Raw genomic sequence first — 57671 nt, forward strand, 5'->3', positions numbered from 1 at the left:
CGACGTCGCCGACGAGGTCATCGAGCACACCCGCAAGGCCGTCGAGCGCGGCCAGGCGCAGCACGCCGAGTGGAACGAGAAGCTCGAGGCGTGGGCGGTCGCGAACCCCGAGAAGAAGGTCCTCCTCGACCGCGTCCTGAGCGGCGACCTCCCCGAGGGCGTCCAGGAGGCCCTCCCCGTCTTCGAGCCCGGCAAGGAGGTGTCGACCCGAGCCGCGTCCGGCAAGGTCATCAACGCCCTCGCCGGAGTCGTGCCCGAGCTCTGGGGCGGCTCCGCCGACCTCGCCGAGTCGAACAACACGACCATCGAGGGCGCCGGCTCGTTCGTGCCGACCGAGTTCTCGACCCACGAGTGGACCGGGAAGAAGGGCGGCCGCGTGCTGCACTTCGGCATCCGCGAGCACGCCATGGGCGCGATCCTCAACGGCATCGTCCTCCACGGCAACACCCGCCCCTTCGGCGGCACCTTCCTGATCTTCTCCGACTACATGCGCCCGGCCGTCCGTCTCGCCGCGCTCATGAAGGCGCCGGCCATCTACGTCTGGACCCACGACTCCGTGGCGCTCGGGGAGGACGGCCCGACGCACCAGCCGGTCGAGCAGCTGGCCGCCCTCCGCGCGATCCCGGGACTGGACATCGTCCGCCCCGGCGACGCGAACGAGGTCGCCTACGCCTGGAAGACGATCCTCGAGCGCCGCGAGGGCCCCGCCGGTCTCGCGCTGACCCGCCAGAACATCCCCGTCTTCGAGCGCGGAGAGGGCGACGCCTCCGGCGAGACCTTCGCCCACGCGTCGAACGTCGCCCGCGGTGCGTACATCCTCGCCGAGGCGCCGAACGGCACCCCCGACGTGATCCTCATCGCCACCGGCTCCGAGGTGCAGATCGCCGTCGAGGCGCGCGAGCTGCTCAAGGGCGAGGGCGTCAACGCCCGCGTCGTCTCGGCCCCGTCGCTCGAGTGGTTCGAGGAGCAGGACGCCGAGTACCGCGAGAAGGTGCTGCCGTCCGCCGTGAAGGCGCGCGTCTCGATCGAGGCGGGCCTCAGCCTCGGCTGGCAGAAGTACGTCGGCGACGCCGGCCGCTCGGTCTCCATCGAGCACTTCGGCGCCTCCGCCGACTACAAGACCCTGTTCCGCGAGTTCGGGATCACCACCGAGGCGGCCATCACCGCCGCCAAGGAGTCGCTCGCGGCGTCCTGACCACGAAGGCCGCGTCCACCAGGGCGCGGCCTTCGCCGTCGGGCCCACGACTCCCCACCGACCCGCACCACCTACGAACGAGAAGAAGAGACATGACCGAGAACACCCCCACCGCAGACCTCTCCGCCGCCGGCGTCAGCATCTGGCTCGACGACCTGTCGCGCTCGCGCATCTCGAGCGGCGGGCTGCAGAAGCTCATCGACGAGAAGAACGTCGTCGGAGTCACCACCAACCCCACGATCTTCGCCGCGGCCCTCGCCAAGGGCGAGTCCTACGACGAGCAGGTCGAGGAGCTCGCCGCCGCCGACACCTCGGTGACCGACGCGGTCTTCGCGATCACCACCGACGACGTGGCCGCCGCCTCCGACGTCTTCCGCCCGATCTACGACGCGACCAACGGCTACGACGGCCGCGTCTCGATCGAGGTCGAGCCGGGCCTCGCGCACGACGCGCAGGGCACCATCGAGCAGGCCAAGGCCCTCTGGGCCAAGGTCGACCGCCCGAACGCGATGATCAAGATCCCCGCGACCGTCGAGGGCCTCGAGGCCATCACCGAGGCCATCGGCTCCGGCATCTCGGTCAACGTCACGCTGATCTTCTCGCTCGCCCGCTACCGCGCCGTCATCAACGCGTACCTCGCCGGCCTCGAGAAGGCCAAGGACGCCGGCATCGACCTGTCGACGATCCACTCCGTCGCCTCGTTCTTCGTGTCGCGCGTCGACACCGAGATCGACAAGCGCCTCGAGGCCGTCGGCACCGACGAGGCCCTCGCCCTCAAGAGCAAGGCCGGCGTCGCCAACGCGCAGCTCGCCTACGAGGTCTTCGTCGAGGCGTTCGCCACCGAGCGCGCGCTGCTCCTGCAGGAGTCCGGCGCCAACCGCCAGCGTCCGCTCTGGGCCTCGACCGGCGTCAAGTCGACCGACCTCCCCGACACCCTCTACGTGACCGAGCTGGTCGCCGCGGGCGTCGTCAACACCATGCCCGAGAAGACCCTCGAGGCGACCTTCGACCACGGCGTCATCTCCGGGGACACCGTGACCGGCTCCTACGCCGACGCGAACGCCGTGCTCGACGCCGTCGCCGCGCAGGGCGTCTCCTACGCCGAGGTCACCGAGCTGCTCGAGAAGGAGGGCGTCGAGAAGTTCGTCGTCTCCTGGAACGAGCTGCTGGACACCGTCACCGCCGCGCTCGAGGGCGCGAAGGCGAAGGCCTGATCATGGCGATCCAGATCCACCTCAGCGGCGACGCCGAGAAGGCCGCCGACCGCGTCGTGCCGGAGCTCGTCGCCGACGAGGTCGCCTCGGGCATCACCGCCCAGGTCCCCACCCTCTGGGGTGCGGCGGCCGAGGACGAGTCCGCGAAGCGCCTCGGCTGGACCGAGTCGACCACCGTCTCCCGCCCGCTGATCCCCGAGATCCTGGCGCTCCGCGAGGAGTTCCAGGCCAAGGGCATCGACCACATCGTGCTCGGCGGCATGGGCGGCTCCTCGCTCGCGCCCGAGGTCATCACCCGGACCGCCGGCGTCGAGCTCACCGTGCTCGACTCCACCGCCCCCGGGCAGGTCCTCGCGGCCCTGAACGACCGCCTCGCATCGACCGCTGTCGTCATCTCGTCCAAGTCAGGCTCGACGGTCGAGACCGCCAGCCAGAAGAAGGCCTACGAGAAGGCGTTCACCGAGGCGGGCATCGACCCGCTCGACCGCATCGTGATCGTGACCGACCCCGGCTCCCCGCTGGACACCTCGTCCCGCGAGGCGGGCTACCGGGTCTTCAACGCCGACCCGAACATCGGCGGTCGCTTCTCGGCGCTGTCCGCGTTCGGCCTCGTGCCGTCCGGCCTCGCCGGAGCCGACATCGAGGCCCTCCTCGACGAGGCGGCGGAGGCGTCCCTCGGCCTGGCCGTGGACACCCCGGAGAACCCGGGTCTGCTCCTCGGCGCCGCGATCGCCGCCACCAGCCCCCGTCGCGACAAGCTCGCGATCGTGGCGGACGGCACCCACATCGTGGGCTTCGCCGACTGGGCCGAGCAGCTCATCGCCGAGTCCACCGGCAAGGACGGCACGGGCATCCTCCCCGTCGTCCTGGGCACCCTCGCCCCCGAGCTGTCGGAGGACCTCGCCGACGTGCAGGTCGTCCGCCTGGTCGAGGACGCGAGCGCGCTGCACCTGTTCCCGCGCGACCGGCACGAGGGCGAGATCCTCCTGTCCGGCTCGCTCGGCGCGCAGATGCTGACCTGGGAGTACGCGGTCGCGGTCGCCGGGCGACTGCTCGGGATCAACCCGTTCGACCAGCCCGACGTCGAGTCGGCGAAGGTCGCGACCCGGGCCCTGCTCGAGAAGCGGCCCGAGCCCGCCGCCCCGGCGTTCACCGACGCGGGCATCGAGGTGACCGGCACGTCCGAGGTCACCGAGGGCGTCTCGACCGTCGCCGCCGCCGTCGACCGCCTCCTCGCCCAGCTGGGCGAGGGCGGCTACGTGTCGATCCAGGCCTACGTCGACCGCCTCGCCCTCCCGCAGCTGGAGGGCGTCCGCGACCTCCTCGCCGCGCAGTCGAAGCGCCCCGTCACGTTCGGCTGGGGCCCGCGCTTCCTGCACTCGACGGGTCAGTACCACAAGGGCGGAGCGCCGACCGGCGTCTTCCTCCAGATCGCCGAGCGCGCGAGCACGGACCTCGAGATCCCCGAGAGCCCGTTCACCTTCGGCCAGCTGATCCAGGCGCAGGCCGCGGGCGACGCGAGCGTGCTCGCCGAGCACGGCCGCCCCGTCCTGACGCTGACGCTGACGGACCCGGAGGCCGACCTCGAGGCGCTCTTCGAGGCGCTCAACACCTGATCCGCCGGGCGCGGCGCTCCGTCCTCCTCGCGGAGGCGGGGCGCCGCGCCCGCGGTCGTCCGCGCGGCCCGTCACGACCGCGCTCGCAAGCCCTCAGCGGAGCGGGCCGGCGTCACCCCTCCCCCTCCGTCACCGATAGCAGTGCGCCCAGGCGTCCGGCCCGCCGGCCGCCGCGGCACACAGAAGGACACTGCACATGTCTGTGGACATCACTCCCGAGTTCAACCCGCTGCGGTTGAGCTTCGACCGCCGGCTGAATCGGATCGCGGGGCCGAGCGGCCTCGTCATCTTCGGCGTCACCGGCGATCTCTCCCGCAAGAAGCTCATGCCTGCGGTCTACGACCTCGCCAACCGCGGCCTGCTGCCGCCCGGCTTCGCGCTCGTCGGCTTCGCCCGGCGCGACTGGGACGACCAGGACTTCGAGAAGGTCGTGCACGACTCCGTCAAGAAGTACGCGCGCACCGAGTTCCACGAGGAGGTCTGGACCCAGCTCGCGCAGGGCATCCGCTTCGTGCAGGGCGAGTTCGACGACCCCGAGGCCTTCAGCCGCCTGAAGACGACGGTCGACGAGCTCGACCGCGAGCGCGGCACGAACGGCAACTTCGCCTTCTACCTCTCGATCCCGCCGAAGTCCTTCCCCCAGGTCACCGAGCAGCTGCGCAGCTCGGGCCTCGCGGAGCAGAAGGACGGCCAGTGGCGCCGCGTCGTCATCGAGAAGCCCTTCGGCAGCGACCTGACGACCGCGCGCGAGCTGAACGCCGTCGTCGAGTCGGTCTTCCCGCCGGACTCCGTCTTCCGGATCGACCACTACCTCGGCAAGGAGACGGTCCAGAACATCCTGGCGCTGCGCTTCGCCAACATGATGTACGAGCCGCTCTGGAACTCGAACTACGTCGACCACGTGCAGATCACGATGGCCGAGGACATCGGAGTGGGCGGCCGCGCCGGCTACTACGACGGCATCGGCGCCGCGCGCGACGTCATCCAGAACCACCTGCTCCAGCTGCTCGCCCTCACGGCGATGGAGGAGCCGATCTCGTTCGACGCCGCGGACCTCCGCGCCGAGAAGGAGAAGGTCCTCGCGGCCGTCCGCCTGCCGAAGGACCTGTCGACCGTCACCGCGCGCGGGCAGTACTCCGGCGGCTGGCAGGGCGGCGAGAAGGTGCTCGGCTTCCTCGAGGAGGACGGCATGAGCCCCACCTCGACCACCGAGACCTTCGCCGCGATGCGCCTCGACATCGGCACCCGCCGCTGGGCCGGCGTGCCGTTCTACCTCCGCGCGGGCAAGCGCCTGGGCCGCCGCGTCACCGAGATCGCGGTGGTCTTCAAGCGTGCGCCGCAGCAGCTCTTCGCCGAGAGCCAGACCACCTCGCTCGGCCAGAACGCCCTGGTGATCCGCGTCCAGCCGGACGAGGGCGTGACCATGCGCTTCGGCTCGAAGGTGCCCGGCGCCGGCATGCAGGTGCGCGACGTCACGATGGACTTCGGCTACGGCCACGCCTTCACCGAGGCCAGCCCCGAGGCGTACGAGCGCCTCATCCTCGACGTCCTCCTGGGCGAGCCCCCGCTCTTCCCGCGGCACGAGGAGGTCGAGCTGTCCTGGAAGATCCTCGACCCGATCGAGGAGTACTGGACCACGCAGGGCCAGCCCGAGCAGTACCGCCCCGGAACCTGGGGCCCCGATTCCGCCGACGAGCTCCTCGCTCGCGACGGCCGCACCTGGAGGCGCCCGTGATCGTCGATCTGCCCGACACCACGACGAGCGAGGTCTCGAAGACCCTCGTCAAGATCCGCGAGGAGGGCGGCGCCGTCGCCCTCGGCCGCGTGCTCACCCTCATCATCGCGACCTCCCGGGGCCACGAGGAGGAGGCGATCGACGCCGCCAACGACGCGTCCCGCGAGCACCCGATGCGCGTCATCGTCGTCTCGAAGGACGACGGGCTCACCACGGTCCCCGTCGACGCCACCCCGCGCGTCGACGCGCAGATCCGCGTGGGCGGCGACGCCGGCGCGAGCGAGGTCGTCGTGCTCCGCCCGTTCGGCGACGCGGCGACGGACGAGGAGAGCCTCGTCACGGGGCTCCTGCTCCCGGACGCCCCCGTGGTCGCCTGGTGGCCGAACAGCGCGCCCGAGAGCGCCTCGAAGTCGCCGATCGGCCGCATCGCGACCCGCCGGATCACCGACGCCTCCGCGCAGTCGAACCCGGCCGAGGCGCTGCACCACCTGGCCTCGACCTACGCGCCCGGTGACACCGACTTCGCCTGGACGCGCCTCACCCTGTGGCGCGCCCAGCTCGCCGCCGTGCTCGACCAGCCGCCGTACGAGCCGATCACGGCCGTCGAGGTCTCCGGCGCGCCGGACTCCCCCTCGACGATCCTGCTCGCGGCCTGGCTGCAGCTCGAGCTCGACATCCCCGTCGACCACGAGCTCACCATCAGTGCGACGGGGTCCAGCGGGATCCACGGGGTGCGCCTCTTCCGCGAGTCCGGCGTGATCGAGCTCGAGCGCTCGATCCCGAACGTCGCCACGCTGACGCAGCCCGACCAGCCCGTCCACGACATCTCCCTGCCGCGCCGGAGCCTCCGCGACTGCCTGGCGGAGGAGCTGCGCAGGCTCGACCCGGATGACCTGTACGGTGAAGTCATCTCGCGCGGTGTGGACATGCTCACCGAGAAGAACGACGCCCGCAGCGCGTCCTGACACCGCCGCACTCCCCGGCCGCCGCCGCCCGCTCCCGGGCGCGGCGGCCGGCGAGACGGCCATCCGCCGCAGGCGACCGACCCGAAGGAGACCCCGATGACCACTGACCGCCGTGTGCTCGTCCACCGAGACAAGCAGACCCTCGCAGGCTCGGTCGCCGCGCGCTTCCTGACGAAGACGATCGACATCCTCGACGACCTGGGCACGGCGAACGTGGTCCTCACGGGCGGGACGATGGGCGCGGCGACGCTGAAGGAGATCGCCGGCTCCTCCGCGTCGGGCAACGTCGACTGGACGCGCGTGCACTTCTGGTGGGGCGACGAGCGCTGGGTCCCCCGCGGCCACGAGGACCGGAACGACGTGCAGGCGGGCGACCTCTTCGAGCGCCTCGACGTCCCGGCCGGGAACGTGCACTCCTACCCCGCGTCGGACGAGGGCCTCGACCTCGACGGCGCGGCCGCCGCGTACGACGCCGAGCTCCGCGCGCACGCGACCGAGGGCCGCGACTACCCCCGCTTCGACATCACCTTCCTCGGCGTCGGGCCCGACGGCCACATCGCCTCGCTCTTCCCGGAGCGCTCGGCCATCCGCCACCCGCAGCCGGGTGTGCTGGCGGTCCGCAACTCCCCCAAGCCGCCGCCCGAGCGCCTCACCCTCACGCTGCCGCTGATCAACCAGTCCGACCGGATCTGGATGGTCCTCGCGGGAGCCGACAAGGCCTCCGCCCTCGGCCTCGCCCTGGCGGGCGCGAGCACCAACGAGGTGCCGGCGGCCGGAGCGTTCGGCCGCAAGCGCACGGTGTTCTTCGTCGACCAGGAGGCTGCGGCCGAGGTTCCGGAGTCGCTGATCGCCCCGAGCTACTGAGACCTGCCCGGACGGCTCGTCCGGCAACGACGAAGGGCCCGCCTCCTGGGGAGGGCGGGCCCTTCGTCGTTGCTCCGGCCGTGCGGCCGGTCGTGCTCAGCTGGGGGTCGCGGTGCCGCGGCGGGCGCGCAGCTGCTGCAGCGCCTCCTCGAGGAGCTGAGCCGCCTCGGCCTCGGTGCGGCGCTCCTTCACGTACGCGAGGTGCGTCTTGTAGGGCTCCGACTTCGCGACCTGCGGCGGGTTCGCCCGGTCGCGGCCCGCGGGGAGACCGGACTGCGGGGAGTCGATCACCTCGGGGATCTCGTCCTCCGGGAGGGCCGCCGAGAAGTGGCGCACCGTCTCGTTGCCGAGGGCGTCCCAGTAGGAGACCGCGACGCGCTCCGCGTGGTAGCCCCGGTCCTGCTCGCCCATGGGTCCCGCGCCGACGCGCGAACCGCGGATTGCACTGCCGCCTGATGCCATTCCGTTTACCCCTATGCTCCGGTGTCGAACTTGGTGATGAGACCGAGCACCACGATGCAGGCCAGCCAGACGAGGCCGAGGATCACAGTGATGCGGTTCAGGTTGCGCTCCGCGACGCCCGAGGCACCGAGGTTCGAGGTGACTCCACCGCCGAACATGTCGGACAGTCCGCCGCCGCGCCCCTTGTGGAGCAGGATCAGCATGGTGAGCAGGAGGCTCGTGATGCCCAGGACGACCTGGAGCACGACCTGGAGGATGTCCACGCGGTACCTTTCGAAGTTCTGGCGCGTTGCACGCCTCGACGAGTATAACGGCGCCTGCGAACCCCGGGGAATCGCGTCGCCCCGTGTTCCGTCCGCTGTATACGCGGGCGCTTCGACTTCTGGTGGGGGCGGAGGGGATGGCCTCGTCGCGGCGCCTTCCCGCGCTCCTGCGGAGCGCCCGCCAGACCCGAGCCTGTCGCCGCGACGAGGCCATCCCCTCCGCCCGCGCACGCGCGAGGCTCCCACCGGCACTTCCGGGAGGATCACCGCGGAGAGGACCTGGGGTGGACGACCGGCCGCGCGGCGGCGAGGGCAACCGGCGATTCGCGTGGCAGCGAATCGTCGTGGCCGGACGCAGGACGCTCTACGGGACGCGACCACCTCGAAGAGCCGACTGCGCCACGCCGCGCAGGGAGCGGCGTGGACGATCGCGTGCTGTCGGAACCGCTCCCGGACGTCTGCCGCCGGAACGACTGAAGGGGCGGGCCCTTGGGCCCACCCCTTCAGATGCAGAGCGTCAGACGCCTACGTGGTTCCGATAGCGCGCGATCGCAGCGAACTCCTCGACCTGGAGGCTGGCGCCTCCGACGAGGGCGCCGTCGACGTCGGGCTCGCGCATGAAGCCGGCGATGTTTCCGGACTTGACGGAGCCGCCGTAGAGGATGCGCGTCTTCGCCGCGGTGTCGGCGCCGAGGATGTCGGCGACGACGTCGCGGAGGGCCTTGCAGACCTGCTGGGCCTGCTCGGGCGTGGCGGCCTGGCCGGAGCCGATGGCCCAGACCGGCTCGTACGCGACGACCAGGTCGGCGTCCGCGGGGAGACCGGTGAGGGCCTCCTTCAGCTGCGCGACCGGCACCGCGGACGGGCCGTGCTTCTCGAGGTCGTCGGCGGTCTCGCCGACGCAGACGATCGGCGGGACGCCGTGCTTGACGGCTGCAGCCGTCTTCGCGGCGATGTCCGCGTCGGTCTCGCCGTGCAGCGTGCGCCGCTCGGAGTGGCCGACGATGACGTAGTCGCAGTCGAGCTGCTGGAGGAACTGGCCGGAGATCTCACCGGTGTAGGCCCCGCTGTCGAACTTCGACAGGTCCTGCGCGCCGTACTTGAGCGGCAGCTTGTCGGAGTCGACGAGGATCTGCACGGGGCGTAGATCGGTGAACGGCGGGAACACCGCGACCTCGACTCCGTCGAAGTCGTGGTTGGCGTCCTTGAGGCTCCACGCGAGCTTCTGCACGAAGGCGATGGCCTGGAGGTGGTCCAGGTTCATCTTCCAGTTGCCGGCGATGAGCGGGATGCGGGATGTCACTGCCATCCGAGGACCTCCAGTCCGGGGAGGCGCTTCCCCTCGAGGAATTCGAGGCTGGCTCCGCCTCCCGTCGAGATGTGGCCGAACTGCCCGTCCTCGAAGCCGAGGGCGCGCACCGCGGCGGCGGAGTCTCCGCCGCCGACGACGCTGAGTCCGTCGACCTCGGTGAGGGCCTGGGCGACGGCTTTCGTGCCGGCCGCGAACGGCTCGAGCTCGAAGACGCCCATCGGGCCGTTCCAGAACACGGTCTTCGAGGCCGCGACGACCTCGGCGAACCGCTTCGCGGTGTCCGGTCCGATGTCCAGACCGAGGCCGTCCGCGCCGAAGGCGGTGTCCTCGATGGCGTCGGCGGGGGCGGTCACGTACTCCGCGTCCGCTCCGAACTTCGAGGCGACGACCACGTCCGTGGGGACGACGATCTCCACCCCGAGCTCCTTCGCCTTCGCGAGGTAGCCGAGGACGGTGTCGATCTGGTCGGCTTCGAGCAGGCTCTTGCCGACCTCGTGGCCCTGGGCCTTGAGGAAGGTGAAGAGCATGCCGCCGCCGATGAGGATCGAGTCGACCCGCGGGAGCAGGTGGTCGATCACGCCGAGCTTGTCCGAGACCTTCGAGCCGCCGAGGACGACCGTGTAGGGCCGCTCCGGCTTCTCGGTCAGACGGTCCAGGACCTCGAGCTCGGCGGCGATCAGCGTCCCGGCGGCACTGGGCAGCAGCTGAGCGAGCTCGTACACGCTCGCCTGCTTGCGGTGCACGACGCCGAAGCCGTCCGAGACGAACGCGTCGCCGAAGGCGGCGAGCTTCTCGGCGAAGGCACGGCGCTCGTCGGCGTCCTTGCTGGTCTCGCCCGGGTTGAAGCGGAGGTTCTCGAGCACGACGACCTGGCCGTCCTCGAGGGCGTCGACCGCGGCGGAGGCGGAGTCGCCGACCGTGTCCTCGGCGAACGAGACGGGAGCGTCGAGGAGCTCGCCGAGGCGCTCGGCGACGGGCGCGAGGCTGTACTTCGAGTCGGGGGCGCCGTCGGGGCGGCCGAGGTGGCTCACGACCACGACTCGGGCGCCCTCGGCGACGAGCCGCTGGAGCGTGGGCACCGACGCGCGCACGCGGCCGTCGTCCGTGATCGTTCCGTCCTTCAGGGGGACGTTCAGATCGCAGCGGACGACGACGCGCGTGCCGGCGAGGGAGCCCAGTGAGTCCAGAGTGCGGAGCGTCACGGTGTCACTCGTCACGGAGTCGTGACTCAGAGCTTGCCGGCGACGAGCTCGGCGACGTCGACGAGGCGGTTGGAGTAGCCCCACTCGTTGTCGTACCAGGAGGCGACCTTGACCTGGTTGCCGATGACCTTGGTCAGGCCGGCGTCGAAGATCGAGGAGTGCGGGTCGGTGACGATGTCGCTGGAGACGATCGGGTCCTCGGTGTACTTGAGGATGCCCTCGAGGTCGCCCGCGGCGGCGGCCTTGTAGGCCGCGTTGATCTCCTCGACCGTGGCCGGGTTCGTCAGCTCGACCGTGAGGTCGGTGATCGAGCCGGTCGGGACCGGGACGCGCAGCGCGTAGCCGTCGAGCTTGCCGACGAGCTCGGGGATGACGAGGCCGAGGGCCTTGGCGGCACCGGTCGACGTCGGGATGATGTTGACCGCGGCGGCGCGCGCGCGACGGAGGTCGCTGTGCGGGCCGTCCTGCAGGTTCTGGTCGGCGGTGTAGGCGTGGACCGTGGTCATGAGACCGCGCTCGATGCCGAAGTTGTCGAGCAGGACCTTGGCGAGCGGCGCGAGGCAGTTCGTGGTGCACGACGCGTTCGAGACGATGTCGTGGACCTGGGGGTCGTAGGTGCCCTCGTTGACGCCGAGGACGATGGTCGCGACGTCGTCGCCGGTGGCGGGAGCCGAGACGATGACCTTCTTGGCGCCGGCGGTGATGTGCTTGCGCGCGTCCTCCGACTTGGTGAAGCGGCCGGTCGACTCGATGACGACGTCGACGCCCAGCTCGCCCCAGGGGAGGTTCGCGGGGTCGCGCTCCTCGAGCACGATGATCGGCTTGCCGTTGACGACGATCTTGTCGCCGTCCAGCTCCACGGTCGCGTCGAGGCGGCCGGTGATGGAGTCGTACTTCAGGAGGTGCGCGAGCGCCTTGTTGTCGGTGAGGTCGTTGACCGCGACGATCTCGAGGTCGCTGCCCTTGGCGAGGGCCGCACGGAGGAAGTTACGGCCGATACGGCCGAAGCCGTTGATGCCGATCTTGACGGACACAGATATCTCCTGGAGAGGAAGGGCACCTCGACGGTGCAGTGGAGGGTGTGGATCGCTGGGAGAGCGGCGTCCCGGATCGGGACCCGGGACGCCGGAATCGCTACGACAGTAGCAGCAGGCCGGAAGTGTTCCGGCGGGCCTTCTCGAAGCGCGCGGACACGTCGGCCCAGTTCACGATGTTCCAGAACGCCTTGACGTAGTCGGCCTTGACGTTGACGTAGTCGAGGTAGAAGGCGTGCTCCCACATGTCGAGCAGCAGGACCGGGACGGTGGCCGCGGCGTGGTTGCTCTGGTGGTCGTAGAGCTGCTCGATCAGGAGCTTCTCGCCGAGCGAGTCCCAGGCGAGGATCGACCAGCCGGAGCCCTGGATGCCGAGGGCCGAGGCGGTGAAGTGCGCCTTGAACTTGTCGAACGAGCCGAAGTTCTCGTCGATCGCCGCGGCGAGCTCGCCGGTCGGCTTGTCGCCGCCGTCGGGCGAGAGGTTGTTCCAGAACACGGTGTGGTTCACGTGACCGGCGAGGTTGAACGCCAGGTCCTTCTGGAGCTTGTTGACGTTCGCGAGGTTCTCGCTGTCGCGAGCCTCCTGCAGCGCGGCGAGGGCGGTGTTCGCCCCGGTCACGTACGTCGCGTGGTGCTTGTCGTGGTGGAGCTCCATGATCCGTCCACTGATGTGCGGCTCGAGAGCCGAGTAGTCGTAGGGCAGTTCGGCGAGCGTGTAGTCAGCCATGTGCGATCTCCTGTTCGTGGTCGTCGACCTCAGTGATCCGCCGGGTCTCACGGCCCCTCACCGCTGCGCGGGAGGGTGTGCCGGGGTGTCCTGAGCGACCTTTCCAGTCTAGTGAGAGCCGCCCTCCGCACTCGGAGCGTTTCCTCCGTTCAACCAGGAGACACTCAGCGTTCGCGCGCCGGAACGCCCGTCGGCCCGCGCGGGGCTCAGAGGTCCTGGAGCTCGGCGGGGAGGTTCGCGTCGGTGCCCGGGATGTCGAGGTCGGTGGCGCGCTTGTCGGCCATCGCGAGCAGGCGGCGGATGCGGCCGGCGACGGCGTCCTTCGTCATCGGCGGGTCGGCGTGGTGGCCGAGCTCGTCGAGGCTGGCGTCGCGGTGCGCGAGACGCAGCCGTCCGGCGTAGCGGAGGTGCTCGGGGATGTCCTCGCCGAGGATCTCCATCGCGCGCTCGACGCGGGAGCAGGCGGCGACCGCGGCCTGCGCGGAGCGGCGGAGGTTCGCGTCGTCGAAGTTGACCAGGCGGTTGGCGGTCGCGCGGACCTCGCGGCGCTGGCGCAGCTCCTCCCAGCTGGCGACCGTGGAGGTCGCGCCCATCAGGGTGAGCATCGCGCTGATGCTCTCGCCGTCGCGGATCACGACGCGGTGCACGCCGCGCACCTCGCGCGACTTCGCCTGGACGCCGAGGCGGCCGGCCGCGCCGACGATGGCCATCGCCGCCTCGTTGCCGGGGCAGATCACCTCGAGGGCGGCCGAGCGGCCGGGGTCGGTGAGCGAGCCCTGCGCGAGGAAGGCGCCGCGCCACACGGCGGCGAGCTCCTCCCGCGTGCCGGTGGTCAGGCGGTTCGGCAGGCCGCGGACGGGACGACCGCGCTGGTCGAGCAGACCGGTCTGGCGGGCGAGCGTGTCGCCGCCCTCCACCACGCGCACCAGCCAGCTGGTCGTGCGGCGCGAGCCGCCGGCCGAGACGATGCTGCCCTCGCTGCGGACTCCGTAGAGCTCGGCGAGGTCGCGGCGGACGCGGGTGGCCAGCGGTGCCGAGTCGAGCTCGACCTCGACCGCGAGGCGGTTCGAGATGATGTGCAGTCCCCCGGAGAAGCGGAGGATGGTCGCCAGTTCAGCGGCACGGACGGTGTTCTTGCGCGAGACGATCGCGACCAGTTCGCCCTTGACATCTGCAGTGAGGGCCACGGAGTCTTCTTTCCTTACGTCGGGTGCGCGGCGGAGCGCGCGGGGATCATTCTCGGCCGAGGTCGCGGTGCGCCACGTTGACGGCGACACCCGGCAGCTCGGCCAGTCGGGCCGCGACGCGGCCGGCGACGGCGACCGAGCGGTGCTTGCCGCCGGTGCAGCCGATGGCGATGGTCGCGTGGCGCTTGTTCTCGCGCTGGTAGCCGTCGAGCACCGGCCGGAGGGCACGCGAGTAGGAGTCGATGAACTCCTCCGCGCCCTGCTGGGCCAGCACGTAGTCTCTCACCTCTTCGTCGAGACCGGTGTGCGGCCGGAGCTCCGGGATCCAGTACGGATTGGGCAGGAAGCGCGCGTCGGCGACCATGTCGGCGTCCGTGGGCAGGCCGTACTTGAAGCCGAAGCTCATCACGGTGATCTGCAGCCCGGCGCGGCCGGCCTCGGCGAAGCGCTCGGTGATCGTGGTCGCGAGCTGGTGCGGGTTGAGGTCGGACGTGTCGATCACGATGTCGGCCGACTCGCGCAGCTGCGCCAGTCGCGTCCGCTCGGCGGAGATGCCGTCGAGGAGGGTGCCGCGCCCCTGCAGCGGGTGCGGGCGGCGCACCTGCTCGAAACGGCGGACGAGGGCGGCGTCGGTCGCCTCGAGGAAGACGACGCGCAGGTCGACGCCGACGCGCAGCTCGCGCACGATCTCGCCGAGATCGGCGAAGAAGTCGCGTCCGCGGACGTCGACCACCGCCGCGACCTTGGGCACGGTGTCGCCCGCGCGCTGGGCGAGATCGACCAGCGGGCGCAGCATCTGCGGCGGGAGGTTGTCGACCACGTACCAGCCGAGGTCCTCCAGCGCGTTGGCGGCGGTGGATCGTCCGGCTCCGGACATCCCGGTGACGATCAGCACGTTCTGCTGCTCGCTCTCGGTGCTCATGGGGTCTCCGTGCTCGTGTGGGTCGCGGACCCTCCTTCGGGGAGGGCGGGCCTCCAGCCTAGGGTGTGGCCCTGAGCGGAGCACCCGGCGGAGGGCGGTGCCTCAGGGATGCAGGTGCCCGTGGATGGCCGCCGCGAGCGTCGGCCCGATGCCCTTGACCTCGGCGATCTCGGCGTCGCTGGCCTCCCGCAGGCGGGTGACCGAGCCGAAGTGCTTCAGCAGGTCGCGGACGCGTGTCCCGCCCAGCCCCGGGATCTCCGCCAGCTGCGACGAGATGTCGCGCTTGCGGCGCTGGCGCTGGTGGGTGATCGCGAAGCGGTGCGCCTCGTCCCGGATGCGCTGGAAGAGGAAGAGCGCGTCGCTGTTGCGCGGCAGGATCACCGGGAAGTCGGAGTCCGGCAGCCAGATCTCCTCGAGACGCTTGGCGATCCCGCAGAGGGTGATCCCGGTGACCCCGGACTCGTCCAGTGCGCGCTGGGCGGCCGCGACCTGCGGCTGCCCGCCGTCGACGATGAGCAGGTTCGGCGGGTAGGAGAACTTGCGCCGCTTCGCCTCCCCCGTCTCGGGATCGATCTCGGCGGGCTCGGTCGGCTCCTTGAGGTAGGCGAGGCGCCGGGTCAGCACCTGGTGCAGCGACTCGGTGTCATCGGTGGACTCGGCGATGCTGAAGCGGCGGTACTGGTCCTTGCGCACCAGGCCGTCCTCGAAGACGACCATCGACGCGACGATGTTGGTGCCGCTGAGGTGCGACACGTCGTAGCACTCCATCCGCAGCGGCGCCTCGGCCATCCCGAGCGCGTCGCGGATGTCCTCGAGGGCCTGCGTGCGCGCGGTGAAGTCCGCGGAGCGCCGGGTCTTGTAGAGCATCAGCGAGTGCTTGGCGTTCTGCGTCGCGGTCTCGAGCAGAGCCGCCTTGTCGCCGCGCTGCGCCGCGCGCAGGCGGACGTTCGCGCCGCGCAGCGAGCCCAGCCACTCCTCGAGCGCCTCGGAGTCCTCCGGCAGCTCGGGCACGACGACCTCGCGCGGCGGGATGTCGCCGCTCTCGTAGGCGGCCTGCAGCGCGGTGTCCACGAGCTCGGCGGTGCTCATGTCGAGCTCCTTGTCGACGACCCAGCCGCGCTCACCGCGGATGCGGCCGCCGCGCACACGGAACTGCTGGACCGAGGCCGCGAGCTCGTCGTGCACGATCGCATAGAGGTCGACGTCGACGTTGTCCTTCAGCACGACCGCGCTCTTGGCCAGCACGGCGTCGAGCGCCGCGGCCTGGTCGCGCAGCTTGCCGGCGCGCTCGTACTGCATCGCCTCGGCGGCCTCGCGCATCTCGCGCTCGAGCTCGCCGATCATCCTGCGGTCGTGGCTGCCCATGAACGCGACGAAGCGGTCGACGATCGCGCGGTGCTCCGCGAAGGTGACCCGGTGCGAGCACGGACCGCCGCAGCGGCCGATCTGCGAGGCGAAGCAGGGCTTGCCGCTCTGCATCGCCCGCTTGTAGTTGGAGTCGTTGCAGGTCCTGATCGGGAACGCCTTGATCATCAGATCGATCGTCTCGTGGATCGCCCAGATCTTCGGGTACGGGCCGAAGTACCGCGCACCGCGGATCTTGGCGTTGCGCGTCACCATCACCCGGGGCGCCTCGTCGCCGAGGGTCACGGCCATGTACGGGTAGGACTTGTCGTCGCGGAACTTGACGTTGAAGGGCGGATCGAACTCGTTGATCCAGGTGAACTCGAGCTGCAGCGCCTCGACGTCGGTGCCGACGACGGTCCACTCGACGCCGGACGCCGAGGTGACCATCCGCCGGGTGCGCTCGTGCAGGCTCGGCAGCGGAGCGAAGTAGTTGCTGAGCCGGGCGCGGAGGTTCTTGGCCTTGCCCACGTAGAGCACCCGGCCCCGGGCGTCCTTGAAGCGGTAGACGCCCGGGAGGGTCGGGATCTCGCCCGGCTTCGGCCGGAAGTCGACGGTCTGCGTCATGCCCGCGCCTCCGCTCCCCCGGCCCCCCGGGGACGATCGGCGAGGCGGAGCCGCGTCACGGCAGGATCTCGGCGAGGAAGGTGCCGGTGTGGCTCTCCTTCACCTTCGCGACGTGCTCGGGGGTGCCGATCGCGACGACCTGGCCGCCGCCGGCGCCGCCCTCGGGACCCATGTCGATCAGCCAGTCGGCCGACTTGATGACGTCGAGGTTGTGCTCGATCGTGATCACCGTGTTGCCCTTGTCGACGAGGCCGTTGAGCACCAGCAGGAGCTTGCGGACGTCCTCGAAGTGCAGACCGGTGGTCGGCTCGTCGAGCACGTAGACGCTGCGCCCGTTCGAGCGGCGCTGCAGCTCGGTGGCGAGCTTGACGCGCTGCGCCTCGCCGCCGGAGAGCGTGGTGGCGCTCTGGCCGAGCCGGACGTAGCCGAGGCCGACCTCGACCAGGGTCTTGAGGAACCGGTGGATGGAGGTGATCGGCTCGAAGAACTCGGCCGCCTCGGCGATCGGCATGTCGAGCACCTCGGCGATGCTCTTGCCCTTGTAGTGCACGGTCAGGGTGTCGCGGTTGTAGCGCGCTCCCCCGCAGACCTCGCAGGCGACGTAGACGTCGGGCAGGAAGTTCATCTCGATCTTGATCGTGCCGTCGCCCGAGCAGGCCTCGCAGCGACCGCCCTTGACGTTGAAGCTGAAGCGACCGGGCAGGTAGCCGCGGGCCTTCGCCTCGGTGGTCTCGGCGAAGAGGTTGCGGATGCGGTCGAACACACCCGTGTAGGTCGCCGGGTTGGAGCGCGGGGTGCGGCCGATCGGGTTCTGGTCGACATGGACGACCTTGTCGAGGTTCTCGAGGCCGGTGACGCGGGTGTGCTTGCCCGGCACCTTGCGGGCGCCGTTGAGCTGGTTGGCGAGCACCCGGTAGAGGATGTCGTTCACGAGCGTCGACTTGCCCGAGCCGGAGACGCCCGTGACCGCGACGAAGGTGCCGAGCGGGAACTCGACGTCGACCTTCTGCAGGTTGTTGGCGTTGGCGCCGACGACCTTGATGACGCGCTTGCGGTCGATCTTGCGGCGCTTCTTCGGCAGCTCGATCGAGCGGCGGCCGGCGATGTAGTCGCCGGTGAGCGAGTGGGTGTTCTCGAGGAGCGACTCGTAGGAGCCGGAGTGCACGACCCGGCCGCCGTTGACGCCCGCGCCCGGTCCGATGTCGACGATCCAGTCGGCGGTGCGGATGGTGTCCTCGTCGTGCTCGACGACGATCAGGGTGTTGCCGAGGTCGCGCAGCTTGATCAGGGTGTCGATCAGCCGGCGGTTGTCGCGCTGGTGCAGGCCGATGCTCGGCTCGTCGAGGACGTAGAGCACGCCGGTGAGGCCGGAGCCGATCTGGGTGGCGAGCCGGATCCGCTGCGCCTCGCCGCCGGAGAGCGAGCCGGCCGCGCGGGAGAGGTTGAGGTAGTTGAGCCCGACCTCGATCAGGAAGTCGAGGCGCGCGCGGATCTCCCGGAGCACCTGCGCGGCGATGGTCGCCTCGCGGGGCGTGAGCTGGAGCTCGCTCATGAACGCCTGGGCGTCGCCGAGGCTGAGGTCGGCGACATCGGCGATGCTCGCACCGTGCACGAGCACGGCGAGCACCTCGGGCTTGAGGCGCGAGCCCTTGCAGACCGGGCAGGCGACCTCGCGGAGGAACTCGGCCCAGCGCGAGCGCTGCACGTCCGTCTCGGCCTGGACGTACTGCCGCTCGATGTAGGGCACGACGCCCTCGAAGCCGGAGGTGTAGCTCATCTCGCGGCCGTAGCGGTTCTTCCACTTGACCTTGACCTCGAAGTTGTCGCCGTGGAGCACCGCCTGCTGCACCTCGGAGCTGAGGCGCTTCCACGGGGTGGTCAGCTTGAAGCCGAGGTCGCGGGAGAGGCCGTCGAGCAGCTTCTCGTAGTACTGGAAGAGGCCCTTGCCCTGGGTGGTCCAGGGGATGATGACGCCCTCGGCGATGCTGAGGTCGGGGTCGCCGAGCAGCAGCTCGTCGTCGACCGACATCCGCGTGCCCAGGCCGGAGCACTCGGGGCAGGCGCCGAAGGGCGCGTTGAAGGAGAACGTGCGCGGCTCGATCTCGGTGAGCGAAATCGGGTGGTTGTTGGGGCAGGACAGCTTCTCGGAGTACGTCGTCCAGGCGCCGTCGCCCTCGCCGTCGACGAAGTTGATCTGCACGATGCCGTCGGTGAGGCGCAGGGCCGTCTCGAGCGAGTCGGTCAGGCGGCCGAGGATGTCCGGACCGGCGACGAGGCGGTCGACGACGACGGAGATGTCGTGCTTGTACTGCTTCTTGAGCACCGGCGGCTCGCTGAGCTGGATGAGCTTCCCGTCGACCATGGCGCGCGAGTAGCCGCCCGCGGTCAGCTCCTTGAAGAGGTCGACGAACTCGCCCTTCTTCTGCGAGACGACCGGGCTGAGGATCTGGTAGCGGGTGCCCTCCTCGAGCTCCATCAGCTGATCGGCGATCTGCTGCACGGTCTGCGCCGAGATCGGCTCGCTGCAGACCGGGCAGTGCGGGATGCCGATGCGGGCCCAGAGCAGGCGCATGTAGTCGAAGATCTCGGTGATCGTGCCGACGGTGGAGCGCGGGTTCCGGTTGGTCGACTTCTGGTCGATCGACACCGCGGGGCTGAGGCCCTCGATGAAGTCGACGTCGGGGCGGTCGACCTGCCCGAGGAACTGCCGAGCGTAGGCGGAGAGCGACTCGACGTAGCGGCGCTGGCCCTCCGCGAAGATCGTGTCGAAGGCGAGCGAGGACTTGCCCGAGCCCGACAGGCCGGTGAAGACGACCATCGAGTCGCGCGGGATCTCGAGGTCGACGTCGCGCAGGTTGTGCACTCTGGCCCCGCTCACCACCAGCTTCGACACCGATTCGTCCAGCGAGGAGACGAAGCGGTGGAAGGAGGGTGAGGGGGTGGTGGAAGGGTCCGTAACGGCGTTCAGGATCGACACCTCGAAAGTGTATGCGGAGCCACCGACATCGCTCGGGGCGTTCGCTGGCCGCTGATCCCGGACCCCGCGACTTGCGCTCGTCGACCCCGCCCGCACCGGCGGGCCGGCCCGCTCGGGCCGACCCTGCTCGGTCAGGACAGGTGCCCGGCCTTCTCCATCTGCCGCAGCTCGCGCTTGAGCTCGGAGACCTCGTCGCGCAGTCGCGCCGCGAGCTCGAACTTCAGCTCGCCGGCGGCCTGGAGCATCTGGCCGTTGAGGTCGGCGATGATCGCCTCGAGGTCGTTGCCGCCGTTCGCGGCGAGACCCTGGCGGCGCAGGTTCGGCGTCGGGCTCTTCTTCTTCGCGTCGCGGCCGGCCAGCAGCTTCGCCGTGTCGGCTCCCTCGCGGGCGAGCGCGTCGGTGATGTCGGCGATCTTCTTCCGCAGCGGAGTCGGGTCGATGCCGTGGTCGAGGTTGTAGGCGACCTGCTTCTCGCGGCGGCGGTCGGTCTCGTCGATCGCGAGCCTCATCGAGTCGGTCATCTTGTCCGCGTACATGTGCACCTCGCCCGAGACGTTGCGCGCGGCGCGGCCGATCGTCTGAATCAGCGAGGTCGACGAGCGGAGGAAGCCCTCCTTGTCGGCGTCGAGGATCGCGACGAGCGACACCTCGGGCAGGTCGAGGCCCTCGCGGAGGAGGTTGATGCCGACGAGGACGTCGTAGACGCCCGCGCGCAGCTCGGAGAGCAGCTCGACCCGCCGGAGCGTGTCGACGTCCGAGTGCAGGTAGCGCACGCGGACCCCGGCCTCGGTGAGGAAGTCGGTGAGCTCCTCCGCCATCCGCTTGGTGAGGGTGGTCACCAGGACGCGCTCGTCGCGCTCGGTCCGGAGCTTGATCTCCTCGAGCAGGTCGTCGATCTGGCCCTTGGTCGGCTTGACGACGATCTCCGGGTCGATCAGACCGGTCGGGCGGATGATCTGCTCGACGATGCCGTCGGCGATGCCCATCTCGTAGCGACCGGGCGTGGCCGAGAGGTAGACGGTCTGGCCGACGCGGCCCTTGAACTCCTCCCACTTCAGCGGGCGGTTGTCCATCGCCGAGGGCAGCCGGAAGCCGTGCTCGACGAGGGTGCGCTTGCGCGAGGCGTCGCCCTCGTACATCGCGCCGATCTGCGGCACGGTGACGTGCGACTCGTCGATCACGACGAGGAAGTCGTCGGGGAAGTAGTCGAGCAGGCAGTGCGGGGCCTCGCCGGACTCGCGGCCGTCGATGTGGCGCGAGTAGTTCTCGATGCCGGAGCAGAAGCCGATCTGCTGCATCATCTCGAGGTCGAACGTGGTGCGCATCCGCAGGCGCTGCGCCTCGAGGAGCTTGTTCTGCTTCTCGAGGTCGGCCAGGCGCACCTCGAGCTCCTGCTGGATGGTGTCGATCGCGCGGTGCATGACGTCCTGGCTGGCGACGTAGTGCGAGCCGGGGAAGACGGAGACGGACTCGAGCTTCTTCACGACGTTCCCGGTGAGCGGGTGCAGCGTGTAGAGCGCCTCGATCTCGTCGCCGAACATCTCGATGCGGATCGCGAGCTCCTCGTACATGGGGATGATCTCGATCGTGTCGCCGCGGACGCGGAACGTGCCGCGGGCGAAGTCGACGTCGTTGCGCGCGTACTGCATCGAGACGAACTTGCGGATCAGGCGGTCGCGGTCGACCCGCTGGCCGACCTGGAGCGCGACCATCGCCTCGAGGTACTGCTCGGGCTGGCCGAGGCCGTAGATGCAGGAGACGGTCGAGACGACGATGACGTCGCGGCGGCTGAGCAGCGAGTTGGTCGTGGAGTGGCGCAGACGCTCGACCTCGGCGTTGACCGAGCTGTCCTTCTCGATGAAGGTGTCCGTCTGCGGGACGTAGGCCTCGGGCTGGTAGTAGTCGTAGTACGAGACGAAGTACTCGACCGCGTTGTTGGGGAAGAGCTCCCGGAACTCGTTCGCGAGCTGGGCGGCGAGCGTCTTGTTGTGCGCGAGGACCAGGGTCGGCCGCTGGACCGCCTCGACGAGCCAGGCGGTGGTCGCGGACTTGCCGGTTCCGGTAGCGCCGAGCAGGACGACGTCGGTCTCGCCGGCGTTGATCCGGGCGCTCAGATCGGCGATCGCCCCGGGCTGGTCACCGCTCGGCTGGTATTCGCTGATGACCTCGAAGGGGTGCACGGCACGCGTTGGCTCCATGATCGAAGCGTAACCGCGACCACCGACATCGGGGCGGGCCTGCGCCGACGGCGAACGGGACTCGCGCGGAGCGCGCGTATCGAGATCCGCCGGCGCCGGAAGCCGAGTCGACAGACCGACCAGCTGGAGGGCGCCGGGTCAGAGGCGGGAGACGCGCAGGTCGCGCAGGTGGAGGCGGTCGCCCGGGGCCATGCCGTCGGTGCGCACGCGGATCACCGCGCGCACCGCCCAGTCCGGCGCGGGCAGCGAGTAGGCGTCGTCGAGCCGGACGCCGGCGAAGGAGTCGCGGGCCGAGACCTCGGTCGGCGAGTACCAGTCGCCGCCCAGTCCGTCGGCGCGGCGCTCGGTCGCGAAGCCGAGGTCGATCGCGGCGGAGCCCGTGCCCTCGAAGAGCGCGTCCATGGAGGCGAGCACCCGCGCCCCCGCGGCGATCGGCACGAACAGGTGCACGGCTCCGGCGCCGGAGCCGTCCTCCAGCGCGAGTGCCCGCAGCCCCGCGACCGGCGAGTCCCCCGGCGCGACGGACGCTCCGCCCTCGGCCGTCCAGTCGTCCGCGAGCACGGAGCGCGAGCCGTGCGGGTCGAGCACGCCGCGGATCCGCTCGGCCGCGTGGAACTTCAGCGCCGTCGACGGCAGCGCGGAGGTGTCCGTGATCGTCAGCGTCCCGTCGCCGCGCGCCAGGAAGGGCAGCCGCGAGTTGCCGCCCTGGAACTGCCCGCCGCGGACGACGGCGCGCTGACCGCCCGCTCCGGAGAACTCGATCAGTCCGCGCTCCGCCTCGCCGTCGACCTCCTTGCGCGCCCGGACGAGGAAGCGGCAGTCGGTGAGCGAGAGCAGCGCGCCCCAGCCGTCCAGCTCGAACCAGCCGTGGTTGTCCGGGATCTGCATCTCGAAGTGGCAGTGCGAGAAGTGGGCCTGACCGCGGGAGATCGTGACCGCCCGGCCCTGGTTCGTCGAGAAGGTGTCGAACGAGCACTGGTCGACGAAGAACTCCTGGTCGCCGTGGATCTGCAGCGCGCTCTCGGTGTTGCTGGTGAGGTCGCAGCCCTGGAAGGCGATGCGCTCCCCCGAGTCGACCGCGTCCTCGACGGCGACGACGCCGACCCGGTTGCCCTGGAAGGAGCACGATCGGAACTCGAGCAGGTAGGCGTGCGAGCCGAGCTCGACCGCCGTGTCGAAGCGCCGCGCGACGACGTTCGCGAACGACAGGTAGGCGGGCTTGGGTCCGGGCTGTCGCAGGTGCGACGCGGCGCTCACGGCGATGCCCGTGTTCGACCCGTCGCCGATCAGGTGCAGGTTGCTCAGCACGCTCTGGTGCTGGCGGGTGAAGCCGGCGGCGGAGGTCTGCAGCACCGGGCCGACGGTCTGCAGGGCCGGGCCGGTCCCGGTGTAGCGGATCTCGCAGTGGCCGTCGATGCTCACCCTCGCGTCCCAGGAGAGCGTCTCGTCCACGACGAAGCTGCCCCCGGGGGCGGTGACGACGCCGTGGTGCTCCGTCGGATCCACGCCGTCCTCGGGCACCGCGGCGGCGGCGAGTGCGGCCTTCCATGCTGCGGTGTCGCGCGCGGCGCCGGCCGGCAGCGAGTCGTCGAGATGATCGTGCACGTCGACGATGCGGGAGGACCCCGCCGGACGGGTGACGACCTGGACCGGTGGGGCGCCGGTGCGGCCGGTGAGCGCTCCCGCGGCCGCTCCCGCGCCCGCACCGAGGAGGACGCCCGCCCCTGACGCGAGCAGCAGGCGCCGCGAGTCGGACGCGGGCGGACGTGCTCCGGAAGCGCTCATGCGTCGTACCCCTCGACTCGGCGATCGTGCTGGGGCCGTTCCCCGTGCTGCGGCCGTTCCACTCTAGGAGCCCGGTCCGACCGTCTCCCGCCGGGGTCTCCGCTCAGGCTGAGCGGCGACGCAGCCGCTCCCAGAGCGCGTCCACCTGGCTCAGGGTCTCCTCCAGCGTTCCGGAGGCGTCGATCACCGCGTCGGCGAGGGCGAGCCGCTCCTCGTCGCTCGCCTGCGCGCCGACGCGCGCGCGGGCGTCCGCCTCGGTCATGCCGCGCAGGGCGATCAGCCGCTCGACGCGCGTCTCCTGCGGGGCGTGGACGACGATCACCTCGTCGAACTCCCCCGCCCCGCGCGACTCCGCGAGCAGCGGGACGTCGTAGACGACGACGGCGTGCGGGTCGGCGGCAGCGGCCGCCGCGAACAGCTCCTGCGAGCGGAGCGACACCGCCGGGTGCGTGATCGCGTTGAGGTCCTCGCGGGCGGAGGAGTCGGAGAAGACGATCGCGCCGAGGGCCGCCCGGTCGAGGGAGCCGTCGGCGCGCAGGGTCGTCGGGCCGAAGCGCTCGACGATCGCGGCCAGCGCGGGCTCCCCCGGCTCGACCACCTCGCGGGCGAGCCGGTCGGCGTCGACGACCACCGCCCCGAGCTCGGCGAGACGGCGGGCGACGGTGGACTTGCCCGAGGCGATGCCTCCGGTCAGAGCGGCGAGATGCACCCGCCAACCCTATCCAGCGGCGCGGGGCGGCACCCGCTCCTGTCCGTCGGGCCACCGTGCGAGAGTCCGTGCGGTGGTGGATCTCGATGCGCCCGCTGCGCGGGCTGCTCGATCAGCATGAATTCGGTCCGCTGCGCGGTCTGCTCGACCGTCGGCCGAAACGCCGAACGGCCGGCCCCCGAGGGGACCGGCCGTTCGTCGTGGTGGTGATGCCGCGGATCAGTTGTTCGAGGACAGCTTCTCGCGCAGAGCGGCGAGCGACTCGTCGTCGGCGAGGGTTCCGCCGCCGGCAGCCGACTCGGTGTTGGTGAAGCCGCCGCCGACCGAGACGCCCTCGGAGACCGTGGCGGCCTCCTCCTGCGACTTGGCGACCTGCGCCTTGTGGGCCTCCCAGCGAGCCTGAGCAGCGGCGTACTCCTGCTCCCAGGCCTCGCGCTGGGACTCGAAGCCCTCGCGCCACTCGTTGGTCTCCGGGTCGAAGCCGTCGGGGTACTTGTAGTTCCCCTGGTCGTCGTACTCGGTGGCCATGCCGTAGAGCGCCGGGTCGAACTCGGTGCCCTCGGGGTCGACGTTCTCGTTCGCCTGCTTGAGCGAGAGCGAGATGCGGCGACGGTCGAGGTCGATGTCGATGACCTTGACGAACACCTCTTCACCGACCGACACGACCTGCTCGGCGAGCTCGACGTGCTTGCCCGAGAGCTCGGAGATGTGGACGAGGCCCTCGATGCCGTCCGCGACGCGGACGAACGCACCGAACGGGACCAGCTTCGTGACCTTGCCCGGGGCGACCTGACCGATCGCGTGGGTTCGGGCGAAGACCTGCCACGGGTCCTCCTGGGTCGCCTTGAGCGAGAGCGACACGCGCTCGCGGTCGAGGTCGACCTCGAGGATCTCGACGGTGACCTCCTGGCCCACCTCGACGACCTCGGAGGCGTGCTCGATGTGCTTCCAGGAGAGCTCGGAGACGTGGACGAGACCGTCGACGCCGCCGAGGTCGACGAACGCACCGAAGTTGACGATCGAGGACACGACGCCCTTGCGGACCTGACCCTTGTGCAGGTTGTTCAGGAACGTGGTGCGGCTCTCGGACTGCGTCTGCTCGAGGAGCGCGCGACGCGACAGGACCACGTTGTTGCGGTTCTTGTCGAGCTCGAGGATCTTCGCCTCGATCTCCTGGCCGAGGTACGGCGTGAGGTCGCGGACGCGGCGCAGCTCGATGAGCGAGGCCGGGAGGAAGCCGCGGAGGCCGATGTCGACGATGAGCCCGCCCTTGACGACCTCGATGACCGAACCGGTGACGACACCGTCGGACTCCTTGATCTTCTCGACGTCGCCCCACGCGCGCTCGTACTGCGCGCGCTTCTTGGAGAGGATCAGGCGACCCTCCTTGTCCTCCTTCTGCAGGACGAGGGCTTCGACGCTGTCGCCCACGTTGACGACCTCGGAGGGGTCGACGTCGTGCTTGATGGAGAGCTCACGCGAGGGGATGACGCCCTCGGTCTTGTAACCGACGTCGAGGAGGACCTCGTCGCGGTCGATCTTCACGACGGTGCCTTCGATGAGGTCTCCGTCGTTGAAGAACTTCAGAGTCTTTTCGACCGCGGCAAGAAAGTCTTCAGCAGACCCGATGTCGTTGATCGCGACCTGCTTGGTTGCCTTTTCGGTCGTTGCGGTTGTCATTAAGGGATGCTCCAGGATGGATGGGTATCGGGCGGCGGGCACCGACACGCCCGAGGGCGTGACGCGGTGGTGACCACTGCGGAGGTGATGGGGGTGCCGCGACCCGGGAGTGCTCCGACGCCCGGGACCGTGATCCTGGACCTCGTCGCGCACCGTGGGCACGGCGGCGCCACGAATGTGACGTTCCAGACTATCGAACCCACGAGGGTGAGAGCAATCTCAACGGGCTCCGTTCCGCGTGTCCTGGCGGATCCGGGCGGTCGCGATCCGGCTGGCCGGGCTCAGGCTCCGCCGGCCAGGCTCGTGCGCAGCGTATCGAGCCCGACGCCGCCCAGATCGAGCGCGCGGCGGTGGAAGCCGGCGAGCGAGAAGTCCGCTCCCTCGCGTGCGCTCGCCTCGTCGCGCAGCTCCTCCCAGATCCGCTGGCCGATCTTGTAGGAGGGCGCCTGACCGGGCCAGCCGAGGTAGCGGTTGACCTCGAAGCGCACGAAGGCGTCGTCCATGTTCACGTTCGCTCGCAGGAAGGCGAGGGCGGACTCGGCGGTCCAGACGTCGGTCGAGCCGGGCATCCGCTTCTGCAGGTGCACGCCGATGTCGATGACGACGCGGGCGGCGCGCATCCGCTGCCCGTCGAGCATGCCCAGGCGGTCGGCCGGGTCGTCCAGGTAGCCGAACCGCTCCATCAGCCGCTCGGCGTAGAGGGCCCAGCCCTCGGCGTGCCCGGAGCTGCCGGCGAGCTGGCGGCGCCAGGTGTTGAGGCTCGCACGGTTGTACACGGCCTGGCCCACCTGCAGGTGGTGACCGGGGACGCCCTCGTGGTAGACCGTCGTCAGCTCGCGCCAGGTGGCGAACTCGGTGACGCCGGGCGGGACGGACCACCACATCCGGCCGGGCCGGGAGAAGTCGTCGCTCGGGCCGGTGTAGTAGATCCCGCCCTCCTGGGTCGGCGCGATGCGGCACTCGAGGCGGCGGAGCTCGTCGGGGATGTCGAAGGCGGTGCCGGCGAGCTCGCTCACGGCCCGGTCGCTGGTCTCCTGCATCCAGCGCTGCAGCGCGTCGACGCCGTGCAACGTGCGGGCGGGGTCGGTGTCGAGGTGCGCGATCGCCTCGGCGACGCTCGCGCTGGGCAGGATCTCGCGGGCGATCGCCTCCTGCTCGGCGGTCATCCGCGCGAGCTCCTCGATCCCCCACTCGTAGGTCTCGTCCAGGTCGACCACGGCGCCGAGGAACCGGCGCGACTGCAGCGCGTAGTGCTCGCGCCCGACGGCGTCCTGCTCGGTCGCCGCGGGAGCGAGCTCGGTGCGCAGGAACCGCGCCAGGCCGCCGTAGGCCGCGGCGGCGCGGCGCGCCCCCTCCTCGAGCCGCAGCGAGAGCGACGCGGGCAGCGAGCCGGTCGCGGGCGCCGCGCCGGCGGCCAGTGCCGCGAAGAACCCGCGCGGCCCCGCGATCGTCTCGGCCTGCTCGGCGACGAGGCCGACCTGGCGGCGGGCCGGCGTCACTCCCGCGCCGATGCCCGCCCGGAGGGTCTCGGCGTAGCCGGCCAGAGCGGCCGGCACGGCGAGGAGCCGCTCCGCCACGTCCTCCCAGTCGCCCACGGAGTCGGTCGGCATCAGGTCGAAGACGTCGCGCAGCTCCTGCGCGGGAGAGGCGATCACGTTGAGGTCCCGCAGCGGGAGACGCGCCTCGTGCGCCTCGAGCGACAGCCTCAGGTCGGAGCCGAGATCGGCGACCGTCACGGCGTCGACGGCGTCGACGGGCACGGCGGACTCGAGCTCGGCCAGGGCGGCGGCCGTCGCCGCGCGGGCGCGCTCGACCCCCTCCGGCGACAGGTCGCCGAGGCGGCGGTTCGCCTCGGCCCGGCCGATCGACGTGCCGAGGGTGGGCTCGAGCCCGACGAGGGTGTCGACCCACCGCTCGGCGACGAGGTCGACGGCGGTGGGCTCGCGGGAGGTGTCGGAGGTCATGCCTTCGAGCCTAGCCAGAGGCCCGGAGCGGCCCGGGACCTCGCGGCGTCAGTGCGCGGCGACGTCCCAGTCGGAGCCGTGGCCGACCTGCACCTCGAGCGGCACGGAGAGATCGACGGCGCCCGCCATCCGCGCGCGGACGACCTCCTCGAGCACGTCCTCCTCGCCGGGGGCCACGTCGAAGATCAGCTCGTCGTGCACCTGGAGCAGCATCCGCGACTCCAGGCCCTTCTCGCCGATGTCGGCCTGCACGCCGATCATCGCGATCTTCATGATGTCGGCGGCGGAGCCCTGGATCGGTGAGTTGAGCGCGGCGCGCTCGGCGTTGTCGCGGAGGACGCGGTTGCCGCTCTGCAGATCGGGGAACGGCCGGCGGCGGCCGAAGATCGTCTCGGTGTAGCCGGTCTCGCGCGCCTGCTCGACGACCGTGCGGAGGTAGTCGCGGACCGCGCCGAAGCGCACGAAGTAGTCGGTCATCAGCTGCTTCGCCTCGTTGCTCGAGATGCGCAGCTGCTTGGAGAGGCCGAAGGCGCTCAGTCCGTAGGCGAGGCCGTAGGACATCGCCTTGACCTTGTTGCGCATCGCCGAGGTGACGTCGGACGGCTCGACGCCGAAGATCCGCGCGCCGACGAAGCGGTGCAGGTCCTCACCGCTGTGGAAGGCCTCGATCAGGCCGGCGTCGCCGGAGAGGTGCGCCATGATCCGCATCTCGATCTGCGAGTAGTCGGCGGTGATCAGGGTGCTCGCCTGCTCGCCGTGCACGAACGCGGTGCGGATGCGCCGGCCGACCTCGCTGCGGACCGGGATGTTCTGCAGGTTGGGATCGTTGGAGGAGATCCGGCCGGTCGCGGTGCCGGTCTGGTCGTAGCTGGTGTGGATCCGGCCGTCGGCGGTGACCGACTTCTCCAGCGTCTCGATGATCTGCTTGAGCTTGGTCGCGTCGCGGTGCTCGAGCAGAAGCCCGAGGAAGGGATGCGGGTGCGACTCCTGCAGGTCGGCCAGGGCCGACGCGTCGGTCGTGTAGCCGGTCTTGGTCGCGCGGGTGCGCGGCATCGCCAGCTCCTCGAAGAGGACCTGCTGCAGCTGCTTGGGCGAGCCGAGGTTCATCTCGTGCCCGATCTCGGCGAAGGCGCGGTTCGCGAGGTCGACGGAGGTGGCGGTGAGCTCGCCGCGGAGGCGCGCGAGCACCTCGGCGTCGATCGCGACGCCGGTGAGCTCCATCGTGGCGAGCACCTGCACGATCGGCAGCTCGATGTCGACGAGGACGGAGAGCATGCCCTCTCCCAGCAGCTCGGTCAGCACGCCGACGAGGCGGTGCGCGTACCAGGCCTCCGTGGCGGGGCCGATCGGCGGGGCGGTGGGGACGAGCTGGTTCGGATCACCCTGGATCATCGCCTCGTCGAGGTACTGCAGGACCTGAGCCGGCAGCGTCGCCGCGTGACCGGTGGGCTGCAGGAGCCAGGCGGCGATGCGGGTGTCGAAGGCGAGGCCGGCCACGGGGAGTCCGGCGCGGCGCAGCGCCTTGACCTGCGGCTTCGCGTCGGCGAAGTACTTCGGGGCGTCGCTCGCGAGCCACTCCTCGAGCGCGGTGTAGTCGGGCCGGCCGGCGGCCCAGGGCACGAAGGCCGACTCCGCCTCGACCGAGAGGCCGATGCCCTCCAGGCCGCCCTCGCCGAGCTGCACCTGCACGGCGACCGGGACGGTGCCGTTCGCGGAGACGCGGGCGAGCCAGTGCGCGAGCTCCTCGTCGACCAGGTTCCGCACGGCCGGCGCCGCGGTGACGACCGTGTCGCCCGCGAGCGCCTCCGCCGCGCCCTCGACGCCCTCGTCGGCCGCGATCGTGAGCACGCGCTCCTGGAGTGTCTTGAACTCGAGCCTGCTGAAGATCTCGCGGACCGCGTCCGGGTCGATCGGGCGGCGGTCGAGGTCGTTCGGGCCGAGCGGCAGCTCGACGTCGGTGATCAGGCGGTTGAGCCTGCGGTTGCGGAGCGCGTTCTCCTTCTGCTCGCGGAGCTTCTCGCCCACGACGCCCTTGATCTCGTCCGCGTGGGCGATGATGTCGGCCACCGTGCCGTACTGGTTGACCCACTTCGCCGCCGTCTTCGGGCCGACCTTGTCGACGCCGGGCAGGTTGTCGCTGGTCTCGCCGACGAGCGCCGCGATCTCGGGGTACTGGTGCGGCTCGACGCCGTACTTCTCGAAGACCTTGTCGCGGTCGTAGCGGGTGAGCTGCGACACGCCCTGGGTGGACGGGTAGAGCAGGGTCACGTCGGGGGTGACCAGCTGGATGGTGTCGCGGTCGCCGGAGACGACGAGGACCCGGAAGCCGGCCTCGGCGCCCTGGCGGGCGAGCGTGGCGAGGATGTCGTCGGCCTCGAAGTCCTCCTTCGAGACGGTGCGGATGTTCATCGCGTGCAGCGCCTCCTCGAGGAGGGGGACCTGGCCCTTGAACTCGGGCGGGGTCTCGCCGCGGGTGCCCTTGTACTCGGGGTACTCGCGGGTGCGGAACGAGTAGCGGGAGATGTCGAAGGCGACGCCGAGGTGCGTCGGCTTCTCGTTCTTCAGCAGCAGGATCAGCATCGACAGGAAGCCGTGGATGGCGTTCGTGTGCTGCCCCTCGCGGGTCTGGAAGCTGTCGACCGGGAGGGCGTAGAACGCCCGGAACGCGAGCGAATGACCGTCGATGAGCAGGAGGGTAGGCTGTTCCGGATCTGACACAGGGCAAGACTACACAGCGCCTCCGACACCGGTTCGGGCCCGGTCCCGCCCGTCGGCGGAGGGCCTCCGGGAGGCCCAGCACGAGGAGCACCGTGACCGAATCCGCCCCCGCCGCCGCGACCGCCGACTCCTGGGTCCGCCCGCCCGTCCTCGACCTCGAGGCGCACATCGGCCGCGGCATGGGCGAGCTCGCCGAGCGGATGGGCATCGTCTGGCACGAGCTCACCCCCGAGCACTCGGTCGCCTCGATGCCCGTCGAGGGCAACCGCCAGCCGGTCGGCATCCTGCACGGCGGCGCCCACGTCGTCCTCGCCGAGTCGATGGGCTCGATCGCCGCGAACGTGCACGCCGGAGCGGGCCGCCTCGCGATGGGCATCGAGCTGAACGCGAGCCACAGCCGCTCGATCACCCACGGCCACGTGATCGCCACCTGCGACGCGATCCACCTGGGCTCGACCCTCACCACCCACGAGATCGTCGTCCGCGACGAGCAGGGCCGCCGCCTCAGCACGGTCCGCATCACGAACATCCTCCGCGACGCCCGCTGACGACGGCACGGTCATCGAGTAGCCCGAGCGCGGAAGCCGCTTCACGTCTCGGTGGTGAGGGAAAGTTGCGGCTGCGCCGCGTCATGGTGGTCGAGTAGCCCCGCAGGGGCGTATCGAGACCCACCACCTCAAAGACGTCGGGCTCTTCCCCGCCCTGCGCTGGCGCCGAAGGCGCCCCCTCCGCTCGGTACGCCCGCTGCGCGGACTACTCGATCAGCAGGGCATTCCCCCTAGGTACTAGGCGATCTTTCCCAGGACAATCGTCGGCGCCAGGACGGCCGGTCTGCGGACCCGGCCTTCATCCACCTCGGCTCGACCCTCACCACGCACGAGATCGTCGTCCGCGACGAGCAAGGCCGCCGCCTCAGCACGGTCCGCATCACGGACATCCTCCGCGACGCCCGCTGACCGGGTTCAGCTCCGCGCCGCGGAGACCGTGAGCGCGAACACCGTTCCAAGCACGAGCACGAGCCCGGCTGCGACGAAGGACGGCACGGGCGACCCGACGACGGTCGACATCGTCCAGCCGATCAGTGCAACGCCGAGCTCTGCGGCGAACACTGCGCGCGTCGGTCGCTGGGCGGAGCGCTCGAGGAGGCGCGACCCCTCGACGAGCGGAATCATCCGCGGAACGAGAGCCAGGAGAACGAGCAGGAGAGGGAAGGGCACCTCCACTGCACCTCCCCAGGATCCGGACGACGGAGCATCGACGACGAGGAGGACAGCGAGCGCCACTGCGAGAACGAGGATCCCCGCTCTCGATCGGGGCATGCCCCACGGCGACGAGGAGCGAGTCGAAGTCGGAGCCATCTGCTCATTCCTTGCAGGGCTCGACGACGGGCAAGAACGCCACTGCCACGTAGTGGAAGTGCCGGATCCCGAAGCACTTTCCTTCGTTGTTCGCTCGGTTGGCCGTGTCGAGCGCAGCTGCCAATCCGAGCCCGCACGCCCACCCGACGGTTCCGCAAGCGGCGGTCGCCACCCCGACGGGGAAACTCGACTCGGAAGCGATGCGCTGCGTCTCCGCCCGGCTGTAGAGAAGCGTGCAGAAGGCCGCATCGCATTCCAGACTCGGATCCGCGACGACGGGATAGGTGGCTCCCGCGTGCTGCACGTGCTGGACGACGACGGCGCCGTCGACCTCGTACCAGGTGTCGACAGGAGCACCGTCGGCGTCGACCGCCCACGGTTCCGCGATCGTGTTGACGACGTTCCCGAGCGAGTCGGAGACGGTGATGCCGCCACTGCTCGTGAGCTCGAGGTGCGCATCAGCACCCGCAGCGGTGACCGCGAAGCGGTACTCCTCCGGCGCCTCCGCTCCCTTGACGACCACGTAGCCGGCGGCGGCCGCGGTCTTGTCAGAGCTGGTGAGCACGTAGTCGGCGTGCTCGCCCTCGTAGAGGAGGACACCGGGCTGCACCTCCTCTCCGCTCGACTCCGTGACCGGCGCGAGCGAGAGCGAGCCCTGCGGTGTGGACACCGTCAGTCCGTCGACATCGTCGAGTTCCTCGGAGGCGAGGTCCCGCCCTCCTTCCGAGCCGATCCCCTCGTGTAAGGGCACGGACTCGTCCGCGACGAAGTCCGCTTCGCGTCCCGTCGCTCCGGAAGCCAGGAGGTCACGCTCGTCCAGGGCGTCCAGGGCGTCCAGGGCGTCCAGGGCGTCCAGCGCGTCCCTGCCGTTCTCGGCGGTACTCGCCGCCGACGACTCCGACAGCGATCGTGGACTCGCCTCCGCAGGGGCGCTCCCGAGCGCAGCGGCCGCGAAGACGAGAGCGGTGAGAAGAACGGAGGAAGGCCTTGTCAGTGTTCTCATCGTGCGCTCCATTGCGTCGACATCGCACGAGAAAGCTCGCACCTGCGGTCGCTGGGCCTCGTCGAACTCGAACGATGATCTCTCCACCCGGATGCCTCGGCGTCTTCGTCGGAGAAGGCGGGTTACCTCTGCGACACTCGAATACCATTCGGGTATGGCATTGATAGCAATGAGATCCGACCGGGTGCAACCGCTGTCGCCCTGTGCCGGTCGTCACGCGACAGAGCCGGAGCAGTTCGCTGCTCCGGCTGCTCCGGACGAGGAGGCCGCGACGGGTCCGCAAGCCCCCGCCGCCGCGGGACGGGCGACCTAGGCTCGGGGCGTGACCTTCCGCGATCTGCTGCGCTCCCTGCCGTCCATGCCGTCCGAGCTGCCCGACTTCGAGGTGGAGGCGGCGCCCGCCGATCCCGTCGAGCTGTTCGGGCAGTGGCTGGAGGCGGCGAAGGACGCCGGCCAGCTCCTCCCCCACGGCGCGACGCTGTCGACCGCCGACGCCGACGGGACCGTCTCGGCGCGAGTGCTGGTGCTGCGCGACATCGACGACGCCGGCTGGGCGTTCTCGACCCACGCCTCCAGCCCCAAGGGGCGGGCGATGGCGGCGAACCCGCACGCCGCGCTGACCTTCTTCTGGCCGGTGCAGGGCCGGCAGGTCCGGGTGGAGGGCCGCGTCGAGCGCGCCTCCGCCGAGGAGTCGAAGAAGGACTTCGAGCGGCGCTCGGAGGCCGCGCGCACGGCCCTGCTGGTCGGCCGGCAGAGCGAGCCGATGAAGCGCGCCGAGGACTTCGACCTGGTGACGCTGCAGACCGGCGTCGCCGTCGCCTGCTCCCCGGCGACGCTCGACCGGGACTGGGCCGTCTACCGCGTCGTGCCCGAGCGGATCGAGTTCTGGCAGGGCTCGACCAGGGCGGAGCAGGACCACACCCGCCTGCTCTACCGCGCACCCGCTGCCGGAACGACGGAGGCGGGCGGCTCCCCGTGGGAGCGCACCCGCCTCTGGCCGTGACGGCGCGGCCCTCGGGCCGCCGCCGCCCTACTTCTTGGGGCTGAGCTGCTCGATGATCGCCTGCGCGACGTCGTGCATGGTGAGGCGGCGGTCCATCGACGCCTTCTGGATCCAGCGGAAGGCCTCGGGCTCGGAGAGGCCCATCTTCTCGTTGAGCAGGCCCTTGGCCCGGTCGACGAGCTTGCGGGTCTCGAAGCGCTCGACCATGTCGGCGACCTCGGCCTCGAGGGTGAGGATCTGCGCGTAGCGGGAGAGGGCGATCTCGATCGCCGGCAGCAGGTCGTTCGGCGTGAACGGCTTGACCACGTAGGCCAGCGCGCCGGCCTCGCTCGCGCGCTCGACCAGCTCCTTCTGACTGAAGGCGGTCAGCAGGACGACGGGGGCGATGTGCGCCTTCGAGAGGCGCTCGGCGGCGGAGATGCCGTCGAGCTGGGGCATCTTCACGTCCATGATCACCAGATCGGGGCGCAGCTCGGTGGCGAGGGCCACGGCCGTCTCGCCGTCGCCCGCCTCACCGACGACCTCGAAGCCGTTGTCGCGGAGGATCTCCACGATGTCCATGCGGATGAGCGATTCGTCCTCTGCGACGACGACCCGACGGGGTGCGGTCTGCGGAGTTTCCTGGTCTGTCACGCCGAAGAGCCTACGGTATTCTCGACAGGCTCGTGATGAGCCGGTGTGGCGGAATGGCAGACGCGGGGCACTCAAAATGCTCTGTCCGAGAGGGCTTGTGGGTTCGAGTCCCACCACCGGTACCGCAGGCGCCCCGCGCGCGTCGCCGCTTCGCTAGCGTCGTCGGATGGATGACGCCTCGGCGGCCTGGCCGCTCTTCTCCCTCGTGCTGCGCACGCCGCGCCTCGAGCTGCACCCCGTCCGCGACGAGGATCTGCCCGCCCTCGCGGCGGCGGCGGTCGCCGGGATCCACGAGCCCGGCCGCTCGCCGTTCCCTGCGGCCTGGGCCGAGGTTCCCGCGGAGCAGCTGCCCGCCGACCTCGCCCGCTACCAGTGGTCGCTCCGCGCGGCGACGCGACCGGACTCCTGGCGCGTGGCCTTCGCGATCGTCGAGGACGGCGCGGTGATCGGCTGCCAGGACCTGCTCGCCGACGCGTTCGCGGCGCGGCGCACCGTCTCCTCCGGCTCGTGGCTGACGCGGTCGGCTCAGGGCCGGGGACTCGGCCGGGAGATGCGCGCCGCCGCGCTGCTGCTCGCCTTCGATCACCTGGGCGCGGAGGTGGCGGAGAGCAGCGCGCTGGCGTGGAACACCGCCTCGATCCGGGTGTCGACGGCGCTCGGCTACGAGCCCAACGGCACGCGGCGCACGGTCGGCGCCGATGGAGTCGCGGTCGAGGAGACCCGGTTCCGCGTGACGCCCGAGACGTTCCACCGCCCGGAGTGGGCGCTCGAGGTGTCCGGTCTCGAGGCGGCCCGAGCGCTCCTGATCGCCGAGCCGGCGGCGGACTCCTAGCGGGACCGGATCAGGCTGAGACGCTCAGAACTCCGCGAGACTCCCGCGCAATCCGCCGCCCGGGTACTCCCGCCGCAGGATCCCGCGGCGGCGCAGGATCGGCACCAGCTCGTCGAGCATCCGGTGCAGCGTCACCGGGTGGAAGTCGCCGGAGAAGGCGAAGCCGTCGTTGTCCGCGTCGTCGCCGAGCTCCTGGACGAAGTCGGCGACCTCCTCCGCAGTGCCCACCACTCCGGTCCGGTCGGCGATCAGCCCGAGGCGCGCCTTGGCGGTGAGCAGGGCGCGCAGCGGGGCGTCGGCGTCGGCGCCGCCGTAGAGGCCGGCGATGCTGCCGCGCGAGACGTGCTCGCCGAAGACCGACGGGTCGATCGGGCGGTCGAGGTCCAGCACGGTCAGGTCGGTCTCGAGGTCGCTGGACCAGGCGGCGGCCGCGGTGAGCAGCGCCGCGTCGTCGGGGTGGGCGGAGGCATCGACGAGGCGCTGCGCCTCCTCCCGGCTCGAGACGATGATCGGCTTGACGACGAAGAGGATGGTCAGGTCGTCCGGGTCGCGCCCGTGCGCGGCGGCCGCGGCCCGGGCCCGCTCGCGGTAGGCGCGGACCGTCGCGGTGTCGAGCGAGGCGAGGGCCAGCTGGATCTCGGACTGCGCGCCCGCGAAGTCGATGCCGCGCGGCGATCCACCGGGCGAGACGATGACCGGCTCGCCCGGGCCCGCGGCGGTCCCCGCCGAGGACTCGGTGCCGAACGGCAGCGCGTTCAGCGGGCCGTCGAAGGAGTAGTGCCTCCCGCGGTGCCGCACTGCGCGCAGCCGGTCGCCGTCGGCGAAGCGGCCGGTCGCCTCGTCCTGGATCAGCGCGCCGTCGTCCCAGCTGCGCCACAGCTCGCGCAGGGAGTCGAGCCACTCGTGCGCGCGGTCGTAGGCGCCGTCGTGCGGGAGCGGCTCGAGACCGAAGTGCCGGCTGCTGCCCACGTCGGTCACGACGTTGAGCCCGAGCCTGCCGCCGCTGAGGTGCTGCAGCGTGGCGAACTGGCGTGCCGCCTGGTACGGGCTGTAGGCCATCGGGTTCACCGTCGGCGCGACGCCGAGGTGCTGCGTCGCCTCGAACAGCGAGGGTGCGAGCAGCAGCGGGTCGTGCTTGGGCCCGCCGTAGGCGCGGCGGATGCGGAGGTCGAGGGTGCTCGCGTTCCCGAGCGAGAGCGCGTCCTCGATGATGACGAGGTCGAAGCCGGCCTGCTCGAGCTCGCGGGCGCTCCGCCGGTAGACCTCGGCCGTGGTCCAGGAGTGGTCCCACTCCCAGCCGGGCTGCCCCCAGGCCTGCGGGCCGAAGCCGCGGGAGAGGAACCAGGCGAAGTGCTGCGGCCGGCTCACGACGCCTCCGCCAGCACGAGCGGCCGGACGGCCGAGGCGCGCAGCCCGAGCTCGAGGTCGGCGAGCAGGTCCTCCACGTCCTCGATGCCGATCGAGAGCCGCAGCAGACCGGGGCCGATCCCCGCGGCCTCGAGCTGCTCGGCGGTGCGGCCGACGTGCGTGGTCGAGGCCGGGTGCAGCACGAGCGAGCGGACGTCGCCGAGGTGCGTCATCCGGGTGAAGAGGCCGAGGGCGTCGGAGAAGCGGCGCGCCGCCTCCTCCCCGCCGTGCAGCGTGAACGAGAAGACCGAGCCCTGCCCGAGCGGCAGCAGGCGCCGGGCGAGGGCGTGCGAGGGGCTGGAGGCGAGTCCGCTGTAGTCGACGCTGGCGACCTCGGGCCGCGCCTCGAGCCAGCGCGCGACGACGAGGGCGCTGCGGGACTGGTGGCGGACCCGCAGCGAGAGGGTCTCGAGGCCCTGCTCGAGCAGGAAGGCGGTGAGCGGCGAGACGGTCGGCCCCATCCGGCCGGCCACGACGTAGCGGGCGTAGTCGGCGAAGGCGCGCTCGGGGTCGCCGCCGCGCGCGATCGCCGCGGCGAGGTGCGGGTAGGCCGCCGTGCGCCAGTCGAAGCACCCGCCGTCCACGATCACGCCGGCGATGACGGCGCCGTGGCCGGCGAGGAACTTGCTCGCCGAGTGCACCACGATGTCGGCCCCGTGCTCGAGCGGGCGGAGGAGGTACGGGGTGGCGAAGGTGTTGTCGACGACGACGGGGACGCCGGCGCGGTGCGCGACGTCGGCGACGAGCCGCACGTCGACCACGTCGTTGCGCGGATTCGGGATCGACTCGATCAGGACGGCCCGGGTGCGCGGAGTGATCGCCGCGGCCCAGGCGAGCGGGTCGTCGGCGTCCTCGACGAACGTGGTACCGATGCCGAGGCGGGCGAGGTTCTCCAGCAGGAGGTTGCGCGTGCCCTCGTAGAGGCTCGCGGCGGCGACCACGTGGTCTCCGGCGGAGGCGAGCGCGAGCAGGGCGACCGAGACGGCGGCCTGACCGCTGCCGACGAGGAGCGCCTCGACGCCGCTCTCGAGGGCGGCGAGACGGCGCTCGACCGCGTCGGTGGTCGGGTTGCCGACCCGGGTGTAGGTGTAGCCGTCCGCACCGGCGAAGCGGTTCCGCGCCTCATCGAAGGAGTCGAAGCTGAAGCCGGCCGTGAGGTAGATCGGGGTGCGCCGCGCGTGCAGCGCGTCCTCGACCGCCCCGGCGTGCAGCTGACGGGTCGAGAAGCCCCAGCCGTCGTCGCCCGAAGACCCGTCCTGCGCCATGGTCCGCCTCCTCTGTCCCCGCCCTCGGGCAGTGGGCACCACCGTGGCAGAGGAGGCGTCGGGCGCGTCGGGTGGTTACCCGGCGTTACGCGGAGAGCCCGCGGGTGCTCACCAGAACATCGTCCCGGGCGCGCCCTTGAACGGGCCGACCACCCGCGAGGTGATCCAGCCGCCGTAGAAGTCGCCCGGCTGCGGCTGCACCGCCTCGCCGTCGACGGTGCAGGAGTCCATCCGCCCCGGGTAGAGCGCGACCGTGTCGACGAGCTCCTCGAAGCCCGGCATCGGCTCGGGGTAGATCCAGCCGGCGGCCTCGGCCACCGCTCCTCCGCCGCGCACCGTCAGGTAGGAGGCCGCGCCCTTGAACTCGCAGATGCTGCGGCCCGGCGCGGGTTCCAGGGCTCCCTCGGCGAACGCGGAGCGGGGCAGGTAGTAAACGGGCGGGTGGCTGGTCTCGAGGACGCGGAACGCCGCGCGGGTGTCGGCGACGACGACGCCGCCGAGCCGGACCACGACGTGCTCGGCGGTGGGCTCGACCCTGGGCGGTCGCGGGTAGTCCCAGACGGATTCCTGTCCCTCGGCGGGGGGTGTGCGCTTCATCCCGCCCACGCTACGCGGGGCGGCAGCGGCCCCTCGCCGGCTCCCAGGCGATGCGCGGGCGGGCGCGTCGGAGGTCCGCGGATCACCGCCGGGTCGGCACGGGGTCGCCGCGGTCGCGTAACGTCGACCTTGCGCCGGAATCCCGAGACCGCGCGCAGAAGGATCACACGCGTGCCCGAAGAATGCATCCACGGCCTCGACATCGCTCTCTGCGACGTCTGCTCCCCTGCCAAGCTCCCCGAGCCGCAGGGCCGCACCCGAGCTCCGGTGCGCGTGCCGGGCACGTCCCGCGCGGCCACCGCGCGCGCCGCCGCCCGCGGCACCGCCCGTGAGAAGCCGCTCCCCCAGGTGGACATCACCGCGCAGCGCATCTACCACGTGACGCACCTCGACAACCTCGAGGCGATCGTCGCCGCCGGCGCCGTGCTGGCCGACCAGAACCTCGAGGGCCGCCCCGCGGTCGACGTCAGCGCCGAGACGACCCGCGAGCACCGCCGCGCCGTCCAGGTCAAGGACGGCGTCAGCGTCGCCGGCTACGTCCCGTTCTTCCTCTCCCCCGACGCCGCGCTCTGGGCGGACCTCCGCGGCGACCGCGTGCTCCCGCACTGGTCGCCCCGCGCGCACACCACCACGGCGTCGCAGTTCGTCGTCCTGGTCGGCTCGCTGTCCTCCGCACCCGTGCTCAGCGACGGCGACGCGTCGCACGTGCTCACCCGCTTCACCGAGGGCGACGCCCTCGTGCGCACCTTCGCCCGGCTCCTCGTCGACGAGCCCGCCCTGCGCAGCGCCGAGGCGCTCGTGCCGGACCGCTTCCCGATCGAGGAGATCGCCGTCGTCGGCGTGCCGTCGGTCACCATGAAGAACAAGGTCAAGGCGATGTTCGAGAACAGCGGAGCCTCGCCGCGCGTCGCGGTCTACCCGCCCTGGTTCCACCCGGTCGCCGAGGAGGAGTGACGCTCCGGAGTGACACTGCGGAGTGACGCGGCGGAGCCGGCCGCGCCGGTCGGCTCCTACGCCCCCTCGAGCAGGTCGAGGCGGTCGGCGAGGTAGCGCTCGAGGGGCATGAGCCCCTGCTCCCCCAGGCCCGGCGCCCAGCGGACGACCACCCGGTCGCCCCGGAGCGAGAGCGGCTCCTGACCGGCGGCGAGGCCGTCGGCGTCGATCGCCAGCCGGCGCCAGCCGTGGTTGACGATCTCGCCCTCGCGGAACGGACCGTCGAAGGCGGCCTTGCGGATCTCCCGGCGCGCCTCCTGCGACTCCGACTGGTTGTTCGCGTGCAGCGGCGCGACCGAGCGCGTGACCGAGCCGGTCGCGAAGACGTCGCCGTCGCGCCCGAGCAGCAGGACGCCGAGGCGCCAGGCCCGGGTGACCGGGGCCATCACGGGTGCCCGGCGGAAGCCGAGGATCGCGCGCGGCCGGCGGAGCTCGGCGAGGGCCTGATCCGGGACGCCGCGGCGCTCGAGCTCGGCCGCGGTCTGCGCCAGCAGCTCCTGCAGGGCGGCGGCGGCGCGTGCCGCCTCGTCCGATGCCGTCATGGCCGCACTCCGTTCCGCTCCCCTGCGCTCGACCGGCCCGGGTCGGCTCCGCCAGCCTAGAACGGGTGGCGAGCGGCGGGGTCCACGGAGCCGGAGACGCCGACGGCGCGCCCGCCCCGGAGGGTGGACGCGCCGTCGGTGGGGATCAGATCGCCGAGGCGAGGACCTCGTCGAGCTTCGCGGAGGCCTCCTCGTCGGTGGCCTTCAGCGCGAGCGAGAGCTCGGAGACCAGGATCTGGCGGGCCTTCAGCAGCATGCGCTTCTCGCCGGCCGAGACTCCGCCGGCCTGCTCGCGGCGCCACAGGTCGCGGACGACCTCGCTGACGCGGTAGACGCTGCCGCTGGCCATCTTCTCCTGGTTGGCCTTGAACCGGCGCGACCAGTTGCTGGCCTCCTCGGCCACGTCGCTGCGGAGCACGTCGTAGACGGCCTGCACGCCGGCGTCGTCGATGATCTCGCGCACGCCGACGAGCTCGGCGTTCTCGACGGGCAGGGTGATCGTGAGCTCGCTGGTGTGCACGTTCATCGTCATGAACGTCTTCTCGACGCCCTTGACCGAGCGCTTCTCGAGCCCGGTGATCGTCACCGCTCCGTGGTGCGGGTAGACCAGGGTCTCGCCGACCTCGAATGTCATCATGTCGTGCCTTTCATCGTGGGGCGTAGTGGTGGTGAGGAGGAAGCGGGGGTCCGCAGCGGCGCGTCGGCGAGCCAGGGCGGGAGGAGGGCGACGAGCTGCTCGACGAGCTCCTCGTCGGTGCCGTCCAGGCCGCCCGCGAGCCAGGCGCCGACCACGGCGAGCACGCCGCCGGCCGCGAAGACGGCGGTCAGCTCGGGGTCGGTGCCGACGGGGGCGTCGACGCGGGCGAGCACCGCGCGGTGCAGGGCGAGCACGGTGTCGAGGACCGCGTCGTCGGACGCGACGCGAGCGGAGGCGCGGGCACGGAGGCGGGCGTGGAAGGCGTGCCGGTCGACGAGCCGGTCGACCAGGCGGATGTAACCGCGCCGGAGGGCCTGCGCACCGGACTCGTCCTGCAGATCGGGTGCGGAGACGTCCGCGACGACGAGGTCCTCGCGGAGCAGGGCGGAGGCGACCGCCGACGCGTCCTCGAAGTGCGCGTAGAAGGAGCTGCGGCTGATGCCGGCCTCGCGGACGATGTCGCTGACGGCGATGCCCTCGGCGCGGCCGCCGTCCGTCTGCATGACCAGCCGCTCGACGGCGTCGAACACCCGGCGGCGGGTGCGGCGCGCCCGAGGGTCGGCCGACGCGGGCCCGGAGGGTGCCTCCGCCCCGTGCGGGGAGGCGGCTCGAGCGGAAGACATCTCCGTCAGTCTACCACTTCCCGGACAGGTGTTCGGAAAGCGCGGAGAACTGGCGCGGCGGCCGCGGCCGACCCGCGAGGACGCCCGGCGCACAACGTCCGGCACGCAGAATCGGCCCCGGCACGCAGGGTCGAGCAGATCCGACGAGCCGGAGGCGATTCCGCGAGCCGGAGGCGCGGAGGGTCCGTTGAGCCTGCGCCCGCGGTCAGTTCGCGGCGGTGCGGGTCGCGACGAGGCGGCCGAGCCGGGTGCGGGCGGCGCGCTCGCTGGGCGAGACACGGCCGAGGTACAGCTCGAGGGAGCGCAGCAGCAGGCGGGTCGCCGTGATCGCCGGCCACCACGGGCGGCGCAGGCCCAGCAGGCGGCGCACCTCGGGCGACAGCGAGGCTGTGGCGCCGGCGAACAGCAGCGGGTAGACCACTCCGGCCTCGCCGGGCAGCTTCACCCGGCGGAGGAAGTCGACCGCCTCGTGCACGCGCTCGTCCGGGCGGAGCTCACCGGCGAACCCGGCCAGCTGCTCGCGGAGCTCGGCGACGCTCTCGGGCGGGTTCTCGACGCCGAGCAGGCGGCCGGACGCGGCCCACTCGCGGACGTAGGCGTCGGGGCCGCCCGGGATCGGGCCGCCCCACAGCCGGTGCGAGCCGAGGAAGGCATCGGTGAACGCGTCGTGCACCCAGAGCAGCAGCCGCGGATCCTGCGCGGAGTAGTGCCGCTCGACGTCGGCGGCGTCCTGATAGGTGCCGACGATCCGCTCGTGCACGCCGGTCACCCAGCGGGCGGCTCCGGAGGCGGTGGCGGTGTCGCCGAAGCTGGTGGTCAGCACCCAGCGCACCGTGTTGTCGAGGCGGCCCATCGGGTCCTCGCGGTACCGGGAGTGGTCGTGCACGCCGGCCATCGCGCCCGCGTGCAGCGTCTGCATCAGCAGGGCCCGGACGCCGGCGACCATCGTCGGTATCGCGCCGTTGACGGCCCAGACGGCGCTGCCGGGGCCGAAGAGGCCCGCGTCGTCGCCCGTCTCGAGGGCGGCGACCCAGTCGGGGCGGGGGCGGGGACGGCGTCGACTCATCCATCGAGTCTGCGCTCGGATCCTGGGTGCGACCGTCTCTTCCCTCACTCCGTCAGGGGTGCTACACGGCATGAGGGCGCCCGGGCCGCCGGGTCCGCCTCACTCCCCCAGCAGCTCCCGCAGGTCGTCCGCGGTCAGCGCCTGCGCGAAGAGCTCGCCCTCGTCGAGCACGGCGGTGCTCAGGCGGGCCTTGCGCTCCTTCAGCCGGACGATCTTCTCCTCGATCGTGTCCTTCGCCACCAGCCGGTAGACGTTGACCCGGCGCTCCTGCCCGATCCGGTGCGCGCGGTCGACCGCCTGCGCCTCGGCCGCCGGGTTCCACCAGGGGTCGAGGATGAAGACGTGGTCGGCCTCGGTCAGCGTGAGCCCCGTGCCACCCGCCTTCAGGCTGATCAGGAAGACCGGCGCGGCGCCCGAGCGGAACTCGTCGATCACCGCACCCCGGTCGCGGGTGGAGCCGTCGAGCTGCACGAACGGGATCCCCCGCCGGCGCAGCCGCTCGGCCGCCTTCTCGAGGTACGAGGTGAAGGTGCTGAAGACGAGCGCCCGGCGCCCCTCGGCCAGCACGTCGTCGAGCTGCTCGAGCAGCGCGTCGAGCTTGGCGGAGGGCACGTGCCGGTAGGCGGGATCGACCAGCGACGCGTCGAGGGCGAGCAGGCGCAGCAGGGTGAGCGAGCGGAACACGGTGAAGCGCTGGCGGTCGAGGTCGTCGACGAGCCCGAGGAGCTTCCGCCGCTCGCGCTGCAGGTAGCCGTCGTAGAGCACGCGGTGGCTCGGAGCGAGGGTGACCTCGAGGGTCTGCTCCTGCTTCTCGGGCAGCTCGGGTGCCACCGCCTCCTTCGTCCGGCGCAGCAGGAACGGGCGGATCCGGCGCCGCAGCCGGTCGAGGCGCCGTCGCGCTCCCTCGGACTGCGAGACCGTCCGCCCCTCCGACAGGTCCGGCGAGGCGATGCCGACGGGCTCATCGGCGTGCAGGATCGGTCGGGTGAACTCCTCCCGGAAGCGCCGCAGCGACGGCAGGAGGCCGGGCGCGGTCAGCGCGAGGACCGCCCACAGCTCGTCGAGCGAGTTCTCGAGCGGCGTGCCGGTGAGGGCGAGAGTGATCGGCGCGCCCACGCTCCGGGCCGCCTGGTGCGCCTGCGAGGACGGGTTCTTCACGAACTGCGCCTCGTCGAGGACGAGGGCCGACCACTCCCGCTCGGCCCACTGCTCCCCGGCCAGACGGAGCACGGCGTAGCTGGTGACGACGACGTCCACGTCGGCGGGCAGCGCGGCGAGGGTGTCGCCCCGCCCCTCGCGCGTGCTGGTCACGGCCGCGAGCCGGAGGGACGGCGCGAAGCGGGCGGCCTCCGAGAGCCAGCCGGGCAGCACCGAGGTCGGCGCGACCACGAGGAACGGCGCCGCGCGGACTCCTGCGGCCCGCGCCTCCTCGACCGCCTGCAGCATCATCGCGAGGGTCTGCAGGGTCTTGCCCAGCCCCATGTCGTCGGCGAGGATCCCACCGAGACCGTGCCGGCGACGGTGCACGAGCCAGGAGTAGCCCTCGCGCTGGTACGAGCGCAACTCGCCGGTGAGGCCGGCCGGCGGCTCGACGTCGACGGGCGCACCCGCGGCCAGCGCGCTCTCGAGCACGTCCTTCCAGGCGTCGGAGGCGACGCTCGCGTCGGCGAGCTCGTCCAGCTCCTCCCAGAGCGCGGTCTGGTGCCGGCCGATCCGCGGGCCGGTCTCCCACTCCTCCAGCTCGTCCGCACGGTTCAGCAGCTCGCGGAGCCGGTCGAGCCCCGGATGCGCGAGCGAGAGGTACGAGTGGTCGACGAGCCGGATCCGGTCGCCGCCGCTCGCGAGCGCTCGGAACAGCGGGCCGAACGGCACGCTCGCGTCGCCGATCGTGACGACGACGCCGAGGTCGAACCAGTCCGCGCTCTCGGTGTCGACGGCGGTGAGGGTGAGCGTGAGCGGCCCGTTGAGGAGGCGGTAGTCCGGCTGCTTCCCCTCGCGCTCGATCCGCACGCCGCCGACCTCGCCGAGGAGCGGCAGCTGCTCGACGACGAAGACCGCCGCCGCGGCCCCGCGCAGGACAGCCGGCCGGTCGACGTCCGCGACGACGTCCGACTGCGCCGCCGCCAGGACGGTGCGGGCGCGCCGCAGGATCGCGGCCTCGAGCGCGTCGTCGCCCGTGCCGTCGAGCTCCCGGGCGCGGTCCGCGCTCCGCCGCCAGTGCCAGCCGACCCGGACCACGCGGCGCGGCTCGAACGAGACGGTGCAGACCAGCCGCGGCGGCTCGGGCTCGTCGAGCTCCACGCCGGCGTCCGCGCCCCGCACCGCCACGCGGCCGCGCAGGGTCGGCAGGTGCTCCTCCAGGAACTCGGCGACGTCCTCGGCGGGCACGCTGGTCGCCTCCGGATGGCGCAGCAGCCGCAGCTCCTCGTCGTCGAGCGGCTGCGGGGTCGGCGCGAGCAGCAGCGCCGTCGGATCGCCGGACTCCACCAGGTAGACGCCGTGGCGGGCGACCGGCCGCGCGGCCTCGAGCGGACGCTCGCCGACGTCGAGCCGGAGGACCGGGGCGAGCTCGAGGGCGCCCGCGCGGTCGGCGACCACGAGCGCGACGTGCGCGGCGGCGGCGCGGGAGACAGTGCCCGCGCCGGTGGTGAGCAGCGGGATGCGCAGGCCCTCGGCCTGCTCGAGCAGCCGCCAGAGCAGTGGGCTCTCGTAGTCGTCGAGGTGGATCCAGTCCGGGTCCTGACCGAGGTGCACGGTGCGGGTGGCCCGGTGCAGCGCGGCGAACTCGGCGAACCAGCGCTGGTGCCCGGGGTCGAGGGAGAGCCGGTGGGTCTGGAAGTTCAGCGACTTCCAGGTGAGGGTCGAGCGGTTCCAGGCGCCGCCGCGACCGGGAACGACCGGGCGGGTGGCGAGGCGGTGCTCCTCGCGCTCGGCGGGGTCGTACGTCGCGGCGGTGACGCGCTCGCTCGCCGGGGCGCGCCACGGGTCGTCGGCGCGACGGACGAGGCGGCGCAGCTCGAACTGCAGGCCGATGGGCGTGAGCACCGGAGACGCCTCGCCGGGGTCGCCGCCGCTGAGCTCGCCCACGCGGGCGCGCCAGGAGGCGGCGGACTTCTCGGGAGGCATCGCCCCATGCTGTCACGCCGGTCGGACACCGATCCCGCGCCGAGGCGGGACGGGACTGCGCGCCGCCCGGGTCAGCGGCAGAATCGGAGCATGAGCAGCAACGACTCCCCCGACCCCACCGTCCTCGCGATCGGCAGCGACGAGCTGCGCGTGGCGCTCACGACCGCGGGCGCCGAGATGACCTCCCTCCGCGACGGCGAGAACCGCGAGTACCTCTGGCAGGCCGGCCCGGAGTGGCGCCGGCACGCTCCCGTGCTCTTCCCCATCATCGGGCGGCTGCCGGGCGACACCCTGCACCACGACGGACGGGACCACCCGATGGGTCAGCACGGCTTCGCGCGCGACCGGGTCTTCGAGCTGGCCGGCGTGGGCGGCGACGAGGCCGTCTTCCGGCTGCGCAGCGACGACGCGACCCGCGCGGTGTTCCCCTTCGACTGGTCGCTGCTGATCGCCTACGCGGTGACGGGAGCGACCCTGCGGATCACGCAGACCGTCGAGAACCGCGGCACGGAGCCGCTGGGCGCCTCGGTCGGCAACCACCCGGCCTTCGCGCTGCCGCTGCCCGGAGCGTCGGGCGAGCACCGGATCCGCTTCGCGCAAGCCGAGCCGGAGGGCTTCCGCCGGGCTCCCGAGAACCTCCTCGTCGACGAGCGCCACCCGGCGCCGCTCGAGGACGGCGTGCTCACGGTGGACGACGAGCACTTCGAGGAGGGCGTGCTGATCTTCGACGAGCCGCGCCGCCGCACGCTGACCCTCGAGGCCGACGGCGCGCGCTCCATCGCGGTCGACACCGGCGACTTCGACGTCGTCGGCGTCTGGAAGCCGGTCGGCGCGCCGTTCGTCTGCATCGAGCCGTGGCGGAGCGTCCCGACTCCGGAGGGCTGGGACGGCGACATCGTCGACAAGCCGCGGCAGTTCGTGCTCGCGCCGGGCGAGCAGCGCGCGTTCTCCTACAGCATCACGCTCAGCTGAGGCTCGTCCCGCTGCAGCTGCGCGTCGAGGAGCTCGAAGCGGCGGATGATCAGCCCCTCGCGGGTCGCCCACGGGCAGATCACGAGCGTCTCGACGTGCAGCGCCTCCATGGCGGCCTCGGCGACGAGCGCACCGGCCAGCAGCTGCGGGGCGCGGAGGGTGGAGACGCCAGGGAGCGCCGAGCGGTCGGCCGCGCTGATCGCGGCGAGCCGGGAGGACCAGAGCCGCAGGTCGACCAAGTGCAGCTCGCGGCGCGCGAGCGGGCCGGCGGCGCTGGGAGCGGCGCCGGCGATCCGGGCCAGCGAGCGGAAGGTCTTCGACGTGCCGGCGACGAGGTCGGGGGTGCCGAGGGCGAGGAAGGCGCGGACGGGCTCGGCGAGCACCTCGCGGGCGTGCTTGCGGGCCGCCTTCACGCTGGTGGCCGACGCCGGGTCGCCGTCGAGGAGGTCGCGAGTGACGCGGCCGGCGCCGAGCGGCACCGAGACGGCGAGCTCGGGCACCTCGTCGACGCCCATCGACAGCTCGAAGGAGCCGCCGCCGATGTCGAGGTCGAGGATCGAGCCGGCGCCCCAGCCGAACCAGCGGCGCACGGCGAGGAAGGTCGCGGACGCCTCGGCCTCGCCGCCGAGCTCCTGGAGGTGCACGCCGGTCTCGGTGCGGACGCGCTCGAGCACGGCGGCGCCGTTCCCGGCCTCGCGGATCGCGGAGGTGGCGAAGGCGAGCAGGTCCTCCGCGCGGTGGCGGCGGGCGACCTCGTGCGCCTCCGCGACGAAGGAGATCAGCTCGCGCTGCCCCTCCTCGGTGATGTCGCCCTCCGCGTCGAGGTAGGCCACCAGCGCGAGGCTGCGCTTGTGCGACCGGTACGGAACGGGCCGCGCCCCCGGGTGCGCATCGACGAGCAGCAGATGGACCGTGTTGGAGCCGATGTCGAGCACGCCGAGTCGCATGCCCCCACGCTAGCGCGGCTCGCAGCCGCCCCCGGACCGGCGGCGACGCCCCTGCGGTGGTGGGTCTCGATACGCCCCTGCGGGGCTACTCGACCAGCATGTCCGCGGGCGTCTCTTCCCAGTGGATCCACCCGCGCCCGAAGACCAGTCTGCAGACCCGCCCTGCTGACGACGCCGGGTCTCGATACGCCGCTGCGCGGCTACTCGACCAGCATGGAAGGCACGGCCCTCTGGTGGGGCCACTGCGCATGCTCGGCCAGGGTGGTCTGGAGTGGCTCGCGCCCCGAAGGGGCCGCGGCCCTTGCACCCGACGCGCTGGCGAGCGTGGGTCTCGATACGCCTCTGCGCGGCTACTCGACCAGCATGGACGGCGCGGCCCTCTGAAGGGGCCGCTGCGCGGCTGCTCGACCAGCGGGAGCGGGAGCGGCGCCCCGAGTTCGGAAGCGTGGCGCCCGAAGGGCCGCCACCCCTGCAGACCGGCCGCGGCTCCGCAGGGTCACCGGCGATCCGCGTGCCAGCGGATCGTCGTACCCGGAACGCGACCGGCTCCCACCAGCGCACCCCGTCGCGAAGCCGACCGCCGACGGACGACGAGGAACGAGGAGTCCGTCGCAGAAGGGCCCGGCCGCGACAGCGACCGGGCCCTTCTGCAGAGACTCAGTGGTCCCAGTTCTCCACCGGCTCGGAGGAGCTGGAGGAGCCGACGACGTGCACGCGCATGTCGTTGGTGGTGCCGGCGCGTCCGGGGGGCGATCCGGAGACGACGACGACGGTGTCGCCGGCCTTCGCGAGGTTCTCGCGGAGGAGGACGGCGTCGACCTGGGCGAACATCGCGTCCGTGTGGTTCACGCGGGGCGTGACGTAGGACTGGACGCCCCAGTTGAGTGCCATGCGGCGGCGGACCGAGGGCTCGGGGGTGAAGCCGATGATCGGGATGCCGTGGCGCAGGCGGGTCATGCGGCGGACGGAGTCGCCGGACTCGGTGAAGACGCAGAGGAACTTGGCCTCGACGAACTCGGCGACCTCGGCGGCGGCGAGGGTGACGGAGCCGCCCTGGGTGCGCGGCTTGCTGCCGAGCGGGGGGATCCGCTCGAGGCCGTGCTCCTCGGTGGACTCGACGATGCGGGCCATGGTCTGGACGGTGACGACCGGCCAGGCGCCGACGCTGGTCTCGCCGGAGAGCATGACCGCGTCGGCTCCGTCGAGGATGGCGTTCGCGACGTCGGAGGCCTCGGCGCGGGTGGGGCGCGGGCTCTCGATCATCGACTCGAGCATCTGGGTGGCGACGATGACGGGCTTGGCCCAGCGGCGGGCGAGCTCGACGGCGTGCTTCTGCACGATCGGGACGGCCTCGAGGGGCAGCTCGACGCCGAGGTCGCCGCGGGCGACCATGATGCCGTCGAAGACGTCGATGATCTCCTGCAGGTTGTCGACCGCCTGCGGCTTCTCGATCTTGGCGATGACGGGAGCCTTGCGGCCCTCCTCCGCCATGATCTCGTGCACGCGGACGATGTCGCTCGCGTTGCGCACGAAGGACAGCGCGATGATGTCCGCGCCGAGGCGGATCGCCCAGCGGAGGTCGTCCTCGTCCTTCTGCGACAGCGCGGGCACGTTGACCGCGACGCCGGGCAGGTTGATGCCCTTGTTGTTCGAGATGTTGCCGGGGACGACGCACTCGGTGATGACGCGGGGGCCCTCGACGGCGGTGACGCGGACCGCGACCTTGCCGTCGTCGATCAGGAGCATGTCGCCCGGGTTCACGTCGTCGGGCAGGCCCTTGAACGTGGTGCCCGAGAGCTCCTTGGTGCCGAGGACGTCCTCGGTGGTGATCGTGAAGACGTCGCCCTCGGCGAGGGGGTACGGGCCGCCCTCGAACTTGCCGAGGCGGATCTTGGGACCCTGCAGGTCGACCATGATCGCCACGGCGCGACCCGAGTCCTCGGCCGCCTTGCGCACGAGGCGGTAGACGCCCTCGTGGACGTCGTAGCTGCCGTGGCTGAGGTTCATGCGGGCCACGTCCACGCCGGCGTCGATGATCGCACGAATGGTCTCGTACGACGACGTTGCCGGGCCGAGGGTGGCGACGATTTTCGCTCGTCTCATTGAGGGGGTGCTCCGTTGTTCTGCGCCCGGGGGCGCGTCGATAGCGGGGAGGGTGAGCTGTGAAGCTGGCGCGCGAAGACTATCGCGTCCGTGGGACTAGAGCGTGAAGCCCCGGTCGTTGGGCCCGACGGGCGCGGGCAGCTGGGTGGTGCCTTCGAGGTAGCGGTCGATCTCGGCCGCGACGGAGCGGCCCTCGGCGATCGCCCAGACGATGAGCGACTGGCCGCGGCCGGCGTCCCCGGCGACGAAGACGCCCGGGACGCTGGTCTCGAAGCGGTCGCCGCGGACCACGTTGCCGCGGTCGGTGAAGGGCACCTCGAGCTGGCCGGCGAGGTGCTCCGACTCCGGGCCGGTGAAGCCCAGGGCCAGGAGGACCAGGTCGGCCGGGATCTCCCGCTCGGTGCCCGCCTTGGGCACGCGGCGTCCGTCGAGGTACTCGGTCTCGGCCACGCGCACCGCGCGGACCTCGCCGACCTCGTTCGCGAGGAACTCGACGGTGGAGGCGAGGAACACGCGCTCCCCGCCCTCCTCGTGCGCGCTGGCGATCTCGAAGACCGTCGGGTCCATCGGCCAGGGCTGGCTGTCCGGACGCTGCGACGGCGGCTGGGTGCCGATCGCGAGGTTGGTGACCGAGGCGGCCTTCTGGCGGTGCGCGGTGCCGATGCAGTCTGCTCCGGTGTCGCCGCCGCCGAGGACGACGACGTGCTTGCCCTCGGCCGAGATCTGCTCGAAGACGCGGTCGCCCGCGATGGCGTGGTTCGACTGCACCAGGTACTCCATCGCGAAGTGCACGCCGGCCAGGTCGCGGCCGGGGATCGGCAGGTCGCGCGGCACCATTGCGCCGGTCGCGACCACGACGGCGTCGTAGCGCGCGCGCAGGTCGTCCCAGGTGATGTCGGTGCCGATGTCGACGCCGGCGCGGAAGCGGGTGCCCTCGGCCTTCATCTGGTTCAGCCGCAGCTCGAGGTGCTTCTTCTCCATCTTGAAGTCGGGGATGCCGTAGCGCAGCAGGCCGCCGATGCGGTCGTCGCGCTCGTAGACCGCGACGGTGTGCCCGGCACGGGTGAGCTGCTGGGCGGCGGCGAGACCGGCGGGGCCGGAGCCGACGACGGCGACCGTCTTGCCGGTGAGGCGCTCCGGCGGGTGCGGCTGCACCCAGTCGTTGCCGAAGGCCTGATCGATGATCGAGACCTCGATCTGCTTGATCGTGACCGCGGGCTGATTGATGCCGAGCACGCAGGACGACTCGCAGGGCGCGGGGCACAGGCGGCCGGTGAACTCCGGGAAGTTGTTGGTCGCGTGCAGGCGCTCGATCGCCTGGCGGCCCTCGCCGCGCCACATCAGGTCGTTCCACTCCGGGATCAGGTTCCCGAGCGGGCAGCCCTTGTGGCAGAACGGGATGCCGCAGTCCATGCAGCGGCCGGCCTGCCGGCGCAGGACGGCGGTGTCGCCCTGCTCGTACACCTCTTTCCAGTCCATCAGCCGCACGGACACCGGGCGCCGCTTGGGCAGCTCCCGGTCCTGCACCTTCAGGAATCCCTTGGGATCAGCCACCGGTCACCTCCAGAATCCGTCCCCAGACGACGTCGCCGTCGGGGTCGAGCCCCTCCTCCACAGCGGATGCTCGCGTCGCGAGCACCGCGGCGAAGTCGCGGGGCAGTACCTTGACGAAACGCGAGACGGTTCCGTCGAAATCGTCGAGCATGCCCTGGGCCAGGGTGGACTCGGTCTCGGCCACGTGCCGCTCGAGCAGGTCGCGCAGGATCTCCACGTCGGCGCTGCCGAGCTCGGAGAGCGTGAGCTCGCCGGTGGCGATCGCGTCGCGGTTCACCAGCTCGCGGCGCAGGTCGTGGATGTAGGCGGTGCCGCCCGACATGCCCGCGCCGAGGTTGCGGCCGGTCGCGCCGAGGATCACGGCGAGTCCGCCGGTCATGTACTCGAGCGCGTGGTCGCCGACACCCTCGACGACCGCCGTGGCACCGGAGTTGCGGACCAGGAAGCGCTCGCCGACCATCCCGCGGATGAACATCGTGCCCTGGGTCGCGCCGTAGCCGATGACGTTGCCGGCGATGACGTTCGCCGACGCGTCGAAGGTGCTGCGGCGGTCGGGCCGCACCACGATCTGGCCGCCGGAGAGGCCCTTGCCGACGTAGTCGTTCGAGTCGCCCTCGAGGCGCAGCGTGATGCCCGCGGGCAGGAACGCGCCGAGCGACTGCCCGGCCGAGCCGCGGAGGTTCACCGTGATGGAGTCGGCCGGCAGCCCGTTCTCGCCGTAGCGGACGGTCACCTCGTGGCCGAGCATCGTGCCGACGGCGCGCTCGGTGTTCTTGATCTCGCGGTCGATCACGACGGTGCCGCGGTGGTCGAGGACGTTCGCGGCGAGGCGGATCAGCTCGTTGTCGAAGTGCTTCTCCAGCTCGTGCTCCTGCGCGCGGCCGTGGCGGCGCGGCTCCTCGGCGCGGAAGACCGGGCCGACGAGGATCGGCGTCAGGTCGAGCCCGCTCGCCTTCCAGTGCTCGATGGCGCGGTTGACGTCGAGCAGCTCGCGGTGGCCGACGATCTCGTCGATCGAGCGGAAGCCGAGCTGGGCGAGGTACTCGCGCACCTCCTGGGCGATGAACTCGAAGAAGTTGACGACGAACTCGGGCTTGCCGTTGAAGCGCTTGCGCAGCTCCGGGTTCTGCGTCGCGACGCCCACCGGGCAGGTGTCGAGGTGGCAGACCCGCATCATGATGCAGCCCTCGACGATCAGCGGGGCGGTGGCGAAGCCGAACTCCTCGGCACCGAGCAGGGCGCCGATCACGACGTCGCGGCCGGTCTTCATCTGGCCGTCGACCTGCACCACGACGCGGTCGCGCATGCCGTTGAGCATGAGCGTCTGCTGGGTCTCGGCGAGACCGAGCTCCCACGGGGTGCCCGCGTGCTTGAGCGAGTTGACGGGGCTCGCGCCGGTGCCGCCGTCGTGGCCCGAGACGAGGATCACGTCGGCGAGGGCCTTGGCGGTGCCGGCCGCGACCGCGCCGATGCCCGACTGGCTGACGAGCTTCGCGTGGATGCGCGCCTTCGGGTTCGCCCGCTTGAGGTCGAAGATCAGCTGCTTGAGGTCCTCGATCGAGTAGATGTCGTGGTGCGGCGGCGGCGAGATCAGGCCGACGCCGGCGGTCGCGTGCCGGGTGCGCGCGATCCAGGGGTACACCTTGGTCGGCGGCAGCTGGCCGCCCTCGCCGGGCTTCGCGCCCTGGGCGAGCTTGATCTGGATGTCGTCGGCGTGGGTCAGGTACATGCTCGTGACGCCGAAGCGGCCCGAGGCGACCTGCTTGATCGCGGAGCGGCGCTCGGGGTCGAGCAGTCGCTCCGTGTCCTCGCCGCCCTCGCCGGTGTTCGACTTGGCGCCGAGGCGGTTCATCGCGATGGCGAGGGTCTCGTGCGCCTCCGGCGAGATGGAGCCGTAGCTCATCGCCCCGGTGGAGAAGCGCTTGACGATCGACTCGACCGGCTCGACCTCGTCGATCGGGACGGGCGTGCGGCCCTCGGTGTCGAGGGTGAACATGCCGCGGAGGGTCATCAGCGAGAGCGCCTGGTCGTCGACCATCTTCGTGTACTCGCGGAAGACGTCGTAGCGGCGGTTGCGCGTGGAGTGCTGCAGCCGGAAGACGGTGTCCGGGTTGAAGAGGTGCGGCGCGCCGTCGCGGCGCCACTGGTACTCGCCGCCGACCGCGAGGCGCTCGTGCGCGACGACCGCGCCGTCCTCGGGGTACGCGGCACGGTGGCGTGCGGCGTTCTCCTCGGCGACGACGTCGATCCCGATGCCGCCGAGCTTGGAGGCGGTGCCGGTGAAGTACTGGTCGACGAAGACCTGGCTGAGGCCGACGGCCTCGAAGGTCTGCGCGCCCGCGTAGCTCGACACGGTCGAGATGCCCATCTTGGACATGATCTTGAGGACGCCCTTGCCGAGCGCCTTGATCACGTTCTTGACGGCCTTCTCGGGCGAGAGGTCCGAGATCATGCCGCTGCGCACCAGCTGCTCGCAGGTCTCCATCGCGAGGTACGGGTTCACCGCGGAGGCGCCGTAGCCGATCAGCGTCGCGACGTGGTGCACCTCGCGGACGTCGCCGGCCTCGACGACCAGCCCGACGCGCATCCGGTTCTCGGTGCGGATGAGGTGGTGGTGCACGGCGGCGAGCATCAGCAGCGAGGGGATCGGCGCGAGGTCCTTGGTGGAGTCGCGGTCCGAGAGCACGAGGAACTGCGCTCCGGCGGCGATCGCCTCGTCGGCCTCGGCGCACATCGCGTCGAGGCGGTCCTGCATGGCGCGGGGGCCGGCGTCGACGCGGTAGAGGCCGCGGATCGTCGTGGTGATGTGGCTGAGCGGGCGCGGCGCGATGTGCTGGATCTTGGCCAGCTCGTCGTTGTCGATCACCGGGAAGTCGAGGACGACCTGGCGGGCGTGCTCGGCGCCGGCCGAGAGCAGGTTGCGCTCCGGGCCGAGGCCGAGGCGCAGCGAGGTGACGACCTCCTCGCGGATGGAGTCGAGCGGCGGGTTGGTCACCTGGGCGAACGCCTGTGTGAAGTAGTCGAAGAGCAGCCGCGGGCGCTTGGAGAGCACCGCGACCGGGGTGTCGGAGCCCATGGCGCCGAGCGGCTCGGCGCCGGCCTTCGCCATCGGCAGCAACAGCAGCCGCACCTCCTCCTCGGTGTAGCCGAAGGTGCGCTGGCGGCGGTTGACCGATGCGGGCGTGTGCACGATGTGCTCGCGCTCGGGCAGGTCCTTGAGGTTGATCCGGCCCTTGTCGAGCCACTCGTCGAAGGGACCGGAGTCGGCGAGCTGCGCCTTGATCTCCTCGTCCTCGACGATGCGGCCCTGCTCGGTGTCGACCAGGAACATCCGGCCCGGCTGGAGCCGGCCCTTGCGGACGATCTTCGCGGGGTCGATGTCGAGCACGCCGATCTCGCTGGCGAGCACGACGAGTCCGTCGTCGGTGACGACGTACCGGCCGGGTCGCAGGCCGTTGCGGTCGAGCGTCGCGCCGACGAGGTCACCGTCGGTGAAGACGATCGCGGCCGGGCCGTCCCACGGCTCCATGAGCATCGAGTGGTACTCGTAGAACGCGCGGCGCTTCTGGTCGATCGCGGCGGCCTGGTTCTCCCACGCCTCCGGCACCATCATCATGATCGCGTGCGGCAGCGAGCGGCCGGCCAGCGTGAGCAGCTCGACGGTCTCGTCGAACGAGGCCGAGTCGCTGCGGCCGGTCGAGACGATCGGGAACAGCGGCGAGAGGTCGCCGAGCTCGGCGCTCTTCAGCTGCGACTGGCGCGCGCGCATCCAGTTGCGGTTGCCCTGCACCGTGTTGATCTCGCCGTTGTGCGCGATCATCCGGAACGGCTGCGCGAGCGGCCAGGACGGGAAGGTGTTGGTCGAGTAGCGCGAGTGCACGAGCGCGAGCTTCGAGGTGAAGCGCTCGTCCGAGAGGTCGGGGTAGAACGGCTCGAGCTGGAGCGTCGTGACCATGCCCTTGTAGACGAGCGTGCGGCTCGAGAGCGACATGAAGTACACCTCGAGCTCGCGCTCGACCCGCTTGCGCAGGCGGAAGGTGAGGCGGTCGAGGCGGAGCCCGGCCAGCGGCACGCCGGCGGCGTCGGTCAGCTCGCTCGAGACGTAGAGCTGCTCGATCGCCGGCATCGCGGCGCGGGCGAGCGTGCCGATCTCGTCGGGCTGCACCGGGATGGAGCGCCAGCCGAGGACGGCGAGGTTCTCCTCGCGGGCCATCTCGGCGATGGTCGACTTGACCCGCTCGCGCTCGAAGACGTCGACGGGCAGGAAGGCGTTGCCGACCGCGTACTGCCCGACGGGGGGCAGCTCGACGGCCGCGACGGCGCGCAGGAAGTCGTCCGGGATCTGGGTGATGATCCCCGCGCCGTCGCCGGTGCCGGCGTCGGAGCCGACCGCGCCGCGGTGCTCGAGGTTGCGCAGCGCGTTCAGCGCGGCGTCGATGATGTCGTGCCCGGCCGTCCCGCGCATGGTGGCGACCATGGCGAGACCGCAGGCGTCCTTCTCGGCCGCCGGGTCGTACATCCCCTGGGCACTCGGGGTGCCGAGGAACGGCACGGCGGGGACGCGGGGCGAGGGCTGAACGGGAGCCATGGGGACCGTCCTCACGAGAGTCGTAGCGGATCGGGACGTCACTGGCCCGCGGTGTGGTGGTGGAGGAGCGGCTCCCCGATCGGGAGGGCCGTGCATTCGGTGGTCGCGGTGCGGAGATCTGGCGCCGTCGGCGGGGCCGTGCGGTCGCGCCTCCGCGGCAGCGCTTGTGGCTGAGCCGCGGAGGAGCGGTCGGACGGGGTGGGAGCTGGATGCGGGGCCGCGGGGGTGCCGCGGACCGCGTCAGCTGCGGGAGACCGTCGACTTCTCGGCGTCGGTGCCGGAAGAAGGAGTGGTTGCGTCGGAGTCGGACTCGACGTCCTCGAATTCTACCGCAGCCGGGGCGGGCGTCCACTCGCGACCGGGCCGGTAGGCCGAGGTCTCGCGACCGGGGTGCTCGCGCCGCTGGATCACGACGAGGACCAGGCCGATCACGATCGCGATCAGGGCGGCCCAGACGTTGGTGCGGATGCCCCAGAAGAACTCGCTCGGGTCGATGCGGATCGACTCGAACCAGACGCGGCCGACGCCGTACCAGATCAGGTAGGCGGCGAAGACGGTGCCCCACTGCAGCTTGAGACGGCGCTCGAGCAGCAGGATGACGGCGATGCCGACGGCGTTCCAGAGGATCTCGTAGAGGAAGGTCGGGTGGAAGAGCGTGCCGGCGGGCAGTCCGACCGGGAACGCCGGGTTGCTGCTCTCGATCTCGAGGCCCCAGGGCAGGGTCGTCGGCAGGCCGAACAGCTCGTGGTTGAACCAGTTACCGAGGCGGCCGATGGCCTGCGCGGCGAGCATGCCGGGCGCGAGGGCGTCGGCGAAGGTCCAGAAGCGGACGCCCGTCCAGCGGCAGCCGATCCAGGCGCCGACGGCGCCGCCGATCAGGCCGCCGAAGATCGCGTTGCCGCCGTTCCAGATCCGGATGATCTCCCAGGGGTCCGCGCCGGCGTAGAAGTAGTCGCCGGGGTGGGTGAGCACGTGGTACAGCCGCGCGCCGATGATGCCGAGCGGCACCGCCCAGATGATGATGTCGAGGACGACCCAGGGCTCGGCGCCGCGGCGCTTGAGGCGGGCGTTCGTCATGATCGTGGCGACCACGATGCCGACCAGGATGCAGACGGCGTAGGTGTGGATCGAGAACGCGCGATCGAAGAGCGTGAAGTCGTACTGACTCCACGCCTCGGGCGGACTCGGGATGCTCAGCGGTACGGACACCGGTACGTCGACCTTTCGAAGGAGGGATCCCGCGGTCGCGGCGGTGCCGCGCCCCGACGGGCATCCCGAGTGTACTGGGAGGCGTCAGGCTCGCGGACGCGTGCCCTCTGCCAGACCGCGTGCCGTCTCCGCCACGGCGTCGACCCCGCCCGAGGCGAGCGCGCGGACGAGGGCCGAGCCCACGATCGCGCCGTCGGCGTAGGCGAGGATCTCGGCGACCTGATCGCCGGTCGACACGCCGACGCCGACGCAGGCGCTGTCGGAGCCCGCGTCGCGCAGCCGGTCCACGAGCGTCCGGGCGGCCTGGTCGACGTCGGCGCGCGCGCCGGTGATGCCCATGGTGGAGACCGCGTAGACGAAGCCGCGGCTCGCCTCGACGGTCGCGCGCAGACGCGCGTCGGTCGAGGAGGGAGCGGCGAGGAAGACGCGGTCGAGGCCGAGCCGCTCCGAGGC

At 71.6% G+C, this 57671-nt stretch carries 44 protein-coding genes, 1 tRNA gene and 1 pseudogene (2 of these 46 only partly in view); 13 read left to right on the forward strand and 33 right to left on the reverse strand.

Annotation, left to right across the window (positions count from 1 at the left end):
* The 6 genes from tkt to pgl form a co-directional block, all read left to right on the forward strand.
* Positions 1-1195: the 3' portion of a transketolase gene (gene tkt, locus HRK28_RS17555; protein WP_160089751.1), read on the forward strand. 899 nt of this gene lie to the left of the window's left edge; 1195 of the gene's 2094 nt are visible here — the last part of the coding sequence; the start codon falls outside the window, past its left edge; the stop codon is at positions 1193-1195.
* Positions 1196-1287: 92 nt separating this feature from the next.
* Entirely contained in the window at positions 1288-2409 is a 1122-nt protein-coding gene (gene tal / locus HRK28_RS17560) for a transaldolase (RefSeq protein WP_160089753.1), read from the forward strand.
* 2 nt (positions 2410-2411) lie between these two features.
* Positions 2412-4025, forward strand: a complete 1614-nt coding sequence (locus HRK28_RS17565; RefSeq protein ID WP_160089755.1) for a glucose-6-phosphate isomerase — start codon at positions 2412-2414, stop codon at positions 4023-4025.
* Between the two features lie 196 nt (positions 4026-4221).
* Positions 4222-5760 carry a glucose-6-phosphate dehydrogenase gene (gene zwf, locus HRK28_RS17570; protein WP_160089757.1) on the forward strand — a complete coding sequence of 513 codons (1539 nt, stop codon included), beginning with the start codon at positions 4222-4224 and terminating at the stop codon, positions 5758-5760.
* Positions 5757-6725 (forward strand): glucose-6-phosphate dehydrogenase assembly protein OpcA, encoded by a 969-nt coding sequence (locus tag HRK28_RS17575; protein WP_160089759.1) that lies wholly within the window; start codon positions 5757-5759, stop codon positions 6723-6725. The genes zwf and HRK28_RS17575 overlap by 4 nt, the downstream gene beginning before the upstream one ends.
* A gap of 96 nt (positions 6726-6821) precedes the next feature.
* Positions 6822-7589, forward strand: coding sequence for a 6-phosphogluconolactonase (gene pgl / locus HRK28_RS17580; protein WP_160089761.1), 768 nt, complete (start codon positions 6822-6824; stop codon positions 7587-7589).
* Between the two features lie 96 nt (positions 7590-7685).
* On the opposite strand, the gene HRK28_RS17585 is transcribed toward pgl, so the two are convergent.
* The 16 genes from HRK28_RS17585 to polA all read right to left on the reverse strand — a co-directional run bounded on the left by HRK28_RS17585 (position 7686) and on the right by polA (position 30700).
* Entirely contained in the window at positions 7686-8051 is a 366-nt protein-coding gene (locus tag HRK28_RS17585; RefSeq protein WP_123446271.1) for an RNA polymerase-binding protein RbpA, read from the reverse strand.
* 11 nt (positions 8052-8062) lie between these two features.
* Positions 8063-8314 (reverse strand): preprotein translocase subunit SecG, encoded by a 252-nt coding sequence (gene secG, locus HRK28_RS17590; protein WP_123733087.1) that lies wholly within the window; start codon positions 8312-8314, stop codon positions 8063-8065.
* A gap of 517 nt (positions 8315-8831) precedes the next feature.
* Entirely contained in the window at positions 8832-9623 is a 792-nt protein-coding gene (gene tpiA, locus HRK28_RS17595; protein ID WP_173252555.1) for a triose-phosphate isomerase, read from the reverse strand.
* On the reverse strand, positions 9614-10828 hold the full coding sequence (gene pgk / locus HRK28_RS17600) for a phosphoglycerate kinase (protein WP_160089765.1): 1215 nt from the start codon (positions 10826-10828) through the stop codon (positions 9614-9616). Before pgk ends, tpiA begins: the two co-directional genes overlap by 10 nt.
* 26 nt (positions 10829-10854) lie before the next feature.
* On the reverse strand, positions 10855-11862 hold the full coding sequence (gene gap, locus HRK28_RS17605; protein WP_160089767.1) for a type I glyceraldehyde-3-phosphate dehydrogenase: 1008 nt from the start codon (positions 11860-11862) through the stop codon (positions 10855-10857).
* A gap of 100 nt (positions 11863-11962) precedes the next feature.
* Positions 11963-12589, reverse strand: a complete 627-nt coding sequence (locus HRK28_RS17610) for a superoxide dismutase (RefSeq protein WP_160089769.1) — start codon at positions 12587-12589, stop codon at positions 11963-11965.
* A 206-nt stretch (positions 12590-12795) separates the two neighbouring features.
* Positions 12796-13776: a DNA-binding protein WhiA gene (whiA, locus tag HRK28_RS17615; protein ID WP_160089771.1), complete on the reverse strand. Its 981-nt coding sequence runs from the start codon at positions 13774-13776 to the stop codon at positions 12796-12798.
* Between the two features lie 46 nt (positions 13777-13822).
* On the reverse strand, positions 13823-14698 hold the full coding sequence (gene rapZ, locus HRK28_RS17620; RefSeq protein WP_160089773.1) for an RNase adapter RapZ: 876 nt from the start codon (positions 14696-14698) through the stop codon (positions 13823-13825).
* A gap of 102 nt (positions 14699-14800) precedes the next feature.
* Positions 14801-16669, reverse strand: a complete 1869-nt coding sequence (gene uvrC, locus HRK28_RS17625) for an excinuclease ABC subunit UvrC (protein WP_160089775.1) — start codon at positions 16667-16669, stop codon at positions 14801-14803.
* A gap of 55 nt (positions 16670-16724) precedes the next feature.
* Complete coding sequence (uvrA, locus tag HRK28_RS17630) at positions 16725-19574, reverse strand: excinuclease ABC subunit UvrA (protein WP_173252688.1); 2850 nt, start codon at positions 19572-19574, stop codon at positions 16725-16727.
* A 203-nt stretch (positions 19575-19777) separates the two neighbouring features.
* Positions 19778-21844 (reverse strand): excinuclease ABC subunit UvrB, encoded by a 2067-nt coding sequence (uvrB, locus tag HRK28_RS17635; protein WP_123704319.1) that lies wholly within the window; start codon positions 21842-21844, stop codon positions 19778-19780.
* A 138-nt stretch (positions 21845-21982) separates the two neighbouring features.
* Entirely contained in the window at positions 21983-23629 is a 1647-nt protein-coding gene (locus HRK28_RS17640; RefSeq protein WP_173252556.1) for a hypothetical protein, read from the reverse strand.
* Between the two features lie 103 nt (positions 23630-23732).
* Positions 23733-24338, reverse strand: coding sequence for a dephospho-CoA kinase (coaE, locus tag HRK28_RS17645; protein ID WP_160089779.1), 606 nt, complete (start codon positions 24336-24338; stop codon positions 23733-23735).
* A gap of 219 nt (positions 24339-24557) precedes the next feature.
* Entirely contained in the window at positions 24558-26018 is a 1461-nt protein-coding gene (rpsA, locus tag HRK28_RS17650; protein ID WP_123446259.1) for a 30S ribosomal protein S1, read from the reverse strand.
* 281 nt (positions 26019-26299) lie between these two features.
* Entirely contained in the window at positions 26300-27982 is a 1683-nt protein-coding gene (locus tag HRK28_RS17655) for a DUF885 domain-containing protein (protein ID WP_173252557.1), read from the reverse strand.
* A 48-nt stretch (positions 27983-28030) separates the two neighbouring features.
* On the reverse strand, positions 28031-30700 hold the full coding sequence (gene polA / locus HRK28_RS17660) for a DNA polymerase I (RefSeq protein ID WP_173252558.1): 2670 nt from the start codon (positions 30698-30700) through the stop codon (positions 28031-28033).
* 179 nt (positions 30701-30879) lie between these two features.
* Here polA and HRK28_RS17665 point away from each other — a divergent pair, with 179 nt between their 5' ends.
* Both HRK28_RS17665 and HRK28_RS20300 read left to right on the forward strand, forming a co-directional pair.
* Entirely contained in the window at positions 30880-31248 is a 369-nt protein-coding gene (locus HRK28_RS17665; protein WP_123446567.1) for a PaaI family thioesterase, read from the forward strand.
* 300 nt (positions 31249-31548) lie between these two features.
* Positions 31549-31656, forward strand: a pseudogene (locus HRK28_RS20300) (thioesterase); the annotation flags it as partial.
* 6 nt (positions 31657-31662) lie between these two features.
* Here the strand turns inward: HRK28_RS20300 and HRK28_RS17670 are convergent.
* Together HRK28_RS17670 and HRK28_RS17675 are read right to left on the reverse strand one after the other, a co-directional pair.
* Positions 31663-31872, reverse strand: a complete 210-nt coding sequence (locus tag HRK28_RS17670; protein ID WP_173252559.1) for a hypothetical protein — start codon at positions 31870-31872, stop codon at positions 31663-31665.
* A gap of 190 nt (positions 31873-32062) precedes the next feature.
* Entirely contained in the window at positions 32063-33061 is a 999-nt protein-coding gene (locus HRK28_RS17675) for a hypothetical protein (RefSeq protein ID WP_217274880.1), read from the reverse strand.
* Between the two features lie 322 nt (positions 33062-33383).
* On the opposite strand from HRK28_RS17675, the gene HRK28_RS17680 reads away from it, so the two are divergent.
* Entirely contained in the window at positions 33384-34064 is a 681-nt protein-coding gene (locus HRK28_RS17680; RefSeq protein WP_160089792.1) for a pyridoxal 5'-phosphate synthase, read from the forward strand.
* A 27-nt stretch (positions 34065-34091) separates the two neighbouring features.
* Here HRK28_RS17680 and HRK28_RS17685 read toward each other — a convergent pair whose 3' ends face one another.
* On the reverse strand, positions 34092-34697 hold the full coding sequence (locus tag HRK28_RS17685; RefSeq protein WP_123446252.1) for an ANTAR domain-containing response regulator: 606 nt from the start codon (positions 34695-34697) through the stop codon (positions 34092-34094).
* Positions 34698-34736: 39 nt separating this feature from the next.
* Here HRK28_RS17685 and HRK28_RS17690 point away from each other — a divergent pair.
* Positions 34737-34819: transfer RNA gene (locus tag HRK28_RS17690), tRNA-Leu, on the forward strand.
* Positions 34820-34863: 44 nt separating this feature from the next.
* Positions 34864-35529: a GNAT family N-acetyltransferase gene (locus tag HRK28_RS17695; RefSeq protein WP_173252561.1), complete on the forward strand. Its 666-nt coding sequence runs from the start codon at positions 34864-34866 to the stop codon at positions 35527-35529.
* Positions 35530-35553: 24 nt separating this feature from the next.
* Here the strand turns inward: HRK28_RS17695 and HRK28_RS17700 are convergent, their stop codons facing one another.
* The 3 genes from HRK28_RS17700 to HRK28_RS17710 form a co-directional block, all read right to left on the reverse strand.
* On the reverse strand, positions 35554-36897 hold the full coding sequence (locus tag HRK28_RS17700; RefSeq protein ID WP_173252562.1) for an NtaA/DmoA family FMN-dependent monooxygenase: 1344 nt from the start codon (positions 36895-36897) through the stop codon (positions 35554-35556).
* Complete coding sequence (locus tag HRK28_RS17705; RefSeq protein ID WP_173252563.1) at positions 36894-38201, reverse strand: O-acetylhomoserine aminocarboxypropyltransferase/cysteine synthase family protein; 1308 nt, start codon at positions 38199-38201, stop codon at positions 36894-36896. Before HRK28_RS17705 ends, HRK28_RS17700 begins: the two co-directional genes overlap by 4 nt.
* Before the next feature lie 108 nt (positions 38202-38309).
* On the reverse strand, positions 38310-38798 hold the full coding sequence (locus HRK28_RS17710; RefSeq protein WP_160089800.1) for a DUF427 domain-containing protein: 489 nt from the start codon (positions 38796-38798) through the stop codon (positions 38310-38312).
* Positions 38799-38969: 171 nt separating this feature from the next.
* Here HRK28_RS17710 and HRK28_RS17715 point away from each other — a divergent pair, with 171 nt between their 5' ends.
* Entirely contained in the window at positions 38970-39752 is a 783-nt protein-coding gene (locus HRK28_RS17715) for a DarT ssDNA thymidine ADP-ribosyltransferase family protein (RefSeq protein ID WP_159422559.1), read from the forward strand.
* A 56-nt stretch (positions 39753-39808) separates the two neighbouring features.
* On the opposite strand, the gene HRK28_RS17720 is transcribed toward HRK28_RS17715, so the two are convergent.
* The 5 genes from HRK28_RS17720 to HRK28_RS17740 all read right to left on the reverse strand — a co-directional run bounded on the left by HRK28_RS17720 (position 39809) and on the right by HRK28_RS17740 (position 45845).
* Positions 39809-40333 carry a hypothetical protein gene (locus HRK28_RS17720; RefSeq protein WP_173252564.1) on the reverse strand — a complete coding sequence of 175 codons (525 nt, stop codon included), beginning with the start codon at positions 40331-40333 and terminating at the stop codon, positions 39809-39811.
* Positions 40334-40478: 145 nt separating this feature from the next.
* A complete protein-coding gene (locus tag HRK28_RS17725) occupies positions 40479-40967 on the reverse strand; it encodes a CarD family transcriptional regulator (RefSeq protein WP_123446565.1) in 489 nt (162 codons plus the stop codon).
* Positions 40967-41653 carry a TetR/AcrR family transcriptional regulator gene (locus tag HRK28_RS17730; RefSeq protein WP_173252565.1) on the reverse strand — a complete coding sequence of 229 codons (687 nt, stop codon included), beginning with the start codon at positions 41651-41653 and terminating at the stop codon, positions 40967-40969. The genes HRK28_RS17725 and HRK28_RS17730 overlap by 1 nt, the downstream gene beginning before the upstream one ends.
* Positions 41654-41858: 205 nt before the next feature.
* The gene (locus HRK28_RS17735; RefSeq protein ID WP_173252566.1) at positions 41859-42719 is read right to left on the reverse strand and encodes an oxygenase MpaB family protein; all 861 of its coding nucleotides are present in this window, start codon (positions 42717-42719) and stop codon (positions 41859-41861) included.
* A gap of 99 nt (positions 42720-42818) precedes the next feature.
* Positions 42819-45845, reverse strand: coding sequence for a DEAD/DEAH box helicase (locus tag HRK28_RS17740; RefSeq protein WP_173252567.1), 3027 nt, complete (start codon positions 45843-45845; stop codon positions 42819-42821).
* Between the two features lie 90 nt (positions 45846-45935).
* On the opposite strand from HRK28_RS17740, the gene HRK28_RS17745 reads away from it, so the two are divergent.
* Positions 45936-46817 (forward strand): aldose 1-epimerase family protein, encoded by an 882-nt coding sequence (locus HRK28_RS17745; RefSeq protein WP_160089810.1) that lies wholly within the window; start codon positions 45936-45938, stop codon positions 46815-46817.
* Here HRK28_RS17745 and HRK28_RS17750 read toward each other — a convergent pair.
* From HRK28_RS17750 to trpA, 6 genes are all read right to left on the reverse strand, one after another.
* The gene (locus HRK28_RS17750; protein ID WP_160089812.1) at positions 46796-47764 is read right to left on the reverse strand and encodes a Ppx/GppA phosphatase family protein; all 969 of its coding nucleotides are present in this window, start codon (positions 47762-47764) and stop codon (positions 46796-46798) included. The genes HRK28_RS17745 and HRK28_RS17750 overlap by 22 nt on opposite strands.
* Positions 47765-48421: 657 nt before the next feature.
* Entirely contained in the window at positions 48422-49867 is a 1446-nt protein-coding gene (gene pyk, locus HRK28_RS17755; protein ID WP_160089814.1) for a pyruvate kinase, read from the reverse strand.
* 96 nt (positions 49868-49963) lie between these two features.
* A complete protein-coding gene (locus tag HRK28_RS17760) occupies positions 49964-51421 on the reverse strand; it encodes a glutamate synthase subunit beta (protein ID WP_160089816.1) in 1458 nt (485 codons plus the stop codon).
* On the reverse strand, positions 51414-55940 hold the full coding sequence (gene gltB / locus HRK28_RS17765; RefSeq protein WP_254305020.1) for a glutamate synthase large subunit: 4527 nt from the start codon (positions 55938-55940) through the stop codon (positions 51414-51416). Before gltB ends, HRK28_RS17760 begins: the two co-directional genes overlap by 8 nt.
* A gap of 309 nt (positions 55941-56249) precedes the next feature.
* A complete protein-coding gene (lgt, locus tag HRK28_RS17770; RefSeq protein WP_244231848.1) occupies positions 56250-57200 on the reverse strand; it encodes a prolipoprotein diacylglyceryl transferase in 951 nt (316 codons plus the stop codon).
* A gap of 102 nt (positions 57201-57302) precedes the next feature.
* Positions 57303-57671 carry the final stretch of a tryptophan synthase subunit alpha gene (gene trpA / locus HRK28_RS17775; protein WP_160089820.1) on the reverse strand. It continues 432 nt past the right edge of the window, so the window shows 369 of its 801 coding nt (coding positions 433-801); its start codon lies beyond the right edge, outside the window; its stop codon occupies positions 57303-57305.

The organism is Rathayibacter sp. VKM Ac-2835, from assembly GCF_013266705.1.
In the GTDB taxonomy this organism is placed as follows: Bacteria; Actinomycetota; Actinomycetes; order Actinomycetales; family Microbacteriaceae; genus Rathayibacter.

Coding starts and splice junctions, on each gene's coding strand:
- HRK28_RS17655 (WP_173252557.1), bottom strand. CDS start 27,982: ATGACCTCCGACACCTCCCGCGAGCCCACCGCCGTCGACCTCGTCGCC.
- zwf (WP_160089757.1), top strand. CDS start 4,222: ATGTCTGTGGACATCACTCCCGAGTTCAACCCGCTGCGGTTGAGCTTC.
- rpsA (WP_123446259.1), bottom strand. CDS start 26,018: ATGACAACCGCAACGACCGAAAAGGCAACCAAGCAGGTCGCGATCAAC.
- tal (WP_160089753.1), top strand. CDS start 1,288: ATGACCGAGAACACCCCCACCGCAGACCTCTCCGCCGCCGGCGTCAGC.
- pgl (WP_160089761.1), top strand. CDS start 6,822: ATGACCACTGACCGCCGTGTGCTCGTCCACCGAGACAAGCAGACCCTC.
- HRK28_RS17665 (WP_123446567.1), top strand. CDS start 30,880: ATGGGCGAGCTCGCCGAGCGGATGGGCATCGTCTGGCACGAGCTCACC.
- HRK28_RS17565 (WP_160089755.1), top strand. CDS start 2,412: ATGGCGATCCAGATCCACCTCAGCGGCGACGCCGAGAAGGCCGCCGAC.
- HRK28_RS17695 (WP_173252561.1), top strand. CDS start 34,864: ATGGATGACGCCTCGGCGGCCTGGCCGCTCTTCTCCCTCGTGCTGCGC.
- rapZ (WP_160089773.1), bottom strand. CDS start 14,698: ATGAGCACCGAGAGCGAGCAGCAGAACGTGCTGATCGTCACCGGGATG.
- HRK28_RS17725 (WP_123446565.1), bottom strand. CDS start 40,967: ATGACATTCGAGGTCGGCGAGACCCTGGTCTACCCGCACCACGGAGCG.
- HRK28_RS17705 (WP_173252563.1), bottom strand. CDS start 38,201: ATGGCGCAGGACGGGTCTTCGGGCGACGACGGCTGGGGCTTCTCGACC.
- HRK28_RS17720 (WP_173252564.1), bottom strand. CDS start 40,333: ATGACGGCATCGGACGAGGCGGCACGCGCCGCCGCCGCCCTGCAGGAG.
- HRK28_RS17670 (WP_173252559.1), bottom strand. CDS start 31,872: ATGATTCCGCTCGTCGAGGGGTCGCGCCTCCTCGAGCGCTCCGCCCAG.
- HRK28_RS17745 (WP_160089810.1), top strand. CDS start 45,936: ATGAGCAGCAACGACTCCCCCGACCCCACCGTCCTCGCGATCGGCAGC.
- HRK28_RS17675 (WP_217274880.1), bottom strand. CDS start 33,061: ATGAGAACACTGACAAGGCCTTCCTCCGTTCTTCTCACCGCTCTCGTC.
- HRK28_RS17750 (WP_160089812.1), bottom strand. CDS start 47,764: ATGCGACTCGGCGTGCTCGACATCGGCTCCAACACGGTCCATCTGCTG.
- HRK28_RS17610 (WP_160089769.1), bottom strand. CDS start 12,589: ATGGCTGACTACACGCTCGCCGAACTGCCCTACGACTACTCGGCTCTC.
- uvrC (WP_160089775.1), bottom strand. CDS start 16,669: ATGACGCAGACCGTCGACTTCCGGCCGAAGCCGGGCGAGATCCCGACC.
- HRK28_RS17735 (WP_173252566.1), bottom strand. CDS start 42,719: ATGAGTCGACGCCGTCCCCGCCCCCGCCCCGACTGGGTCGCCGCCCTC.
- HRK28_RS17730 (WP_173252565.1), bottom strand. CDS start 41,653: ATGTCTTCCGCTCGAGCCGCCTCCCCGCACGGGGCGGAGGCACCCTCC.
- HRK28_RS17640 (WP_173252556.1), bottom strand. CDS start 23,629: ATGAGCGCTTCCGGAGCACGTCCGCCCGCGTCCGACTCGCGGCGCCTG.
- HRK28_RS17740 (WP_173252567.1), bottom strand. CDS start 45,845: ATGCCTCCCGAGAAGTCCGCCGCCTCCTGGCGCGCCCGCGTGGGCGAG.
- HRK28_RS17585 (WP_123446271.1), bottom strand. CDS start 8,051: ATGGCATCAGGCGGCAGTGCAATCCGCGGTTCGCGCGTCGGCGCGGGA.
- HRK28_RS17710 (WP_160089800.1), bottom strand. CDS start 38,798: ATGAAGCGCACACCCCCCGCCGAGGGACAGGAATCCGTCTGGGACTAC.
- pyk (WP_160089814.1), bottom strand. CDS start 49,867: ATGAGACGAGCGAAAATCGTCGCCACCCTCGGCCCGGCAACGTCGTCG.
- gltB (WP_254305020.1), bottom strand. CDS start 55,940: ATGTACGACCCGGCGGCCGAGAAGGACGCCTGCGGTCTCGCCATGGTC.
- uvrB (WP_123704319.1), bottom strand. CDS start 21,844: ATGGAGCCAACGCGTGCCGTGCACCCCTTCGAGGTCATCAGCGAATAC.
- tpiA (WP_173252555.1), bottom strand. CDS start 9,623: ATGGCAGTGACATCCCGCATCCCGCTCATCGCCGGCAACTGGAAGATG.